The following is a 57671-nucleotide window of genomic DNA, read 5'->3' on the forward strand; positions in this document are numbered from 1 at the left end:
CAGCAAGCCGATGTATTTACGACCAGCGTTGGGCGCAGCCTGAATGACGGCCGTTTTGCGGGCGTCGTGTCGATCGCGCTCAAACGCGATTATTTCGCAGACTTCTATCGCGATCTGTCGAATGGTGAACCGGGCATGAGCGTCGGCTTGTACCGGCGCGACGGCGGCATTCTCGTGCACGAGCCGCCTACCCGCCCCGGCATCACCCACGTCCGCGACCCGGCGTTCACCAGCGCGATGCGCAACAACGAGCTGTTCGGCCGCGTGCGGATCCGCTCAAGCATTGACGGCGTGGAGCGCGTGGTGGCGTTTCGGCGTGCGGGCGACTACCCGCTCTACGTGACAAGCGCCATTCCGACCGGTGCGATCTTTGCTGAGTGGCGGCAGCACTACACGCTAATAGCCGTGATGACGGCGGCCCCGTGCGTCGCGGTCTGGCTGCTCGTGCTGTTTTCGCTGCGCCAGTTGCGGGCGCAGCAGGTCGCATGGGAGCGCTGGCAGGCGGAAGTCGCCATGCGGCTCTCGGCCGAGGCATCCAGCCGGCAGTTGCGGCGCATGGGCGCGCTCGGCAACCTGGTCGCCAACGTGGCGCATGACTTCAATAATTTGCTGATGGTGGTGGCGGCAAATATGGAGCTCGCGCGGCGCAAGAATTTCAACGGGCTCGAACGGGAAGTGCTGGCAGTCGAGCGCGCCACCGCCGGCGCCGAAGCGCTCGCGCGGCGCTTGCTCAGCGTCGCGCGCAAGCAACCGCTCAAGCAGGAGCCGATCGACCTCGCTGTCTGGTTGCCCGCAGCGGCCGGGCTGATCGAAACGGCGGCGGGCGAGAAGGTCCAGGTGAAAGTGCAAGTGTCGCCGGACATGTGGCAGGTTCGCGCGGACGCCACCGAACTCGAGTTCGCGATCATCAACATTGCCGTGAATGCCCGCGATGCAATGCCTCGCGGCGGGCGTTTTGTCATCCGCAGTCAGAACGTTCGAGTGACGGCCGACAACGTTTTGCCCGACGGCGAATACGCGCTGATTGCCTTCACCGACAGCGGCGAGGGCATGCCCGAAACGACCGCGCGGCGTGCATTCGAGCCGCTGTTCACGACCAAGCTGAGCGGCTCGGGCACCGGGCTGGGGTTGGCGCAAGTGCTGGCGGCTTGCGAGCAGGCGGACGGTACCGCGCGCCTTGACAGCGTGCCGGGGCGCGGCACGACCGTGCGGCTTTATCTGCCCCGATACCACGGTCCGTCCGCCGCACCGTTCATTGCGCCAGACGACGCAGCCCACACGCCGGACTCACCGGACAACACTGCGCTGGCGGAGCTTCATCCGGGTTCGATCTTGCTGGTGGAAGACAACGAGGAAGTGGCAGCAGGCGTGGCGGCGGTGCTCGCGACCTTTGGCTGCGACGTGCGTCACGAACTCACCGCCGACAAAGCGTTCGACCTGCTCAGCGAAGGCAGTCGCTTCGACCTGGTGTTGTCGGATATACAAATGCCTGGCCGGCTCAACGGCATTGATCTGGCCGAGAAAGTGCGCGGCGCCTGGCCCTCGCAGCGGATCGCGCTGATGACCGGTTATGCCGACGAATTCGAGCGCGCGCGTCACACGGGGGTGACCATTCTCGCGAAGCCGTTCAATATCGAAGAACTGCGGGAACTGGTGCTGCGCTGACTGCGTTAGCTTATCGACGCGCCATTCGGTGCGAAAAAGTTGGCGAGCAGTTGGCGAGTCGGCCCCGAGCGAGATTGGCAAACACAGATTTGCGCTGGGCGCGGTGCAATGAGCGGAGTTGAACGTTGGCGATTACTGCAGAGCGCTGAAGCCGGGAGTCAGTCGCCGGTCGTTTCTGCGTTGCTGTTGGCATCGGCATCGACGCCTGAGCCGAATTGCGGAGCGAACGCCTTGGCGCGCAGGCTGATCTTTTCCGCGTAGGCTTTCGAACCGCCGTAGCTCTTCAGGGCTGCACCCACATCGCCTTGTGCAGACTGGACATAACCGTGAAGAATCGCCGATCCGGCTTCGATATTCGCCGTCGCTTCGGTCAGGTCGATGTGGCGCACGAGTTGTTTGTGCGCGGCCGGCACGACTTGCATCAGCCCGGTTGCGCCATTGGCGCCACGGGCCTTTTCCTTGAAGCGGGATTCAACGGAGATGATGGCGAGGAGGAGGGCGGGAGGGAGCGAGTATTTCGATGCTGCTGACATGACCGCGGCTGAAATCTGCTCCGCTTTGGCGCGCGCGACGCCGAACTTCTGGGAGATCAACTGGGAGACCTGATGCGTGGCCTCGGCGGTGGCGTCGCTGGCTGCTGTGTCTTGTTGGGCGGCTTCCGGAACACGTTCAGGAATACGTTCCTGAGCCACCGCGCTTGGCATCGGTCCTAGCATCGCGCCGAACGTCAGCGCAGCAAGCCAAAGGAGTCTGCTCATGGTGAAGTGGCCTTGGAAGGGAAGGTCGCATTATACAGATGAGAAAAATCCTTGCAAATCATGTGTTTGCTTGATCGCAGGAGCGGATTCGGGCGCTTTCGGCCGGTAATAAGGTGCAGCCGGCGCGCTCAGGAAGCGACTACCGGCGCCGCCGCGTGGGCCAGCGGCCGGACGCAGTCGCGCCCTGCGGCCTTCGCTTTGTAGAGCTGCTGGTCGGCGGCGCCGAGCAGGCCGTACGGGCCGCCCAGACCCGGCGGCGACGCCGTCGCGCAGCCAATGCTGACCGTTACTTTGCCGGACGCGCTGGCCCGATGCGGGATCGCACAGGCCTGCACGTGCTGCCGGATCGCTTCTGCAATATGCAGCGCGCCTTCCTGGGGCGTATCGGGCAGCAGCACGACGAACTCTTCGCCGCCGTACCTCGCGGGGACATCGCCCGGACGGCGCACGGCCGTGGCAATACTGTGCGCGACGGTGGCGAGCGCGTCGTCGCCGAGTGCGTGGCCGTAGGTATCGTTGTAGGGCTTGAAATAATCCACGTCGATGAACAGCACCGACAACGGCGTGCCCGCCCGGCGTCCGCGGCGCCATTCGTCGTCCATGCGTTCGTCGAACGCGCGCCGGTTCGGCAGGCCGGTGAGTGCATCCGTGCCGGCCAGCCGGACGAGCTCCTCTTGTGCGCGGGCGCGCTCGCGCAGCGACAGCGCAAGCAGCCACGACACCGCGACGAAACTCAAGCCCGACAGCAGCGTCAGCGCCCCGATGATCCGGCTGCGTTCGCGCCACGGTTCCAGCACATCCTCTTCTGCCGGCGCTACGCCCACGATGAACGGGGTACCCGGTACCCGCGAGAATGTGTAGAGGCGGCGCACGCCGTCGACCGGTGAGACTGCCGAGTACGATCCCGACATGGCATTCGCCATGCGCGGGAAGGTGGGCGAACCGGCGACGCTGCGCCCGGGCAGGTCGTCACGGAAAGGCTTGCGGGCGATCATCGTGCCGTCCTCGTTGACGATGAAGATCGACCCCTCGGCGCCCACGTTGAGCTTGTCCAGCAACGAGTGGAAATAGGCGACGTTCAGCGCCAGCAGCGCGATACCGGCGAACGAGCCGTCGGGTGCGTTGACGCGCCGGCTCAAGCCGATTGTCGGGATGCCGCGCAGGCGTGACGCAAACGGATGCGAGAAGAACAGCCCGACCGAGGCGCTGCGTTGCTGGGCGTAAAAATATTCGCGGTCGGCGAAAGAGCCTGCCGGGAGGGGGCCGTCCTTGCTCACCTCGGTGACCAGGCCGCGTGCGTCCAGCACGTAGGCGCCGGTGATGTAGGCGGCGGAGGTCGCGCGGTCGAAGAGGATCTGGCGGCGCAGGGCGGGCGGGAGTTCCCGCATGGCCGGATTCTGCGCGCCCTCGACCATTGCGTTGAGGGAGAGGCTATAGATTTCGACATTGCGGGCGAGGTCGCTGCTAATGATCGCGACCAGGTTCGCCGATGTTTCGTGGGCGTGGTCGAGCACGCCTTGGCGCCCCTGGTACAACGTCACGATGGACAAGCTCGCCATCAGTACCGCGACCACGGTACCGGCAACGCCCGCGACCATCGGATGGCTGGACAGCGCGCTGGCCATGCCGACCGCTGTCCAGCGAGGCCTGATGCGGCGTTTCCTCAAACCTGCGGTGGGGGGCGGGGCAGGGTTCATCGCGAGCGGCCCACAAGCCACGGGCGGCGCAGGACATGACAGGACCGGCGGCAGGTGGCGCGGTGCGGCGCTGGGCAGGCGCTGTCAGGCAGTGGGTTGGATTTCAGGTTTGGCATCGCGCGGCAGGTTCGATCGGGAGGCTCGCCATTCTTGGCTGGCCGCATTGTATCGGCTTGAATTTTCGTGACCGTTTTGCCGACCCGCAAGGTTAGCCGGGTTTGTCGGCTGTGTGGACCGGTGCGGACCCTTGATTCGCATCCATGATCCTGGAAGGAGCGGTCCGGAAGTGCCCCCTTCAATTTGCCCGTGAAATCTTACAAATTCATTTCAATCGTGGTAGCCTCCTATCCGTCTTTGGGGAGTAGCCGGCTTCCATTCACTGGGAGCGCTCATGTCAACACGCTTGGTTCGATCGAACCGTGGCATGAGCCGCCGTTAGCTTTTTGGTTGGCAAGACCATCGATGTAGCGGGGAGACCGGTCGGGCTCGCCGCTGCATCGCATGTTCTCGCCCGACCTGAATGCCATAACGACACCCTGACATCCCCATGAATATTGCTTCCACTCTCCTGCTCGCCTTCGCCATGTCGACGGACGCCTTCGCCGCTGCGGTCGGCAAGGGCGCCACACTGCATCGTCCACGGATTCGCGAGGCGCTTCGTACCGGCCTGATCTTCGGCGTGATTGAAGCCATCACGCCGCTGGTCGGCTGGGCGCTCGGCAAGGCGGCCGCTCCCTACGTCACTTCATGGGATCACTGGATCGCGTTCAGCCTGCTGCTCGTGCTCGGCGTACGCATGATCACATCGGGCTTGCGCGCGCCCACGCCGGACGTCGAGAAGCCCAACAGCCACGGTTTCTGGCTGCTGGCGCTCACCGGGTTCGCGACCAGTATCGACGCAATGGCGGTGGGAGCGGGACTCGCTTTCATCGATGTGAACATCCTGTCGACGGCTGCGACCATCGGATTGGCGACGCTGGTCATGGTGACCCTGGGCGTCATGGTCGGACGTTTTCTCGGCAAGGCAGTGGGGCAGCGCGCGGAGATTGCGGGCGGGTTTATTCTTGTGGTTATCGGGTCGGTGATCCTGGCCGAGCATCTCGGGTATATGAGTTGAGGTAGCAGATTGCGATCGGCATGCGGCAAGGCTCTTTCTCTTTTGCGTAGCAATTCCTGCCGCGGCTGCGTTCAATGCACCCGGGTAGAGCGGACGTCCGGCGCTCTGTGCCGGCCACTGTTCAGGCATGCTTACGGAAGTTGCCGTTCCATTGCGGAACCGCCGCCCATAGAAGAACCGCGCACCTTGATTTTCATCCGAGGCGACGCTTGCAGTGTCCCTCACTCGAGCATCCGTTGGGCCTCGTCATGGCAGCATCCTATCCATCAAGCGGTCGCGGTCTATCAACTGATGTTTGAGCGCGCCGGCCACATGCAGCACGATCAGCGCGATCAACACCCAGGCACTGACCGCGTGCGCCGTGAAGAAAATCTTTCGCAAGCCGGGGTCGTCCCAGGCCCACATCGGCAGCGGGATGCCCCAGAAACGCGTGCTGAACTTGTTGAATGACGAGCCGAGGTAACCCGTCAGCGGCATGACGATCATCGCCACGTATAGCAGACCTTGCGTCATGCTCGCGGCGACGCGTTGCCATGCCGGCGTTGGGGGAAGCGGAGGTCGGCCGGCAACCAGGCGAACCACGATCCGAATCAGCACAAGCAGGAAGATAGTCATCCCAAGCGACTTGTGGAAGCTGATCAGGCTCGACTTGAAAGCGAGCCCTTTCGGCAGCGCGACCATGTAGAGACCAATGCCGAGCATGACGATGATCGCCAGCCCGATTACCCAGTGCAGAGCGATCTGCGCGGGTGAATAACGCGGCACACCGGCGCTTGCATCGAGCGGCGCGGCGGACGAATTCGCAATGTGCACGGTCGCCTCCTTCGGTTGATTGCGGCGCGGGCCGCGTCTGGCCTTTTCCTTACGGGTTGCTCCATGAGTCGCTCCACGGGTTGCTCCACATTACGCTAATTGGTTTTATCCGACGAGCAGCAGGCTCACGTGAATAGATCAGATGCCGGAAGACCGCGTTTCCTAGAAATTAACGACGGTGCGTATCCCGACCACCGCTTCGTCATGCACGCGCACGGACGGATTCGCGGGGTCAGGAATTCCACCCGCCGGCCGGAACGCATATTGGAAGTCGGCCTGCAATTGCCACCATGGCGCGACCTGATATTGATAGGTCGCTTCAACGATCGTTTCCGCGCTGCGCTGCGGATAACCGGGTGTTGAAAACGATGCGGTATCCCGATCGAGGCCTTGCGCGTTCGCCCCGATTTTTGCGTAGCCAACCGCAAGTCCGGCAACGTCATTGTCCCGGCCCTTGAACGGCGCTTTCAGAGTGATACCCGCGTTCACGCCGAGGTCCACCAGATTGCGGTCACCGGGTGCACCCATCACGCGGGCAAACACGCCGACCGATTGCGGGCTGTCGGCGCTCGGACGCCAGATCATCTGGTCGGCGACGGCGTAGACGCTGTAGTCGCCGCGATGACTGGCGGGAATTCCATTCGAAGCGGGGTTGGCCAGCGACAAGCCGTTCGTGTCGTGCTGCAGGTCGGCGAAGTTCTGCGTGTTGTACCAGAAGCCGAGTTTATAAGTGCCCGGGAGTCCGCCTGGCTGAGGGGCTTTGGGATCGGCCGGTGGCTGATTGATGGCGTATTGCACCTCCGCGATGAACAACGCGCCGTTACCCAGATTGAAGTTCGTGCCGTGACTGTTTTGTTTTTGCGGGTCTCCGGCATTGCTCCCGGCCGGGTTGCCATCGAAGACGCCTGCGAGCACGGTCACCGCATCCGCTGGCTTCGCCCTGACACGAACGCCCAGTGAGGACAGCGGGTACGCGGGGCCGCCCGAGGGCAAGTCGACAGAGGGCAGGACGGGCCAGCCGAACGTCGCGTTCATGAACGGCGTGGCGTACTGGCTGATCATGAATTCCTGATCGAGACTTTGCTGGCCAAGCTTCACATCGACCCGTCCGTCGAGCAGCGACTGCTGGTACCAAAGCTCCCACAGGCGAGTGCTTGTATCCGCTTCTATGCCGCTTGCGGACTGCAGCGTAAGCAGCGTGTGCTGGGTCAGGTTGCGACCATGAATTTGCAAGCCGGAGACATTGAACGTACCGCCCGGCAGGCCGAAGGCCTTCGATGTATCGACCTGGACGGTCGCTTGGGTCAGCCCGTCGTAGGCGCCTTCACGCGACACGCCACCAGACAGGTTGCGCAGATATTCGCTGGTCTCCTGCACGCTGAGGGTGACGCCGTAGTTACCCAGCCATGGACGCAGCCCGCCCATGTCCCCGAACAACGTCGAGCGCTCCCAAAGCCCGGTCGGCGCGGGTGCTGCTTGCGGCCCGGTGGCTTGCGCGTCGGCTGCGGTTGTTGTGCCCGGGGCATCGACATTTGTCTGTGCAACGGCGGTGGATAGCGCGCCCAACGACAGCAATAGCGAAACCCCGTTGCGGACACTGGATCGCGCCCTGCTCGAGAGACGTGGCGCTTGCTCGGTGTAGAACGGTCGCGTCGATGCTTCGAGAAGACTCGAAGGCGATTTCTTAAGGTTTTTATTCATGGTCTGTGGAGAGATAGATGGTTTGACGATCTACATTTTTTTCTCAGTGAAAGTTAAAAGAAGGGTCAAAGGGTTGAGTACGTGCTGCGGCCGGGATCAGGCAAACCACCAGCTCAAACGCACTGCGCGTCCGAGCTCGTCGCCGACTGAGGTAGCGGATAAAGCGCCTGCGATAACAATGGCTGCTACAGTCAAAAAAATCAGCAGGCAGACCGTCGGCGTGAGCGAGCTGCCGACGTGACCGGCCTTGCGCGGCACCGCGCGAATCACGTTGGCCCAGAAGCGGCGAATGCACGCGTTGCCCGGCGTTGCCAGGCAACGCTCAGCCTGCCCCGAGGACGGGTTAAGAATGAACAAGCGATGTGACGGCCGTAATACCGGACCGATGCGCGAGATAAGCGAATTGACAAACATGAGCAGACTCCCGTCCAGCTCGACTGAATCGAGCGACGTGCAAAGACATGACGCGGCTTTGCAAATGAACTTGCAAAGAGCGATCAGACAAAGGGGAGCGTGCTGCAGACAGACGGGCTTACGGACGTACAGCCGGTCGTGGATGAAGCGCGCTAACCCGACAGAGCGAGTTAGCGGCTAAGGAGTATTCCTGTGACGCTATCTCGCGGATGCTTCGCCGGCGCTGGCCGGCATCGAACTTCCACTACCAGGGCATGTGTCCACGAGGGGACTCCTTGTGATGAGACGGGCGGATTGTATTCTCGGTGCAAACGCATTGGCAAGTAAAAATGAAGCAAGAAAACCACGTCATGCATTGAGTAAGAAAGCATTCTCTTTCGCATTCCCGCCAAGTCAGGAATAAGCCTGGATTAGCCGGGAATTTATTTCATTGTGCTTACGTGCACATTGCTGCCAATTCAAAAAATGACGCCTTGGCGATGTGAATAACGACGCCTCAACGACACCTTGGCAACGCATCAAAACTATTTCTGCTCTGCTTAACGAATGGGGTTGACTTGATATTTAACGCGCGCCTAGAATCCGGGAATCGTCACAAGCGGGGCTAATGCCTTGGACAGTTGTAGTAGTCGACCTTCGAAGTTTTTCTCTGCCTGACAGGCAGGACGTTCGCGCTTGATTTCCTAGCCGCCGTCTTGCCAGCAGGCAGACGGTGCGCGCCGCAGTAAATACTCCGTGCACCCTTGAAACAAGCGTATTGACGTCAGGACAACCTGCGTCCATACAAAACGCGTTGCGAGCTGACCCTCGCGACTGGTTCCGCTCGCGCCTTTCACACAGAAAGGCGCGCCGTGCGGATGATGACGTGCGTGCATACGCAATAAGGAGCCTCCATGCCGGACAGTGACAGTTATCCCTTACGCCGCAGCACTTTCACTTTTGCCAGGGAAGGCGAGTAGATTCCTTTCGGCACGCGCACCGCGTGCCCGAACTCCGGTCTGCTGGCTTTCCATTCATTGAAAAGCCACATTGTCGGAGAAGCATCATGAACTTCGGTTTGCTCGTCTCGCACCTTCCGCACGTCCAGGAATCACGCCTTCATTACAACACCATGCTGTCGCTGGATTCCACCAGCCGGCATCGTTGCGCCAATGCATGGCGGGCATTTCGCAAATTCGTGTTTCGCGCCTGATTAACGCTTCCACGTACACCGTCCGGCGTCTCCTGAACTTGATCCTGAACTTCATCAAGGGATGACTCACGTCGTTCGTGCACGGGGTAAGCACGGCACCTGACTAATAGCCACCACGCTTTCGGGGAAAATAAAAATGTCCACCGCATCTCACGTTCTACCACCACGCAGCGCGGTGCTCGATGACGCCCACGTTGGCGACATCAAGGGCGCACTCGGCACAATCGCCCAACATGACACAGGCGCGCGCACCAATTGGTGGGCACGCATCCGCACGCTCCTGGCCATTCTCGGCCCCGGCCTGATCGTGATGGTTGGCGACAACGATGCCGGCGCTTTCGGCACCTATACACAAGCAGGTCAGAACTACGGCACAACGTTGCTCTGGACGCTGCTGCTGCTGGTTCCGGTTCTATTCGTCAACCAGGAAATGGTGTTGCGTCTGGGAGCCGTTACGGGAGTCGGCCACGCCCGGCTGATCTTCGAACGCTTCGGAAAGTTCTGGGGCGCATTTAGCGTCATAGACCTGTTTATTCTTAACGCGCTTACTATCGTGACCGAATTCATCGGCATCACGTTTGTCCTCGATTTCTTTGGCATTTCCAAAATACTGGGTGTGTGCATTGCCGCAGCGCTGACCATGGCGGCCGTCAGCACGGGAAGCTTCAGACGCTTCGAACGGTTCGCGATTGGTCTATGCCTGTTAAGCCTGCTGCTTGTTCCCGTGCTGGTGTCGATCCACCCACCCGTGTCGCAGATCGCAAGCAACTTCTTCGTGCCGACCTGGCCGGCGCACTCGAAGCTGAGCGACGTGATGTTGCTCGTGATCGGTATTGTCGGCACCACCGTTGCACCGTGGCAATTGTTTTTCCAGCAAAGCTATGTAGTCGACAAGCGCATTACACCGCGTTTCATGAAATATGAGAAAGCCGACCTGTGGATTGGTATTGTCTTCGTGATGATCGGCGGCGTGGCAATGATGTCCTTTTGCGCGGCGCTGTACGCCGGCAAGCCCGAGTTCGGCAACTTTACCGATGCAGGCGGGGTGATCGCGGGCCTGAGCAAATACGCGGGACGCACGAGCGCCACGCTGTTCGCCGTGGCCCTGCTTGATGCATGCATCATTGGTGCTGCTGCGGTGTCGTTGTCGACGGCCTATGCCATTGGCGATGTATTCAAGATTCGTCACTCGCTGCACCGTGGCGTGTCGGATGCAAAAGGTTTCTATCTGGTTTATTTCGGCATCGTGGCTGCTGCCGCAGCACTCGTGCTCATTCCCGGCAGCCCGCTTGGACTGCTGACGGAAGCCGTGCAGACACTCGCGGGCGTTTTGTTGCCTAGCGCAACGGTTTTTCTACTGTTATTGTGCAACGACAAAGCGGTGCTGGGACCGTGGGCCAACTCGAAGAAGCTTAACGTTTTCACGGGCGCTGTTATCTGGATCCTGGTTATGCTGTCGATTATCTTGACGGCATCCGTGGTGTACCCGGACATCACCGGCGAGACCATTCTTGAAGTGCTGGGTGGCGGAACTGCATTGGCCGTGGTGGGGTATCTGTCCGTGGTGGTGTTTCGCAAACGCGGCCACGAAGTATCGGACAGCGCGCAAGGGCGCACCGGGCAGCGCTACCTGAAGGAAACACGGGATACGTGGCGCATGCCGCCGCTGGATCAGCTGCCGCCGTCGAACCTCACGCTGACAAAGCGGATCTGGATGGGCGTGCTGCGCGGTTACCTCATCGTGGCGGTCGGGCTGGTGGTGGTAAAGGTCGTGCAGATGATCTGGTTGCACTAAGAGCAATCCGCGGGCGTGGCTTCGTTCGTTTCGTTCGCTTCGTTCGTTACGTTCGTTACGTTCGTTACGACGGCGCCATGTCCACTCGATTCGGCCTTGGTGGGCTGGCGTGTTTTATCGTAAGTTCATCAGGACCGTTGAAGCGTGCAATCAATGCAAAGCCCACGAAGGATTGGCGATGGACCAAAATCAGCTCCGCCGCACAATAACCCTGGCGCGTCGCCTGATAGGGCTCCTGGTTCTTACGCTATTCGCCATTCTCAATCCCGTTACGCGGTCGTTCGCTCCAAACGTGATTCACGTGTCGGTGCAGTCGCGTGTCAGCGTTGAAAAACACTTTGTCGTCACCGGTTATTGCCGGGTGTATGGAAAATATTGTCTCGGCAAATTCATGGGCAGTATGTAGGGGCCCGGGAAGGCCGCGGGCAGCGCTTAACCAGCACCGAGCATCCGGTCGTTGATCGCTTGCTGTTCGCGGCTGCGCGTGAGAATCCAGCAATGGAAAACGCGGCAGTGCGGCCTGTTCGAATTCAGGAACGTCCAGCGGCCGGTTTATCCGCTGGACATCCGCACGACCTGGCAACAACGCCGGTCGTTAAAAGGTCCCGGGCAACAGGATCTGATCGTTCACGCGCCGGATGTCGGTGTGACCGCAAAAGGCCATGGTAGTGTCGAGTTCCTTGTGGATGACCTGCAGGCATCGCTCGACACCGGCCTCACCCATCGCGCCCAGCCCGTACAGGAAACTGCGGCCGATCAGCGTGCCCTTCGCACCGAGCGCCACGGCCTTCAGTACGTCCTGTCCGCTGCGGATGCCACCATCCACCCACACTTCAATTCGATTGCCCACCTCGCTCGCAATCGCGGGTAGCGCGGAGATGGACGATGGTGCGCCGTCGAGTTGGCGGCCGCCATGGTTGGAGACGATCATGGCGTCAGCGCCGCTGTCGGCGGCAAGGCGCGCGTCTTCCAGATCCATGATCCCCTTCAGGATGAGCTTGCCGCCCCACAGCTTCTTCACCCACTCGACATCGGCCCAGCTTAAGGCCGGATCGAATTGTTCCGCGGTCCAGGAACTCAGGGACGAGAGATCCCCCACGCCCTTTGCATGACCGACGATGTTGCCGAAACTGCGCCGCTTGGTCCCTAGCATGCCGAGGCACCAGCGTGGTTTCGTTGCGAGGTTCACGAGGTTCGGCAGCGTCAGTTTGGGCGGCGCCGACAGTCCGTTCTTGATGTCCTTGTGGCGCTGACCGAGGATCTGCAAGTCGAGCGTGAGCATCAGGGCGCTGCACTTCGCGGCCCGGGCGCGCTCGATCAGCCGCACGATAAAGTCGCGGTCGCGCATCATGTAGAGCTGGAACCAGAACGGTTTGCTGGTGTGTGCCGCCACGTCCTCGATCGAGCAGATGCTCATGGTGGACAAGGTGAACGGGACACCGAACTTCTCTGCCGCGCGTGCCGCGAGAATCTCGCCGTCCGCATGTTGCATGCCGGTCAATCCCGTGGGGGCAAGCGCCACCGGCATGGCGGCTTCCTGACCGACCATTTCCGTGCGTGTGCTGCGGCCTGCCATGTTGACCGCTACGCGCTGACGCAGCTTGATACGCTGGAAGTCGCTTTCATTGGCCCGATAGGTGCTCTCGGTCCACGAGCCGCTATCGGCGTAATCGTAGAACATGCGCGGCACGCGCCGCTGCGCGAGCACGCGCAAATCCTCGATGCAGGTAATCACTGGCACGGTCTCTCTCGCTACGGGAACGGGAGAATGAGTATAGGGTTTACAGCGCGGTTTAAAGCACCTTAATTTAAGCTGAAGTTGGCTCGTGGCGATGCGAATCCCTCAGCGCAGACAAGGTATTCACGATTTCGTCGAACAGCGGCCGGTCGGCAGCTTGTTCGCTCAGGCAGCTATTTTTCAGGCCTGCTAGCACTGCCATGCTGCTTTGCGCGGCCTCTTGTGCATCGCATCGATCGATCAATTCTTCGAGCAGGCAACCAAAGGCTCTTACCTCAATGCGCTCTAGTGCGGCGGCTAGCGCCTGATCGTCGGTTGCATAAAAAGATGCCGCGCCAAAATCGCCCATCAGCGCGTAGCCTTGGCCTCCATGGAGGATGTTGTGGGCATACAGGTCGCCATGCATGATGCCTTGCTGATGCAAATGCGAGGCTGCCGATGCAATTCCATGCGCAACACTTAGCGCTGAAGGTAGAAAGAAGCGGGTACCGGCGTCATAGATATCGCGTGTACAGGAAGCGAGGCTGGGTGGCCCGGCAAGGTTCCTGAGTTGCGGGTCGATCAATTCCATCACCAGGCAATGGACGCCGGTGGGATGGTCCTTCACTTGCCCGATTACCGGGATCAGATTCGGATGTGAGCCCGCAGCAATGCAAGCGGCCATCTCGCAGTGCGGCAGGCCATCGCTTGTAACAGCGCCCTTGAATAGCTTGACTGCAACGGCCTGGGTTGCGTCGCCAGTCGCCGGATATTCCGGCCGATGTTCTGCACGATGAATGACACCCGATGCCCCTTCACCCAGCCGATGCTGCAGATCCAGCGCCTGCCACGGGATATCGGCGACGGGCGTATTCGCCATCGCCTTGGCTTCCAGCCTTTCGTTGAATGGATTCCCCGCATAGGCCAGCCACGATAGCCGGGGCAAGGACGCTACCCAGACCGGCAGTTCGGCAAGCCGATTAGCTGCCAGCCGGATCAATTCGAGGCGAGAGCATGCTGCCAACTCCACTGGCAGGGTGCGCAACTGATTGCCCGCCAACATCAGCTTTTGCAGCTGAGTGCAGTTTCCGATTTCGGGCGGCAGGGCTTCAACCTGATTGTCGGTGAGAATCAGCCAGCGAAGTTTGGGCGGAAGTGAAGCACCGGATACCTTGCGTATGCGGTTTGCCTTGAATCCCACCATGGTCAATTGCGTGCACCGCCCGAGGACTTCAGGCAGCTCGGTGAACTGGTTGTTCGAGCAGAAGATCGTGTGCAGATGGGTCAGGCGCGGCAAATCGTCGGGCAGGGACGAAAGAGCATTGCCAGACAAGTCGAGGATTTCCAGCGTGGCCGCCAGATCGAATATCTCGCGCGGAAATTCGGTCAGGCCGCAGGCTAGTGTCAGTCGCTGGGTACCGGCGAGCTGTCCGGCGCGTAGTTGTTCGAGTGTGCTTGTCACAGTGGCGGGGATATCCAGGATGGGCGGCAGGTTGGCTTTGCCCGTACGGGATCGATTTTACTGAGTATTTTCGACAGGCATGATTGGCCGGTCAAAATGCCGGATGCCTGCGATAGCCGGCAACAGATTATGCTTTGCCACCGCCGGCTCTTTTGCGTGGACCGACGAACCGGACCGGCAGCACAATGCGTGCAGCTCGCTGCAGATTGCGTGCAGACGATGTCCTGCTGGATAAAACTCAACGATGGCAATCGATGTGAAAACTAACTCCGCCTTACCCGATCCTGATCGCGTGCCTCGTAGTCGCTTAAGCGGTGCTGAGCGGCGCGCACGCTTTCTCGACATGGCGGCGGAAATCATTGTCGAGAGCGGGGTGTCGGCGGTGACCATGGAATCCGTGGCGGCGCGCTCCAACGTCGACAAGCGGCTGGGGTATCGATACTTCACGAACCGCAACGATCTCATCGGCGCGCTCGTCGAACGTGAGTTCGAGGTCATGAGGCAACGTGTCGATCAAGAGCTGCCCGTGATCACGAGCTTCGAGGATCGCTTGCGAGTGAATACACGGTTATGGCTGGCGACAATCGCCGAGCGCGGTCCGTTGTTGCGCCGCTTGCTTTACGGCGAGGGACCGCTTGAGCACTACGCGAGCACGATCCAGAACGCCGCGGTCGCCAACTGGGCCGGGATGATCGCCACTGAAACCGGCCTCGACACCACGGTCGCCGAGATCGTGGCCCGCATGCTGCTCGCCGCCTTGTCGGGCGCTGTCGATGTCATGCAGACGGGCCTGAAGCCCCTCGACGAAGTTGCTGACCTCTATTCCACGATCGCGCTAGCCGGCATCCGAGCAGTCGCTCAAGGTGACGGCGACGGTGGTCGACGCGGTTAGCACCGCGGGTCGTCAATTTCATCGCCATGGCGTTGCAGTGAAGGCGAGCGCTCATGGGGAGATACCCGCGGGGAAAAATGCAGGGCCATCGCGTAAGCTAGCGTCATTCCACATACAGGAAACAGACCATGCAGGTGAGCCCGCCTTCTTTCCTGGAAGAACGCTTCGAGGCGCAACGCCGAGCGTTCGCTGCGGAATCGAATCCGCCGTTGCAGGTTCGCATGGACCGGCTGAACCGGTTGCTTGCGTTGACGGAAAATCATGAAAGCGACTTCGTGCGTGCGATTGATGCCGACTTCGGCGGCCGGTCCGCTCATGAAACGCGGATCGCCGAGTTGTTTGTGGTGCGCTCTGGAATCCGTCATGCACGCAAACATCTGAAGCACTGGATGAGTCCGCGGCGAGTCGCGACCGGCCTGCACTTCCTGCCAGGCTATAACCGCCTGTTGCGGCAACCGCTTGGTGTGGCCGGTATCGTATCGCCGTGGAATTACCCCATTCAACTCTCGTTGGGTCCGGCGCTCGCGGCCCTTGCCGCTGGTAACCGGGTGCTGCTCAAACCTTCCGAACTGACCCCTCGCTTTTCCGAGTTGCTGCACCACCTGGTTAGCGCTTCGTTTGCGCCGGATGAGTTCAGCGTAGTGAACGGTGGCGTGGACGTGGGACAGGCTTTTACCGGGTTGCCGTTCGATCACCTGTTCTTTACCGGATCGACCCAGGTCGGCCGGCAAGTCGCTCAGGCTGCCGCGGCGAACCTTACGCCGGTGACGCTGGAGCTCGGCGGAAAATCGCCCGCAATAATCGATGCGTCCTGCGACATAGCCGCTGCCGTCGCGAGCATTGCCTACGGCAAATTCCTGAATGCCGGACAGACCTGCATTGCTCCGGACTATGTACTCGTGCCGGCGGGTCTGGCTGACATCGTCGCTGATCAACTCAAGGCGGCTATTACGCGTCTCTATCCCACGCTGATCGCGAATCCGGACTACACGGCGATCATCAGCACGCGGCATCGCGAACGGCTGCTTGCGATAGTGCAGGAAGCGCGTGAAGGCGGAGCGCGCATTATCGAAGTCAATCCAGCCCGAGAACGCTTCGACGAAAACACGCGCAAATTTCCACCGACGCTGGTGGTCGGCGCGGGCGCCGGCGCGCGTCTGATGCGCGAGGAAATCTTCGGGCCGCTGCTGCCCATTGTCGAATATGACGGACTGGACCAGGCCATTGCTATGGTGAACCGGGGCGACCGGCCGCTCGCGCTTTACTGGTTCGGCCGCAGCGTTGTCAATCGCGACCGCGTGCTGAACGAAACAGTGTCGGGTGGTGTCACGATCAACGACTGTCTGTGGCATCTGGCGCAGGAAGCGCAGCCGTTCGGCGGAGTTGGCCCGAGCGGCATGGGCGCTTATCACGGCGAATGGGGCTTCCGTACCTTCACTAAAGAGAAACCCGTTTTCTACCAGGCGCGGCTGAATGGCACGCGTCTTTTCCATCCGCCTTATGGCAAGACCTTCGACCTGATGCTGGGGCTGATCAAGCGTATTACCTAAACAAAACGCCAGCGGCGTGGCATGCGCCGACTATTTGGCAGGAGACCGGAATGAGCGACGTGTTCGATTTCGTAGTGATCGGTGCAGGCTCGGGTGGGTGTGTTGTCGCAGGGCGGCTGAGCGAAGATCCTGCAGTCACGGTCTGCGTTCTTGAAGCGGGAGGGAGCGGCAACAGCGCACTGGTGAAGATTCCGGCGGCCGCTGTTGTGATGTTGCCGACAAAGCTCAACAACTGGGCATTCAAAACCGTGCCGCAGGCGGGCCTTAATGGCCGCAAGGGCTACCAGCCGCGCGGCAAGGCATTGGGCGGATCGTCCGCTATCAATGCAATGGTCTATGCGCGTGGGCATCGTTCGGACTACGATCATTGGGCATCGTTAGGCAATGAAGGCTGGTCGTATGAGGATGTGCTTCCGTACTTCCTGCGTAGCGAGCACAACGAGCGGATAACCAACGAATGGCATGGCCGCGATGGACCGCTCTGGGTCAGCGACTTGCGCACCGACAATCCGTTCCATGCACGGTACCTCGAGGCCGCGCGCCAGACCGGGTTACCCGTAACCGACGACTTCAACGGCGCCGAGCAGGAAGGCGTGGGGATCTATCAGGTCACGCAAAAGAACGGCGAGCGATGGAGCGCCGCACGCGCCTATTTGCTGCCGCATATGACGAAGCGCAAGAACCTCTCCGTCGAGACTTATGCGCACGTGCAGCGGATCATTTTCGAGGGCACGCGTGCTGTCGGCGTCGAGGTAACGGTGGGGGACGGAACCCGCATTATCCGCGCTCGTCGCGAGGTGATTCTGGCCGCGGGCGCGTTGCAGACACCGCAACTGCTGATGCTGTCCGGTGTGGGCGATACGCAGGAGCTCGGTCGGCTCGGAATTCCCGTGGTCCAGCATTTACCCGGCGTGGGCAAGAACCTGCAGGATCATCCTGACTTTATCTTCGGGTATCGGACTCGCAGCCTCGACACCTTCGGCATATCGTTTCGCGGCAGCGCGCGTTTATTGCGGGAGATCCTGCGCTTTAGCAGTTCGCGCCGTGGGGCGCTGACGTCGAACTTCGCCGAAGGCGGTGCGTTCCTCAAGACTCGGCCGGACCTGGCAATGCCCGACGTCCAGCTTCACTTTGTCGTGGCGCTGGCGGATAACCACGCGCGTACGTTGCATCTGGGCCATGGGTTGTCGTGTCACGTATGTTTGCTTCGGCCACGAAGCCGTGGAGAAGTGACGCTTCAAAGCAGGGACTCCTACGTTTCACCCCGTATCGATCCAGCGTTCTTCAACGACCCTCTCGATCTCGATGGCATGGTGGAGGGGTTCAAGCTCGCGCGACACCTGATGCAAGCGCCTGCTCTTGCTGAATGGGTCACGGAGGACTTGTTTACCGCGAACGTGAACACGGACGATGAGATTCGTGATGCGTTGAAACGGCGCGTCGATACCGTCTATCATCCGGTCGGCACTTGCCGGATGGGGCAGGACACTTACGCGGTAGTAGACTCGCAACTGCGCGTGCGCGGTCTGCAGGGCCTGCGCATTGTCGATGCGTCGGTGATGCCGACGCTGATTGGTGGGAACACGAATGCGCCGACCATCATGATCGCCGAAAAGGCTGTCGATATGATCAGGGGTGATCGAGGCGTCCGTCCTCAGTCCGCGGGCACGATTGATCGTGCACGGGCGTGAATATCACAAGGCTGGCAACCCATCATTTCCATGCGAGACGCGCCGCGTAGCCGGTTCAATGACCTGCATGCTGCGTCCGAACACGACGCGTCATCGAACTATTGGGCGAGTGGGGAAGCAGGTGTCGTCAGCGGTTCGTCTGCAATTGTCCGGAGCCATTCCATTGTCACTAACGGGGCGGTTACCGGCAGCATATGGCCACCGTCGACCAATCGCAAATTGGTTCTATCCAGCTTTCGCTTGAGCGTTTCGCCGTGACTCCGCCAATCCAATATCTTGTCTTCGCGGCCGTAGAGCACGTCGACGGGCATGCGCAAACCTGCATACCGGTTTTCCATGGCGGGAAGTTCGTCAGGGACTGCCATCATGTCGGATGACGCCGCATAAAAACTGCGAGGCCTCAAGCCAAGCAACCCGCCGCCTTTCGTGGCGAAATCGCTGGGGACGGGCTCAGGACCAAACACGATATCCAGGATCGCGCGACTGCCTTTGATAGCGAACGGAGTGGCCACCGTGACCGATACGATTCGCCGGACCAGCGAGGATCGGATCATCAGTCCGCCAAAGGCTCGACCAGGGTCGACCAGGTGGGTGAGCGGGGCGATCAATGCCAGCCGGCTGACGCTGGTCTGATGATTGAGGCCGACTGCCAGCGCGATGGTCCCTCCAAGCGAATGTCCGACCAGCACCGGCTTGTTCAATCCCATGGCGTCGATGAACAGTGCCACGGTTCGTGCCTGTGCGGAGATACTGGCCGACGATCCTGCACCTCGCGTTGAATGTCCCGAACCTGGCCGGTCGATGAGGATCACCCTATGCGTTTGCGCAAGCTCATCCATGTGCAGATACGCGAAGTTGCGTAACTGCCCGCTCAAGCCGTGGACGAAGACAATGGGCGGCCCATTCCCGTATTCGACGTAATGAATACGGTCCGCGCCAATGTCGATGAAGCGGCCCTGCGGGGGCAGCGCCTTTTCAACGCGGCGTGCAATGTACAGGGAAAAAGCCACAAGCCCCGCGATCACGATGACGCAAACGGCGATGATGGACAGGAAAATAAGCGTCACGTACTCACCTTTACTTTTATGCGGGCTCTTGCGCTTCGCGCTTGAGCCTGGCTGTTGTCATGGGGCGTCGCTCGAACTGCATGACGCCGTCGCTCAAGGCGCCGAACCTGAGCGATGCGAGATCGAGCAGGTAGTTCTGATGGTACTTCCACGGCTTGTGAAGTCCCTGCTTGGGCAGGATGTTCGATGCCCGCTGAATGTAGCCAGACGTGAGGTCGACGGCGGGCAGCGAACCCATTTCGTTTTCCCTCAGTCGCGGTACACACACATCGTAGTGATTTGCCTTCATGTGATTCACGAGGCGGCAGACATACTGCGCAATCAACTCGGCCTTCAGGGTCCACGAAGCGTTGGTATAGCCGAACGACGACGCCAGATTCGGTACGTCGCTATACATCATGCCCTTGTACGACACCGTATCTCCGAGGGAAATCTGGCGCCCGTCAACGGAGATCACCGATCCACCGAGCATCTTGAGTTTCAGCCCCGTAGCGGTAATCACCAGGTCGGCGTCGAGATGCTCGCCGCTGCGCAGCCTCACGCCGGTCTCGGTGAAGCGTTCGATTTCGTCGGTCGCAATCGATGCCTTGCCGGCGCGCACCGCCTTGAACAGGTCTCCGTTCGGGACAAGACACAGGCGCTGATCCCACGGGTTGTATCGGGGCGTCATGTGTTTATCGACGTCGAACTCGGGTCCCAACTGCCAGCCTGCTGCCCTGATGAGCAATTGTTTGGTCTCTTCCGGCTTGCGTCGCGCGCGGTTGTACAGGTACATGGTCAGCAGCACGTTCTTGCTACGGATAAGCTTGTGCGCGAGCGTTGATGGCAGCCATTTGCGCAGCGTGTTGGCGAACTTGTCGCGTGCGGGAAGAGAAAAAATGTAGGTCGGCGAGCGCTGCAGCATGGTCACGTGTTTGGCCGTGTCCGCCATTGCCGGCACCAGGGTTACCGCCGTGGCGCCGCTGCCGATCACGACAACCCGCTTGTCCGCATAGGCCAGGTCGGCGGGCCAATGCTGCGGATGGACTATGCGGCCCTTGAACTTCTCCATGTCGGGCCAACGCGGCTCATGACCTTCGTCGTAGTCGTAATAGCCGCTGCACATGTAGAGGAACTTGCAGGTGTAGCGCGTTTCCATGTCGACATTGCCCTCGGTACGGTGAACCTGCACCGTCCAGCGTGCGGCCTGAGAATCCCAGTTCGCGCTTGTCACCTTGTGACCGAACTTGATGATCTTATCGATGCCGAATGCCTTGGCGGTGTCCCGGATGTAATCGAGGATCGTCTGGCCGCCGGATATCGATTTTTCGCCATGCCATGGGCGAAAGCTGTAGCCGAGCGTGAACATGTCGGAGTCGGAGCGCACGCCGGGATAGCGGAACAGGTCCCATGTGCCGCCCATCGTGGAGCGGCTTTCGAGTATGGCGAACCGGGCGGAGGGGCAGCGTTCGCGCAGGTGATGTGCAGCGGCCACGCCAGACAAACCGGCGCCCACGATGAGCACGTCATAGTCGACGTCGCCTCGCAATGAAGACGAAGATGAAGGCGAGGTGCCGATCGAAGGGGTAGCCGACGTCATGCCATGTCCTTGGGTGTGAAAGCGGCGGCCTGAGCAGGCCGGACCGAATGCGGATTTGTTTGCATTGTATGCGCGCTGCGTCGGCGTCGCGGCGACTTCCCTTCAAAGCGCTTCATGAACACGTCTCTCGCCAACTCTGATGCCCTAATGGATTTCATCGTTTTTTCACCAAAAACAAACCGCCTGGACGGTTTACGAAAATAATTTACGGTGTTACGCTTGCGCCTCACATGAGCTGTCATGTCTGAACCTGATCGGGAAACCGACGGGCGCAGCATCGAAATCGGAGATCCGAATGGTCAAGTCAATCAAGGCGCGGCATCTGTTGCTAGCCGCTATTTGCACAACCGTGGTTGGTTGCTCGAGCGTGCAACCAGTCGCGTATTCTGGAATTACGTCGTCATCCTATTTGAAGCCTGATCCGGAAGATAAGTCTGGTCGTGTGCCGTATCGTTTCTCGACTCAGGTGGATTGGCAGCAATACAGGAAGGTGATTATCGATCCGGTGGTCGTGTATCGAGCCGCCGATAACCAGTTTGGCGACATGAGTGACTCAGACAAGAAAGCACTCGCCGGCTACATGCAATCCAAGTTTGAAGAAAAACTGCGGACTCGCTTCGAACTGGCGAATGCTCCAGGTTCGAGCACGTTGCGCGTCAAGCTGACTCTGACAGGTGCTTCAACAACCACTCCTTTTCTCGGTCCCTTCTCGCGGTTTGACCTTTCCGGCGGTATTTACAACGTAGTTCAAACAGCCCGAGGCAAGGAAGGCGCCTTCACAGGTTCCGTCATGTACGCCGTTGAAATCTACGACGCGTCGAACGACAAACTCCTCAGTGCTTACGTGACAAAGCAATACCCGAACCCCTATAACGTCGGCGCGAGCTTCGGGGCACTGAATGCGTCGAAGACGGGTATAGAGAAGGGCGCTGATGCGTTGGTTGCGCAACTGAAATGAGCTGGAATACGGGACGACGATTAGCTGCCTACGGGATGGCCTGTCCCGCGTCGCCCGTATGCACCGTATCTTCTCGAAGGCGGCGGCCGATAAAACCGGTTTCCGGCAGATCGGCCGATGTCTGTGGCGCCACCACGAACACAGAGGCGCTGGTCGGATGGCGGGCGCGCATCTGGACCGTGTGTTTTGCCCCAAGCGGATGCCAAAGATGAATGAAGCCAAGTTAATAGCCTGTCACGAATGTGATTTGCTCCAGTGGGAAGCGCCGCTATCGGAGGTCGGTACCGCGCGTTGCGGACGATGCGGGGCAGCGCTCTACCGAAGCTTGCCCGCCAGCTTCGACCGCGCACTGGCGTTCACGTCGGCTGCGGCGATTTTGTTTGTGCTCGCCAACTGCTTTCCAATCGTCGGACTTTGGGTCAATGGAACACTGCTCGAAACCACGCTCTTTGGAGCTGCCTGGTCTCTATACGTAGATGGCATGTGGCCAATAGCGGGCCTCGTCTTCGTGACTACGCTGTTGATGCCGTCACTGAACATAGCGGCGGTTATCTATCTGCTCGTTCCGCTGCATGTTGGTGGTCTTCCCCAAAGACCCGAGCTTGTCCTTCGTGTGCTGCGGCACATTGCGCCCTGGGGCATGATCGAAGTGCTCATGCTTGGCATGCTGGTCGCGCTCGTCAAACTCCAGCACATCGCCACCGTTGTCCCTGGCGTTGCGATCTGGGCGATTGGAGCGGTGATGTTGCTGCTGGCGGCAGCGGCCGTTACGTTTAATCCGCGTGATATTTGGGCGCGTATCGATTCCGTGCAGAGCGACCGTGATGCTTCATGCGCGGTACAGGCAACTGCGACGGCAGATACCGCGGCGCGCGCCGGTCTATTCGTTTGTCACGACTGCGGCTTGCTCTCGAAGCCGCTCTTTGCCCACGTCCATGCCGGAATTTGCCCGCGCTGTGACGCCACGCTGCATCGGCGCAAGCCCGACAGTCTCGTACGCACCTGGGCATTCGTTTTCGGGGCCATGGTCCTTTATATCCCCGCCATTCTCCTGCCGGTCATGGTCACCAGCACCTTGTTCGGGACTCAGTCCGACACGATTCTTAGCGGCGTGGTTTATCTCTGGAATGCAGGATCGTGGTCGCTTGCAGCTATCGTTTTCATCGCCAGTATCGTGGTGCCGGTGCTCAAAATCCTGTCCTTAGCCTATCTCGCGTGGAGCACTCAGTTGCGCTCTCCATTCATCCCACGACAGCGAACGCGTATCTACCGCCTGGTGGAGTTCGTCGGCCGCTGGTCGATGCTTGACATCTACGTCATTACCGTCCTGGTCGCACTCGTGCAATTCGGTTCAGTTGCAAGTATTGAAGCAGGGCCCGGCGCGATCGCATTCGGCGCCGTGGTCGTGCTGACCATGTTTGCCGCACTGTCATTCGATCCCCGGCTGATATGGGACGCAGTGGAGCCGGAAATTGAATAAAGATGAAAACGATGCGCCCGGTATTCCGACAGCGGTTGCTGTCAAGCGGTCGAAGTGGCGCATGCAGCTTGTATGGTTGGTGCCGCTTGTCGCCGTCCTGATTGCCGGATGGCTGGCCGCGCAGGCGATTATGCAAAAAGGCCCGACCATCACTATCAGCTTTTCCACCGGCGAAGGGATTGAGGCCGGCAAGACAAAGATCAAGTTCAAGAACGTCGATATTGGCACGATCAAAAGTGTTGAGCTTTCCGACGATCACAAGACAGTGCTCGCCAGCGCTGAAATGTCCCGCAGCGCTTCCAGCATGCTCGTTGACGACACTCGCTTCTGGGTCGTTCGACCGCGCATCTCCGGCGGCACAGTGTCGGGCATAGGGACATTATTGTCCGGCTCTCACATCGGAATGGACGTCGGTACGGCGCAGAATGCGCGACGCGATTTTGTCGGACTGGAGTCACCGCCGGTCCTGTCATCGGGCGCGCCAGGGCGAGAGTTCGTGCTTAAGAGCGGGAACATTGGATCACTCGATATAGGTTCGCCCGTATTCTTCCGGCGCCTTCAGGTCGGCCAGATCATCTCGTATGCGCTTGACCCCGACGGTGCGGGAATGACCCTGCACGTTTTTGTCAATGCGCCCTATGACAAGTACGTAACGAATGACACGCGCTTCTGGCACGCAAGCGGCGTTGATGTGACTCTGGATACGACCGGCGTGAAGCTCAATACCGAATCATTGGTATCAATCCTGATTGGCGGCCTGGCATTCGAGAACCCGCCTGACACGACCAGCAAGGCTGAAGCAGAAGCGCGGCACCCGTACGAACTTTTTGTCGATCGGGCCGAAGCAATGAAGCTGCATGACGCCATCGTCGATAAATACGTGCTGGACTTCAAGGAGTCTGTTCGCGGGTTGACCGTTGGTGCGCCAATCGACTTCCGCGGAATAGTCATTGGTGAGGTATCGGCGATCCGCACGCACTTTGATCCGGCAAAAAGGGAATTTAGTATCCCCGTCGAGGTGAGCATTTTTCCCGAGCGCCTGGTCGCGAGCGACGACTCGGGAGCCAGTAGTGCGAGTACATCGTCGGAACGAAAAGCGATTACGGAAGACCTGGTATCGAAAGGGCTGCGGGCGCAACTGAGGACCGCGAGCCTTTTGACTGGACAACTGTATATTGCGATCGATTTCTTTCCTGTCGCACCGAAAGCGACTGTTGACTGGAGTAAAGGGACGCCCCAACTGCCGACAGTGCCAGGTAATTTGCAAGGCTTACAAGACTCGATCACCAGTCTCGTCGCCAAGCTGAACAAGATTCCGTTCGAGGGAATCAGCCAGGACCTGCGCAAGACGCTGGGTGACGCCGACATGCTGATGAACACAATCAATACGGATGTGGCGCCTGAGGCGAAAACTACGCTAGCCGCAGCTCGCGAGGCGCTCACGTCGGCGAATCGCGCGTTGCAAAGCGACTCGCCATTGCAGCAAAGCACCGCCGAAACAATGCGCGAGTTGTCACGGACCGCAGCTTCGTTCCGCTCACTTGCAGAGTATCTCGAACGCCATCCGGAAGCGCTGCTCCGCGGCAAGACCGAGGACAAGCAATGAGCCGATATCCACGGTTCCTATGGACCGCGATCTTGCTGACTTTGTTCGCGGGGTGCGCAACGTCGCCTGCATCGAAGTTCTACACGCTGAGCCCTGTTCAGGCCGTCGAACAATCCGTCGAACAGTCGTCTGGCGGCCATTCGATCACGATCGCGATCGCGATCGATCCCGTTACGGTTCCCGAACTGGTCGATCGATCGCAGATAGTGACTAAGCTGGACGCGAACCGCGTGTCTATCGATGAGTTTGCTCGCTGGGCAGAGCCGTTGAAGAAGCAGATTCCAAGCGTGCTGGCTGCGGATCTTGGGCGGTTCATCCCGGGAGCGATCGTGTCCACCTACCCGCAGCGTGTGGACGACAACGCCTACCGCATTTCGATCGACGTGCAGGCCTTCGATTCGTCAACGAACGGCACAGTAACACTGGCGGTTATCTGGTCGGTGCGTTCGCCGAAGGGCGGTGAGAACGTGAGCGGACGCAGTGTTGTACACGAGAGCGCAGGCGGCCCTGGTTACGACGCCCTGGTCAAAGCACACAGCCGAGCCCTCGCATCCGTGGCGAGCGATATCGCCGTGGCGATGCATTCGATGACGGGGAAGCAACGTTAGGGCCGAACTGGTGGTGAAAAGGCAAGCCCTGTAGAATATTTCGGCCAACAACTAGCCAGGCTTGCAATGAAACTGACTGACGACAAAGCTCAAGCGCGCGCGAACTCCAGCGGCAATCACCCATTTCTGATGCTCCTCGCATGAACGACTTCGCCCGTTTGCCTGGCCATCGCTTTCTGCATTCGCCGGGACCTAGCCGCGTGCCGGATGAAGTCCTGCACGCAATGAGCCGTCAGCCCATGGACCTGGCTGACCCGCGACTGGATCGCTGTATTGCCGCGTGTGAAGCGGGACTGAAGCGCGTGCTGCAGACAGAGCAAGCGGACGTCTTCCTCTATGCCGCGAACGGCCATGGCGCGTGGGAGGCAGTCATCGCCAACCTGGTTGCACCGGGTCAGGCGGTTCTGGTGGCAGGCACGGGCCACTTCTCGGAGTCGTGGGCGGTGCAGGCCGAGGCAATGGGCGGCCGTGTGATTCGTACCCCCTGGGTCGCAGGCCGTCCAATCGATCCAGCGGATATCGAAGCCGTACTGCGGGAAGATGTGAAACGCGAGATCGTTGCGGTCTTCATCGTTCATACGGACACCGCCAGCGGCATCACCAACGATCTGCCCGCCATGCGGGCGGCGCTCGACCGGGCCGATCACCCGGCGCTGCTCGTGGTCGACGTGGTTGCATCGCTTGCAGCCGCGCCGTTCGCCATGGATGCAACGCGCATCAACGTGGTGCTCGGGGCCAGTCAGAAGGCGTTGATGGTGCCGCCGGGACTCGCGTTCGTCGCCGTCGACGCAGCGGCCATGGAAGTCTCGCGCCGCAATGCCACGCCGCGTTTCTACTGGGACTGGGAGCGGCGCAAAAGTCCGCTGTCGTACCGCAAGTTTTGCGGCACGCCGCCGCAAAGCCTGATCGCCGGGCTGGAGGCATCGCTCGGGCTGATTTTCCGCGAAGGCCTGCCTCAAGTGCTGGAACGCCATAGGCGCATCGCGCAAGCGGTGCAAGCTGCGGTGCAATGCTGGAGCGAAGCGGGGGCGTTGCGCTTTTTCTGCGAGGTGCCTGAGGCGCGCTCGGTGTCGGTGACGACCATCGCGGTGAGCGAGGGCATCGATCCGGAAGCTATCCGCAGCGTCGCGCGCGAGCGCTTCGAAGTTGCGATTGCCGGTGGTCTCGGACCACTTGCGGGCCGCGCATTTCGCATCGGGCATCTCGGCGATATTAACCCCGCAATGATCCTTGGATGCCTCGGCGGCGTCGAAGCCGCGATGACCGTGCAGGGTGTGCCGTTCGGACGCGGTGGCGTGGAGCGTGCGATCGCACGGCTGGCGTCGGACTGAAGACCGGGGAGGTCTTCTTCCGGGTACTCGGAATACGATTAGTGACCCGAAGAAGATCATCGCCCGGACGTCCGCCCGGAAAAGAATTGAGCCAAGTGTGTTCTGCCGAACCGCCATGGGCACGCCGCGTTGCTATAAAACGAGTGCGGACTCGGGGAGAACACCATGACAGAAGAACAAGCGCGCGGCATTCTTGCCGCGAAAACGGCTGCTCGCGAATTTGTGCTTCAACGGCTTGTGGAAGACAAGACCTGGGAGCTTCGGACCAGTTCCGCCATGACTGCGACGATTCTCCGCGAGAGTTTCGACGGCCTTGCCAAACTGACCAACGCTCAATTGGCCAGGGCTGCCGAAGACGCGGGAATTTCAGAGGGTGACCGGCAGGTCATGAGCATGACGACTGTGCTCGCGCAGTTGGCGCCAGCGGTATAGCTTCAGCCGAAGGCACTAAGAGGAGCGCCAAGTTGATTCAGCAAGTGTGTCCTTAACACTTGACACTTAACACGCGCATGCCCCACCGCCGCGCAAAACAAGCCCTTCATCAAACCAATTGCGATTCCGTCATCCGCTGCATGGCTTGCGGCGACTGTCCAAACGCACGCAGGAATGCGCGCCGCATCCGTTCACGGTCGCCGAAGCCACTCTCGCGTGCGACTACATCGACTGAATGGCGTCCTGCTTCCATCATCAGGCGAGCGGCCTCCACGCGTAGATTTTCGATGGCCCGGGCGGGCGACTGTCCGGTCTCGTCGGTGAAGATCCGGCTGAACTGACGCGGGCTGAGGTGGGCAGCTTCCGCCAGCTCCTCAATCGACAGTTTCGCGGTGAGGTTGGCCTTTGCATAGGCCAGCGCGGTCTGCACCCGGTCCGACTTCGCGTCCAGTTCGAGCAGCGCGGAGTACTGCGACTGGCCACCGGCGCGACGATGATAGACCACCATTTTTTTCGCCACGAGCCGTGCCGTGTCGGTGCCCAAATCTTTCTCGACGAGCGCCAGCGCAAGGTCGATCGCGGCACTCGCACCGGCGGACGTCCAGATCGGGCCGTCGACAACAAAGATCCGGTCCTCCTCCATCCTGACTTGCGGATACGCCCGCTGGAGCGCCCGCGCGTAGTACCAGTGCGTGGTGGCGCGGCGGCCGTCCAGCAAGCCCGCCTCGGCCAGCACAAACGCTCCTGTGCAGGTCGCTGCAATGCGTTGGGAGGTCTTCAGCGCGTCGCGAAGAAATGCCCCTACGCCGGCCGAATGCGGCGTGCCTATGGTGTCGCCGGTGACGATCAGGGTGTGGAATGCGCTGCCCTTGAAACTTTTGGTCTCCATGCCGAAGCCGAGCGAGGAGCGCACCGAGCCGCCGTGTTCCGACAACAACTGCACCTCGTACGCGGTTTCTCCGACCGTCATGTTGGCGAATTCGAACACGGTCGAGACTGCCAGCCCCAGCACCTGAAAGTCCGGATAAACAATGATTCCGATCGTTTTCACATGGCCTCCTGCGCGCCGGGAAAGGAATCCCGGGCAATGTCCTAAAAAGTGGCATCTATGTCATTGAGGACATGATCGCACACTTCTACTATTCCGTTCACACACCGGCGCTTCTGCCGGAACACTTGAAGAACTGGGGAACGGAAATGAGCAATGGTGCGAACAAAGGTACGGCCCTCGTGACGGGCGCATCGACCGGCATTGGCGCGGACTACGCGAAGCGGCTTGCTGAACGCGGTTATGACGTCATTCTGGTGGCACGCAATCGCGACCGCCTGAACGCGCTGGCGAAGACGCTGACAACATCGACCGGACGGAATGTCGAGGTTGTCGTCGCGGATTTGGGGACGCCCGAGGGTGTGCGGAAAATTGAAGATGTGCTGCGCAACGACTCCAGCATCACGATGCTCGTGAACAATGCCGGCGTGGGCGCGACCGCTCCGCTCGTGGATTCGGACATCGACAAGATGGACGCGATGATCACCCTCAATGTGGTCGCGCTCACGCATTTGACGAAGGCGGTCGTAGCGGGTTTCGTCGCGCGTGGCGGAGGAACGATCGTGAATATTGCATCGATTGTCGCTGTGTCGCCGGAGACGCTGAACGGTGTGTACGGCGGCAGCAAGGCGTTCGTGCTCGCGTTGAGCCAGTCGCTGCACCACGAACTGGGCTCGAAGGGCGTGCGGGTCCAGGCTGTGTTGCCGGGCGCGACCAGCACGGAGTTCTGGGACGTTGCGGGCACGCCCATAAGCTATCTGCCGGAAAGTATTGTGATGACGTCGCAGGACATGGTGGACGCAGCGCTTGCGGGCCTGGATAAGGGCGAGTTGGTCACGATTCCCTCGCTGCCGGAAGCGGCTGACTGGAACGCGTTTGAGGCGGCTCGCCAGGCGTTGATGCCGAACCTTTCGCATCGGCTGCCGGCAAGACGTTTTGGCGTAACGAGCGGCACGCAGCACTAAGCGATTGTGTAGTGAGCGGCCCAATGCCGGTGCGTTCTCTTTAAGGGCAGATCACCGCTCTTGGAGAGAGAACGAAATGGCGTGTCTGTGCATTGGGCCGTGTTGAAGAATCCCTAAGCGCGTTTGTAAGCTTCGATTCAGCCAAGCTGAATACAGCAGTTGCGATTCACCAAGACCTTTAGCGGCGGCCCAGACGCAATTACGCTAGCCCGCCAAGGCTTTCTAAACACTCTTTAGCGCCCCCATCCTCCGAATAGCGTGCAGCAATGCGCTCATTTCCGGCCGTCACGCCGATGGCAACTATCGTAACCTTCGTGATGGGCGCTTCCCCTTTCCCGCAGACGTTCGAATCGCGGCGTATCGATCTCATGCCAAGTGGAGAGAGGTAAGAGCACCCGACCAGGATCCGCTGACCCAGGCTTCGACGATCGGCCCATGACATCTGTCTCAACAAGCGCACCTCCCATTGCGGACTGGCATCAGTCGGCTGCTTCGCTATGCATGGCCGGACAATACGCACAAGCGTTGTCGATGGTTAAGCCCATGCTTGAACCGCATCCGGTTTTGACCGGAAATGCGCTTGCGGAGGCCTTGAACATAGCGGCGGTCTGTTCACTAGGCTTGAGCCAACTGGCGGACGCGCAAGCGTATTGGCGGCAGGCGATCGAGGCCAAGCCCGATTTCGTCGATGCCTACAACAATCTCGGCATGTTGCTCAAGGGACTTGGCTCACTGCATGAGGCGGAGGCTATCTACCGGCAACTGCTGAGCATCCGCCCGGACCTCGCCGAGGCTAGCAACAACCTGGGTGCGGTGCTCTACGATCTCGGACGCCTGCGTGACGCCGAGGCGGCGTACCGGCATGCGCTTGTGATCCGTGCAAATTACGCGCAGGCCCACTACAACCTGGGCATCGTGCTCTATGACCTGCGCCGTTGGCACGAAGCCGAGAGTGCCTACAGGCAGGCATTGGTTCTATCTCCCGATGCCGGGGCTTACAACAATCTGGGCAATGTGCTCAAGGAACTCGCCCGTCTTGCAGAAGCCGAGGCGGCGTACCGGCAGGCGCTGATTCTCCGGCCTCAATATGCCGAGGCGCTCAATAACCTGGCGAACGTGCTGAAGGAACTAGCCCGCCTGCCCGAGGCCGAGCTCGCTTGCCGGATGGCGCTGACTATCCGCCCCGATTACGCCGAAGCCCACCTTAATTTGGGCGCGTTGATGGTCGCCCTCAAACGCCTTCCCGAAGCGGAGGTGTCTTACCGGCAGGCGCTCGCAGTCCGGCCCGACTATGCGGAAGCTCATTACAACCTGGGCATCGTGCTGCAGACTCTGGAGCGGCTGCCCGAGGCCGAGGCGGCCTACGGCCAAGCGTTGCTGATCCGACCGGATATTGTTGAAGCCCATAACAATCTTGGCAACGTGCTGTGGGCACTGCATCGCCCGGCTGACGCCGTTGCGGCTTACCGGCGCGCGCTTGCTCTTCGACCGAATCTTGCCGAGGGGCACCACAACCTTGGCAACGTGCTGAAGGAACTCGGCAGTCTGACCGACGCCGAGGCAGCTTTCCGGCGAGCACTCGCGATCCGCCCTGACTATCACGATGCAAAAGTCAGTCTTGCATCGCTGCTGCTCAGCATCGGCGAATACGAAGAGGGATGGCAGCTTTACGACTCCCGTTATGAGCAGCCGGGATTCATCCATTACCAGACGCAGTCCTTGCTCACGTGTCCGCGGTGGCGCGGTGAAGCACTTGCGGGCAAGTCGCTGCTGCTGTGGCAGGAAGATGGTCTTGGTGACATGGTCCAGTTCGGCCGCTATTTACCCTTGCTCAAGGCACAAGGCGCGGTCCACATCGCGTTTGCCTGTGCGCCTGCGCTGCATCGGCTGTTCGCGGCCTTGGAGGGCGTCGATGCGGTCCTCGACCACGAGACCGCGCTAGGCCGGGCGCCCGAATACGATCATTGGACGAGTCCGATGAGCGTGCCGCTGCATCTGCGCACGACCATGGACACCATTCCCGATCCCCTCCGGCTGACACCCGACCCACTGCTCGTCGAACACTGGCGCACGCGGTTGGCGACGCTGCCACCCGGCCGCAAAATCGGCCTGGTCTGGAAAGGCAATCCCAAACATCACAACGATGCCAACCGTTCGCTGCCCTCGCTTGCAACGCTTGCGCCTCTCTGGAGCGTGCCCGGGGTCAGCTTCGTGAGCCTGCAAAAAGGGCAGGGAGAAGAAGAAGGTCAGTCGCCGCCCGCGAGTCTTCCGTTGCTGCACCTCGGGACCGACCTGAGCGATTTCGCCGATACCGCCGCCATCATCGGCGAGCTCGATCTATTGATCTGTGTGGATACCTCCGCGGCACACGTCGCGGCTTCATTGGGCAAGCCATGCTGGGTGTTGCTGCCGCGAGAAGACATCGACTGGCGCTGGATGCGCGAGCGTGACGATTCTCCGTGGTATCCGCAGACGCTGCGCCTGTTCCGGCAAGCGGCCGATGAGAGCTGGTCGACGGCTGTCGAGCGGGTGCGCCTGGCGTGTCTCGCGGCATTCTCAAACGAGGATCGCTCGCCGGCAGGATGAAGGGAACACTTCCCGTGCGGTCGTTCAGCTTTGCCATCTACGCCCTGCTTCCGAAATAGTTTCGTAAACAAAACCGCTTCCAGCAGCAGAGGTTTTAAAATTCTTCAGAGTGGATGTCGATTTTCGGCAGCCTCGTTCGTCGTCAGGGAAAGCAGTCTTTCTCAACCCGAGGTGATCCGATGACATTGAAACTCTACGCCCATCCGTTCTCGTCCTATTGCCAGAAGGTCCTGGTCGCGTTGTACGAGAATGGCACCCCGTTCGAATGGCGCGCGTTGTCGCATGAGAACCCGCAGGTGATGGAAGAGCTGACGGCGCTCTGGCCAATGAAGCGCTTTCCCGTGCTCGTGGATGCCGGCCGCACCGTGGCCGAGGCGAGCATCATCATTGAGCATCTGGGGTTATATCATCCGGGCCCCGTACTGCTGTTGCCTGAAGATCCTCGTAGCGCAATGGAAGTGCGCAGCATGGATCGGTTCTTCGACAACTACATCTCGACCCCGCAGCAGAAGATCGTGGCCGACAGCTTGCGCCCGCAAACAGAACGCGACCCGCGAGGCGTTGCCGATGCACGCGCGATGCTCGAGACCGCTTACGGCTGGCTTGATGACGTCATGGCCGAGCGTGAGTGGGCAGCCGGTGCTCACTTCAGCCTGGCCGATTGCGGCGCCGCGCCGTTCCTGTTTTATGCGGACTGGACGCATCGCATCGATGCGTCGTTCCCGCACGTGATTGCGTACCGGCAACGACTGCTGGCGCGTCCATCTTTCGCACGGGCGGTTGACGAAGCGCGTCCGTATCGGCCGCTGTTTCCGTTGGGAGCGCCTGCCGATCGCGACTGAATCCGGCGGCCTGAAGTGAACTGCGGTCGGCATCATCAACTGCATTGATGGCGAACCGGCCGCATGCCGGCCCTGACGCAGGGCAAACCCGATGTTTTGCATCCATCGCGTCGCACCCCTTTAGTTTTCCCTGCAATCGGACGTTATACCGAGGGACGTCACGCGGAATTCGCGGACCCGGCATGTCGAGACGCAACCGGGGAATTCCACGCAAATCAAACACCGGGGGCAAGGGATGACGGGTTTCGGATTCGGGCAACGGGGGCGCACGCTCGCGGCGGTCGGCAAGATCGCCGAGCATGCGGGCAAGCTGGGTATCGAGATCTGCGATGTATCGGGGCACGTCGAGGAAGTGGCGGCCCGCGCGACGCGTCAGAGCGATTTGTGCCACGGCTTGCAGCGCTCTTCACTGTCGACCATGGAAGGCAACCAGAGGATTGCCGCGGCGGCGCGTCAGATGCGTATCGTGGCAGATCAGGCCGCATCCGACGTCAGCCAGTCCCAGGAGACGGTCAGGGTGTCGCTGGCAGACATCCATAGTCTGGTCGACAGCGTCTCGGTGATGGCGGCGGAGATCGAGACCTTGCGAGGCTCATTGAGCGACGTCAGCAAGATCTCCGAAGAAATTTCGATCATCGCGCGCCAGACCAATCTGCTGGCCTTGAACGCCGCGATCGAAGCGGCCCGCGCGGGCGAGTCCGGCAAGAGCTTCGCCGTGGTCGCCGCTGAAGTGAAGGCGTTGTCCGCCAAGACCGCACAGGCCACCTCGGAGATCGGGGCGACGCTCACCAGGCTGTCGGCTCAGGCCGACCTGCTGATGGCCGAAGGTTCCGCCAGCGCGGCACGTGCACAGCGGGTCAAGGAGGGCACGCATGCGATCGGCGAGGTGGTGTCAGCGACAGGGAAAGCGATCACTGAGTTGAGCGTTGAAGCGGAGCAGATTGCTTTGCAGACCGAAGCGATCGATCAACAATGCAGCGGGCTTGCGTCTCAAGTCTCCGAGATGGTCGGAGGTGTCGAGCAGTCCAGCGGGAGCTTCACGAAGGCGCGCGATCAGTTGAGCAAGCTGTTGGGTGTGTCCGAAACCTTGATCGAGCTGACGGCGGAAGCGGGGATAGAAACGCCCGATACGCGGTTTATAGACGCGGTCATCGGCGCCGCGCAGAAGATCGGCCGGGCGTTCGAGCAGGCGATTGCGCGCGGTGAGATCTCGGCGGCGGATCTTTTCGATTCCGCATATAACCCGATTGCCGGTACCAATCCCGAGCAATTCACGACCCGTTACATTCAGCTTGCCGATCACATCCTGCCGGGAATACAGGAGCCCTTGCTGGCGCTGGATAAACGCGTGGTGTTCTGTGCAGCTGTCGACACCAAGGGCTACCTGCCCACGCACAACAAGAAGTTCTCGCAATCCCAAGGCTCCGATCCTGCCTGGAACGCCGCCCATTCGCGTAACCGGCGCATCTTCAATGACCGCACCGGCCTGGCTTCGGGGTCGCACACCAAGCCGTTCCTGTTGCAGACTTATCGACGCGATATGGGCGGCGGGGAATATGCGCTGATGAAAGACGTGTCCGCGCCGATCATGGTCGCTGGCCGTCATTGGGGCGGATTGCGACTCGCCTATAGCGTCTGAGGGCAGTTGATTGATGAAGCGTCAACCAGGCTCGTATGCCGCTGGTTGACGATAACGCGTCTCATGGACCTAGCAGGGCTCGCGAGACGCGTATCTTGATGCTTAGCCATGCGAATAAAGCGTGGCGTCCAGATACGCAAGCTGGCCATCCTGCTCAGCGTGTACGAGCTCTTGATAGACCTCTGCACGTGTCTTCGGTGCGACGGCTTGCCCATACGGCGGAACCCATTGGCCGGCAGCCTGGATCGCCGTCTGACCTGTCTGCGTCGACGGTGCCGTCTGTGCTGCGAATGCGGAACCGGTTGCCAGCAATCCTGCGAAGGCAAGGGCGATCATTGAAGTCTTCATGGTGTTCTCCTGGAACGAGCATTAGCGAGTTACCGGACCTGCGATGAACCGTCGTTGTTGTCCGGTTCATGCAGATTAACGACTCAGCCCTATCCCGAAGTCCGCGTATTCATGAAGTTTTATTTAGGACCAGTTCGACCCCAGTTTGATGAACGACGGGCGCCAAAACGCCAGTCGTTCATCGCCGCCAAAAACTAGCCGGCCGCCGGCCGCATAGTGATAGTGAACATGGAGGGCGCGCGCCCGTCGGTATCGAGCGGCATCGGATCAGACCGCTGGATTGCCCGCAAAGCCGCCATATCCCAGGTCGCGTTACCGCTGCTACGAGAAATGCTCGCGGAGAGCAAGGTGCCGGTCGGCGCGCATCGCACGCTGATGATCGTTTCCAGATCGAGCGCCGGACCGGCCCACACAATGTTGGGCCGTACGCGTCGTTGAACCCGGGTCGCATAGTCGCCCGCAGGCGGCGCGCCGGCACCCGGCATGAGCGGTTGCGCCATCGACGCTAAACGCTTCTCCGCATCGATGCCGGCAGCGACAATCGACCAGTCGCGAAAGGGCTGCGGGGTCGCGAGCAGTGCGCGGTTGTAGACGCGGGTGTTGCGGCACCAGACTTCGGCCGAGACGCCTGTCGGATCGACTACCGCTGCGGCGACATCGCGTGTGGCCTGGGCGTCGTTTTTCAACAGGTCCTGCAACGAGTGCAACACAGCCGACTGCCCCTGCGCGCGCTGTTCCTGCGTCACTTGAGCGAACGGGGTTTGCAATGCCGACTGCTTCAGTATCGCGAACGTGGTCCCGAAGTAGGTGTCGACATCGGCATCGGACATGGTCGCGAGCGACGTGTAGCGTGATATCACCAGCGGCACGCTCTTGATACCGCCGCAATCGGGAGGCGCGTTGTCGAATGCCTTCGATGCGAGTTCGGCCATCTTGCTGCGTTCTTCCGGCGAGAGACGCAGCGTGCCCTCGGTGAAGAATTCCGTGCGCAATTGCGGGTCGAGCGCAAGCAAGCTGGCATGGTCCGGTCCGTTTCCAAAGAAGCGGCCGACGTCGGGATCCGTGCGCATGCGCTCGCTCCAGCGTTTGATCGCGGCAGCCCTGGGCGAGTCGGGAGCAATGCCCAGCTTTTGCAGGCGGGCGGCCTGGATTGCTTCGACCAGCGACAAGCTCCCCGTCGATGAAGCGGGAAGCGGTGGGCTGGCCGGCGATACAGCCGATACAGACGGTAGCGCCTGTGCCGGCGCGACCGGATTGACGGCCGCCTGTTGCGGCCGGTAAAGCCCTGCCGGGGCCGACGATGGATTAATGCCTGCCGCGGTGTCGCTGCGGTTCGACGGCGGGACGTGAAGCGCGGGCTCGAAGTTGAAGGTCGTGTGCTGCACGACCCGGTGCGCGACGCCATCGACGACATAAGGGGCACACGTGCTCTTCGCGATCGCTTCGCGGGCCGCGCTGTCGAGTTCCTGGTTGCCGCTGCTCTTGTCGACAATGACCAGGTCGATTCGACCCGCCGTGTTGATCACGTACGTGATCCGGACGCTGCCCCGTATGCCCATTTGCCGTTGCAGTGCGGTGTATGCCGGCCGCCCCAGGCGACAAGGTACGCCGCCTGGCGGACTGAGCGCGTCGGCAAATGCCGATGGATCAGGTTGGTTGTCCGCATGAGGGCCGTCCGGTCTGACCGGTGCGCACGATACGAGCAGCAGAAGAAGTACCCCGGTGCATCCAGACAGCAAGAAGCTGTCTATTTTATTGTTCAACGCTTTCATTTTAATTTTTCTGATCGCGGGTTGCAGGTCTTTGAGCCGCAATCTAGCACAGCCGCAACGGCCGCCGAAATCATTCGCCTTCAAGGCCTAAGGTAGGGCCTAAGGCCTTGCAGCCACTTCATCCAGATGCAACAGCAAGTCCGCCGGGTCTTCGTACACGCGCAGCGCGCCGGCCCGTTCCAGCTCATCCATTCCGTAGCCGCCCGACAGCAGCCCCACGCCCAGCGAGCGGCAGCGCCGCGCGGCGAGCATGTCCCAGATGCTGTCGCCCACCACGACGCAATGCTCGATCGACACCCCCAGACGCGCCGCCGCTGCAATGAAAAGATCAGGGTCAGGTTTGGCGTACTTCACGTCGTCGCGCGTGACGACCACCGACTTGGCCGGATCGACACCAAGCGCTTCAAGATTCACGGCCGCCGTTTCCATCCGGCCGCTGGTCGCAATGGCCCAGCGCGTGCCCGCATTGGTGAGGGCGGCGAGCAACTCGCGTGCGCCGGGCAACGGGCAAACCTGTGCACGCAGCCGCTGATAAGCGTCCGCATGAGTGCGGCGCAAACGCTCCACGCGCTCGGGACTGATATCCCCGTGCGTCTCACGCAGCAACTGGTTCGTGAAGAGGCCGCCGCTCATGCCGATCTTGCGATGGATGCGCCATACCGACAGCTCGATACCTTCTGCATCGAGCGCTTCTTTCCAGGCAAGAACATGCTGGTACACGCTGTCGACCAGCGTTCCGTCGAGGTCGAAGAGGAATGACGTTTCGATTCGCATGATGGGGTCCTTTGGCAGTAGGTTCAGGTGGCTTCATGAGCGTGGTGACAGCGTACGCCTGAATCTTGTCACTGATGCGGCATACGCGCCTCACCTCATCGATCGAGGCCCTAAACGCTGATAGCCGCCGCTGCCTTCGCAACGGCTTTTCCCCATTCAACGAGGCGTTTGGGCTCGTAACGGGATTCGGGCATGGAGATGCAGATGCTGCCGACGGGCGCGCCGTCCGAATCGATGATCGGCGCGCCAATAGCACACACCGCGCGCCGGTACTGCGACAGGTTGATCGAGTATCCGCGCTTGCGGATACGTTCGAGTTCGAGTCGTATCTCGGCGGGGTCGCACGGCGTGGTGTCGCTGAATTTCGGCAGGTCGCGGCTCAGGATTTCTTCCACCTCGGCCTCGCTCATGTACGCGAGCACGGCGAGGCCCGTTGCCGTCGCGTGGAACGGACTGAGGTCGCCGATAGGGCTGAAGGTGCGCACCGTCTGCGTGCAATCCGCGCGGTCGATGAGCACCATCGACTTGGTGCTGTCGGGAATCGACAGGTGAACGGTCTCGTTGGTCAACTCCCGCAGCTCGCGCATCGGCTCGCGCGCAGCGGCATACAGTGCGCCGCCGCGAAGCGCGGCAGGGCGCACGCCGAGGATCCGCGCACCCACTTCCCAGCGCGTCAGGTCGCCGCCGGTCTGGCGCAGCCAGCCGGCCTCGTGAAACGTCATCAGCACGCGCTGGACGCTGGATTTCGGCATATCAAGCAGACGCGCCAGCACACCCACGCTGACCGGCTGGTGCTGCGATACCGCCTCCAGGATCTCCAGGCTTTTCAACAAACTGTTCATTTACTCCTCCCTTGATTCGCCGCCGCAGGAAAAAGCACACGCTCGTTCGGCGCGCAGTCGTTCCCTTGCGCCGCGAAAAAGCGCGTGTTACTTTGCATCTGTCGTAAATATGGAACAGCGTGCCGCATTATGGCACGGTAATAACAAACCTGGAATCCCGAAAAATTCTCGCGATGACATTTCCTCTTCATGCGTCAGCGCCTTTGCAGGCAGTTGCCGCTAACGGCGCCTTGATTCCCCGGCTGGGTCTGGGCACATGGCAATCCACCCACGATGAAGGCGTCCGTGCGGTGCGCGCGGCTCTCGACGCCGGGTACCGGCATATCGACACGGCCGCCCGCTACGAGAACGAGCAGGCGGTCGGCCAGGCGCTCGCCGCGTGCGGCGTGCCGCGCAACGACGTGTTTATCACCACCAAGGTCTGGCATACCGAACTGCGCGCAGCCGATTTCCGCCGTGCGGCAGAAGCGAGCGTCGCGCGGCTTGGAATCGATCACGTCGACCTGCTGCTCGTGCACTGGCCCAACCCCGAGGTACCGCTTGAAGAGACGATCGGCGCGCTCAACGACGCGCAACGCCGTGGCCTGACGCGCCATATCGGCGTATCGAACTTTCCGGTGGCGTTGCTCGATCGTGCAGTGGCGCTCTCGCCGTTGCCACTGGTCGCGAACCAGTGCGAATACCATCCGTATCTCGACCAGACCAAAATGCTCGCTGCCTGTTCACGGCATGGCATGGCCCTGATCTCGCACTCACCGCTTGGCAGCGGCAAGCTGCTTGCGGACCCGGTGATCGCGGAGATTGCCCGTCAGCATGACAAGCAACGCGCGCAGATCATCTTGCGCTGGCTGATCCAGCAGCCCGGGGTCGCCGCGATTCCGAAGTCATCGAATCCGGTACGCATAGGGGAAAACCTCGCGGTATTCGATTTCGAACTCGATGCCGCGTCGATGGCGCGCATCAGCGCGCTCGCCCGCGCCGATGGCCGCGTGAGCAAGCCGGCGTGGCATCCGGAATGGGACATCGCTGACACCTTGCATACCCCTTCACCCGCGGCGCAGCCATGAATCCGACCTCTGCCTCACTGAGTGACGCGATCTTCGCCTCCGACCGGCGCCACTTCATGCATCCCGGAACGCATGCGTCCGAGCATGCTTCCGGCGAGCTGGAAGGGCGGCTGATGAGGCGTGCTTCGGGCATACGCATAGAGGATCACGCGGGCCGTTCCTATATCGATGCGTTCGCCGGACTGTATTGCGTAAACATCGGTTATGGACGCGAGGAGATGGCCGAGGCGATGGCGGCGCAGAGCCGCAAGCTGTCGTTCTATCACACGTATGCAGGCTTCTCGAACGACCCCGCTGTCGAACTGTCGCAACGGCTGATCGAGGATTGGTCGCCGCCGGGAATGAAGAAGGTGTTCTATGGCATGTCCGGCTCGGACGCCAACGAGACACAGATCAAGCTGGTCTGGTACTACAACAATGTGCTCGGGCGTGCGCGCAAGAAGAAGATCATCGCGAGGCATCGCAGTTATCACGGTTCGGGTATTGCAACCGGCAGCCTCACCGGACAAGCGAAGTTTCACGCGGCCTTCGACTTGCCCATGCCGCAAGTGCTGCACACGGTGTGTCCTGACTTCTATCGCGACGCCCGGCCGGGCGAGAGCGAAAGTGCGTTCGTGGCGGATTGCGTCGAGCAGCTTGAACGGTTGATAGAGAGCGAAGGGGCGGACACCATCGGCGCATTTTTTGGCGAGCCGGTCATGGGCTCGGGCGGCATCCTGCCGCCGCCGGCCGGCTACTGGCCAGCCATCCAGGCCGTGCTTAAGCGGCACGACATCCTCTTCGTCGCCGATGAAGTCGTCTGCGGTTTCGGGCGTCTTGGCTCACGCAACGGCTCCGGGCATTACGGTATCGAACCTGATCTGATCTCGGTCGCGAAGGGACTCACGAGCGGGTACTTGCCGCTGTCCGGCGTGATTGTCGGCGAGCGGGTATGGGACGTAATCGAGCGCGGCTCGCGGGAGCAGGGCGCAATGAGCCACGGCTGGACTTACTCGGGCCATCCGGTGTGCGCGGCCGTGGCGTTGACGAACCTCGACATCCTCGAGCGCGAGCAACTGACGCGCAATGCCGCCGACGTCGGCGCGTATTTGCAACAGAGCCTGCACGCCGCATTCGATGATCACCCGCTCGTCGGTAATGTACGAGGTGAGGGGATGCTGGCGGCGCTTGAGCTAATGGCTGACAAGACCGAACGCACGCCGTTTGCGTCCGCGCTCAAGGTCAGCAACCGGGTCGCGCAGGCAGCGCTTGCGCGTGGCCTGATTGTTCGTCCGCTTGGCATTAACGACATCATTGGATTTGCTCCGCCGCTGATCGCCACGCGAGCGGATATCGACGAAATTATTGGCATTACGCGGCAGGCGCTGCATGCGGCGAGCGAGGATTTGCCCGTGTCCGGCTGATTGTTTCACTACTAATACCAACGCACTGAAACCACAGTGTGTCGTAGTCCTATTATTTACGCATTCACATCAAGGACCTCACCGTGTCGACGCGCAGCCAAGTGTTTTCCTCCGATTTCACCGACACCCCGTACTGGTGGAAAGACTGGCGTCCACACGACGACCTGATGTCCGAAGTGCCGCGCGAAGTCGACGTGGCGATCGTCGGCGCGGGCTATGCGGGGTTGTCGTGCGCGCTCGAATTCGCGAAGCAAGGCTTGAGCGTGGCCGTCCTCGAAGCTGATGTGCCTGGGATCGGCGCGAGCACGCTCAGCGGCGGACAAGTGTCGGGAGGCGTGAACGTGGGCAAGGCGCCCTCAGGCAAGAAGCTGGACAGCGCCGTATCCGAACAACGCCAGCAAGCGCTGTTGCGTGAAGCCGCGGCTTCCTACGGCGTCTTTGAACGCATCCTCAGGGACAACGCAATCGAATGCGCTTATCTGAAGGCCGGCCGCATCAATGCGATGTGGACCGACGCGCACCTGGCCGCGTGGAAGAAGCGCATCGTGAACCTGAACGCGTACGCGTCGGCGGGCGCGCGGATCCTCTCGCGCGACGAGCTGCGCAGCGAACTCGCGAGCGACATCTACGCGGGCGGCGTCTTGCTCGAGCGCGCGGGACAGCTCCACCCGTCGATGATGTTCGCCGGGCTGCTCGCAGCCGCTCGCGGCGCGGGTGTCACGGTGTGCAGCAAGGCACCGGTCAAGAGCGTTGCGCCTTCGGGGGCGGGGTATCGCACAGAGACTGCGCGAGGAACGCTCGCGAGCCGGCACGTGGCGATCTGCACCAACGGTTACACGGGCGAATCGATGCCGGACCTGAAGCGCCGCGTAGTGCCGGTCGTGTCGCATCAGATCGCGACCGAAGAGCTTCCCGCCGACCTGCAGGCATCGCTGATACCGAAGCGCCGCGGTATCTCGGAGACGCGTCGCGTGGTCAACTACTACCGCTATTCGCCCGACGGCAAGCGTTTCCTCTTTGGCGGCCGCGCGCGTTTTTATAACCTCGACCGGCGTCAATCGGGTGCGATCCTGCACGCGCAGATGGTGGAGCGCTTTCCGCAGATGGCCGACGTAAAAGTAGCTCATAGCTGGGGCGGCACGGTGGCGCTCACGCTCGACTTCCTGCCGCATCTGGGCTGCACCGCCGACGGTATCCACTACGCGCTGGGTTGCAACGGCAGCGGCGTGGTGATGATGACCTACCTCGGCTACAAGATCGCGCGCCTGATCATCGAAGGACAAGCGCCCGAGAGCAGCGCCTATGGCACGCCGATGCTCACGCACCCGCTTTATCGAGGCAAGCCGTGGTTCATGCCGGCGCTGGGGAGCTATTACCAGATTCGCGATGTCATTGACAAACGCAGGCAGCACGCGTGAGCGGCACGCTCTTAACCGGGACCTTCCATGATGGCAACAACAGTCGGATCATCTTCGCCGAGTAGCGCCGAGCGGTCGCAGCGTCTGCTTCTTGATGGTGTCAGCAAGCGCTTTGGTGCGATCACTGCGCTCGAGACGATGACACTCGATGTTCATCCGGGCGAGCTACTTGCGTTGCTCGGACCCTCGGGTTGCGGCAAGACCACCACGCTGAGACTGATTGCCGGATTCGATCAACCTGATACCGGGATCGTAAGTATCGGCGGTCGCGATGTCACGGGCCTGCAGTCGGACAAGCGCGGCCTGGGCATGGTGTTTCAGAACTACAGCCTGTTTCCGCATTTGAGCGTGGGCGCGAATATCGGCTTCGGGTTACGCATGGCGGGCACGCCGAAAGGCGAGATCGCGGCACGCGTGAAGAAGATGCTCGATACGATCCGGCTGCCGGGCATCGAGGCGCGCAACATCGCGCAACTATCGGGCGGCCAGCAGCAGCGCGTTGCCTTGGCGCGTGCCTTGATCACCAATCCGTCGGTGCTGCTTCTCGACGAACCGCTGGGTGCGCTCGACAAGAACCTGCGCGAAGGCATGCAGTTCGAACTTCGCCAGATACAGAGCGAGCTGGGCATTACAAGCGTGATGGTGACGCACGATCAGGAGGAAGCGCTGACCATGAGCGACCGCGTGGTCGTGATGGATCGTGGTCGGATCTTGCAGACTGGTAGTCCCCTTGATGTCTACGAACAGCCGCGCACACGTTTCGTCGCCGAGTTTCTTGGCACCGCAAACGTGATCGAGTGCGATGTGATCGCGCGTCATGCGCAGGCCGTGAAGCTCCGGCCGCACCGGAGCAAGGCGGAAGTCGTGGTCCCGCTACGCGATGTCAGGCTTTCCGGCGAGCGAGCGGAGTTTGCAATCCGCCCTGAGAAAGTCGTGCTCGACGCGCCGCAATCGCATCATGTCCGTTTCGACGGACGTATTGTGCAGCACGTGTTTCGCGGTGCGCACCACGCGTACCGGGTCGACGTTGCGGCACTTGGCCGGCCGATTTACGCCTATGAAATGGCGACGTCGTCCTCGGGCGGCGGCGCGCGTTCCGCAGGCGCGCAAGTGGTGGTTTCCTTCGACGCCGAAAGCGCCGTGTTGCTGGAAGCCGATGCCGCTCCTGCTCTGGAAAAGGCGGCGTAAATGCAGACGTTCGACGCCATCACAGCGCAGCGGATCGAAACGAAGGTCACGAAACGACGAGTGCGCCCGAGTCTGCTTTACCTGCCAGCGCTGATCTTCCTGTGTGTATTTTTCCTCGCGCCACTGCTTGAAAACATACTGCGCAGCGTGGCGCCCTCCCGTGAGGGTGCAGTTTTAAGCTTTCGTTTTTATACTAAGCTGATTAGCGATCCTTATTATATGGGTGTAATCATCAACACGCTGAAGGTCAGCTTCGTCACCACGGCGATCTGTGCGGTCGTGGGTTACCCGGTGGCCTACTTTCTTGTGCGGCGCGCGGGCCGCTTCGGTCCGGTGCTGCTGTTTCTGCTCGTCGCGCCGCTGCTGACGTCAATCATCATGCGCACCTTCGGCTGGCGCATTCTGTTCGCCCGTCACGGCATGGTCAACGAAGCTCTACAGGCGCTGCATCTGATCGACCGGCCTTTGAACGTGCTGAACAGCGCGGGCTCGGTGTATATGGGACTGGTTCATGTGATGGTGCCGTTCATGGTGCTGTCGATTACGCCCGTGTTGCAGGGTGTAGACCGGCGGCTCGAAGAATCTGCGCGTATTCTTGGCGCCGGCGCGGTACGAACCTTTCTCAACGTGACACTGCCGTTGAGCATTGAAGGCATTGTGACCGGGTGCATTCTCGTGTTCATGCTGACCAATGGCAGTTTCGTGACCATGCTGCTGCTCGGCGGTGGTCAGGTCGTGACGCTACCCGTGCTGATCTTCCAGCAGTTCAGCCTGACGCAGGACATCGGCTTTGCTGCGGCAATGGGTAACCTGCTGCTTTTCATCGTACTCGTTTGCCTCTTCTTGCAGCAGCGGTTCGCTAGCGGCCGGGGAGTGCGGCCATGATCGCGTTGCTGCGAAGGACAAGCGTTGCGCGCGTGCCGCTGTCGCTCTATAACCTCTTGTTCTTCACATTCCTCATTGCGCCGATTGTCGTGGTCGTGGCCGCGTCGTTCACGGCGGGCAACGCGATTACCGTGCCTTATCACGGGGTGTCGTTGCGCTGGTATCGGCGGCTGATTGAATATCGGCCGTTCATCGACTCGCTGATGACCAGCGTTTATCTCGCGCTAAGTTCGGCGTTCGTCGCGATCCTGCTGGCCGTGCCTGCCGCCATAGCGCTAGGCCGTAGCCGCAGCGCCGCCGCTGCCGCGCTGACGACCTTCCTGCTTGCACCCGTCGCGATCCCCGCCCTCGTGATCGGTTTCTCCTTGCTTTATTTCCTGTCGAGCCTGGGCATTGGCGTGTCGTTCGTTGCGCTCCTGATCGCCCACACTGTGATTTCCGTGCCGTATGTGATGCGTACGGTGCTCGCGGTCTATCGCAACGTCGGCATCAACTTCGAGGAGGCCGCTGCCGTGCTCGGCGCGAACCGTTTGCAGCGCTTCTATTTCGTGACGCTGCCGCTCATCAGCCCGGGTGTATTCGCCGGCGCGCTGTTCGCGGTGCTGATCTCGCTCGACAACCTGCCGGTTTCCTACTTCTTCGGGACGGCCAATGTGACCACACTGCCGGTCGTCATGCTGTCGTACCTGCAGAACCAGCTCGATCCGGCAATAGCCGCAATCAGCACCGTACAGATGCTGATTGCAATCGGCTTGCTGCTGGTGGTCGAGCGCACCTACGGACTGCGTGCACTCAATGCATGACTCCCCCTTCACTGATTGCCACGAGGTACGCATGAAATCGATCCCGGCTTTCGCCATACGCGCTGTTTTTACTTTAGCCGCTGTGCTACCGCTAACGGTGAGCGCCGCCGACCTGACCGTTACCGCATTCGGTGGATCGTGGGAAAAGGCGTACCGCACCTGCTTCGTGCAGCCGTTCGAGAAGGCGACCGGAAAGTCGGTCGACGTTGTTTTGGGCAATCCGCTGCAATGGGTCAATCAGGTGGCAGCGAATCCAGCAAAACCACCGATCGATGTAATCGTCAGTACACCTGAGGCAGCATATAAAGCAATGTCGTTGAATCTGCTGGATCCGGTAACGGCCGCCAACGTGCCGAACGTCGCGCAACTCGATCCTCGTCTCGTGGCTTACGGGAAGGGCTACGGCTTCCCCATCACCTTTGGTGATTTCGGCCTGATGTACAACACGAAGACCGTGAAGAACCCGCCGAAGACGTGGAAGGAATTCGTCGATGGAACCGTGGTCGGCAAGTGGCAGGCGGCGTTACCCGGCATTGCGTACGTTGCAACGCCGCCCGGTCTGATCACGCTTTTCACAAAGGTCTACGGCGGGTCCAGCACCAACATCCAACCCGCGCTCGACCAGATCAAGCGCATGTCGGCGAGCGGTAACGCGACGTTCTACAGCGACCCGAACACACCGCTCATGTCCATGCGTTCCGGTGACGTTGATATCGCGATGTACTACGACGGCCGCGCCTGGGCTGAGCATGACGCGAACAATCCCGACATCGGTTTCATCAGCCCGTCCCCGGGCTCAGTGGCATTCCCGAACATGGCGCAGAAGGTCAGGAACGGTTCGCCGCTCGGCTTGCAGTTCCTGAACGAACTGGCGTCCGCCGATGGCCAGAGCTGCTTCGTCAACGCGATGCAATACGCGGCGTCGAACCTCCACGTGAAGTACGACACGCGCGTGGCGCCACGGGTCGCGACCAAGGACAAATCGATCTGGGTGGAGTTCGAGCAGGTCTCCGAGCATTCACCCCAGTGGATAGAACAGTGGAACAAGCAGATCGGCCGCTGACAGGCCTCGCGACGCGGTGCTGTCAAGACAGCCGGCGCGTCCGGACGTTTCATCATTTTCGACAGGCAAGGACAACGCAATGGGTTTGAGAATCGGAGTGGATATTGGCGGTTCGTTCACCGACTTCGCGGTGCTCGACGAAGCGACGCGGACAATACGGACCTTGAAGGTGTTTTCGCGGCCGGACAGTCCGGGGAGCGAAGTGCTCGCCGGGATGGAAGGCCTGCGGGAGCGCTATGGCATCGAGCCGCGAGAGGTGGTCTATTTCACGCACGGCACGACCGTGGGCGTGAACGCGGTAGTACAACGCAAGGGGCTGAAGCTGGGGCTCATCACCACGCGCAACTTCGAGGATGTGCTGGACATTGCACGCCTGAAGATCCCCGACATGTATCACCTGATGTCCAGCCGCCCTACGCCGTTGATTCCGCGCGACCGTGTGTTCGGCGTAGTGGGCCGGCTGACCGCGGAGGGAGAGGAGGAAACCCCGGTCGATGAGACCTGCGTCCTCGACGCCGTGCGCGGCATGCAAGCGGCTGGCTGCGAGGGCGTGGTGGTGTCGCTGCTGCATTCGTATCGCAACCCGTCGCATGAGCAGCAGGTGAAGACGATCATCCAGCGGAAAATGCCGGGTATGTTCGTCTCGTGCTCGCATGAAGTCTGGCCAATCATCCGTGAATACGAACGCACCGTCACGGCGACCATTGGCGGTTATGTACAACCGCGCGTGTCGAATTACCTCACGAAATTGCAGGCGGCGCTGGAAGAAAGCGGGATTGGTGCGGACCTCAAGGTCACCAAGTCGAATGGCGGCGTGATGAGCGCCGAGAACGGCAAGCAGAACTGCGTGCAGATGATCCTGTCCGGCACCGCGTCCGGTGTGATCGGCGCGGCGTATCTCGCGAAGCTTTGCAAGGTGAAGGACTGCATGAGTCTCGACATCGGTGGGACGACAGCGGACATTGCGTTGATCGTGGACGGCAAGCCGCAGTACGCGACGGGCGAATATATCGGCGAATTCCAGATCCATATTCCGTCGGTCTCCGTGTCGTCGATCGGTGATGGCGGCGGCTCGATCGCCTGGGTCGACGAGTTCGGCGTGCTCAAGGTCGGACCGGAAAGCGCGGGGTCGAATCCGGGCCCGGTTTGCTACGGTCGCGGCGGCACGCGCCCGACTATCACCGACGCATTCGCCGCGATCGGCGTGCTCGGCAGCGCGGCGCTTGGCTATAACGCGGTGAAGGTGGATGTCGACGCGTCGCTGCGCGCAATCGAACCGCTTGCGCAGCGGCTGGGACTCAATGTATATAAGACAGCTGCGGCGATCATCGAGGTATCGATCTCCGGCATGTATGCAGGCGTGAGCCGCTTGAGTTCGCGCTTCGGCATCGACCCGCGTACCTTCTCTCTCATGCCTTTCGGCGGCGCGGGACCGATGCTTGGCTGTTTCCTCGCACGCGCGCTGAATGTGCGGAACCTGCTGATCCCGACTACGCCGGGCGTGCTGAGCGCGCTCGGCGGATTGATCGCGGACACCAAGAACGATTTTGTTCGTACGACATACTATCCGCTCGACCGTGCGTCCCTCGAACGGCTCGGGCACGACTTGGCGCTGCTGGAAACCGATGCACGCGCCTGGGTCATCCGCGAGACCGGCACGGATGCAACGGCTGAACTCGTGGTCTCGGCGGATATGCGCTATCGCGGGCAATCGTTTGAGATCGATACGCCGCTTACCGCCGACGCTATCGCCAACGGTGACATTGAAGGAATCGCGCAAGCGTTCCATCGCGAGCACGAACGCCTGTTTGGCCACAGCGATGAAAAGTCCGCGATTCAAGTAGTTGCTCTCAGGCTCGTCATCACCGCGCCCACGCCCAAGCCCGAGTTGCCAAAGATAGCGGCGGGCGAGGGTTCACCAAAAAACGAATCAGAAATCGACGTCTACCTCGACGGTGCGTGGCGTCGCGTTCCGCTTTACAGGCGCACAGCGCTTCTGGCGGGGCATCGATTTCCTGGCCCCGCGATCGTGGCCCAGGACGACACCACCACTTGCGTGCTGCCGGGTTTCAACGCCCGCGTAGACGACTACGGCAATCTTTTTCTCGAAGCCGTTTGACTAGCTGACTTTGGAAACGCAACATGACATTCGATAAATCCGTCCTCCAGATCTTCGCGAACTACTGCGTCGCGGCCGCGGAAAGCATGGCCTATACGCTCGTGCGTACCGCGCATTCCGCGTTCGTGAAGGAAACGGAAGACTTCTCCTGCACGCTGATGAACACCCGCGGACTCACGTTTGCTTCGCCGAAGACGCTCGGCGCCACGTGGTATCCGGGTCTCGACTTCGGCGCTGTGATCGACATGATCGACCACTACGAACCGGGCGATATCTGCATGACCAACGACGCGTACAGCGGCTACGTGGCGACCCACACGCCCGACGTGATGATGTGGAAGCCGGTGTTTTTCAACGGCGAGATTGTCTGCTATGTCGGCGGACATATTCATAACACCGACATGGGCGGCGCGGTGCCGGCGTCGCTGTCGCGCACGCTGACCGAGATCTACCAGGAGGGCATCCGCTTCGCGCCGACCAAGATTGTTCGCGCGGGTGTGCTGGACGAGGTCCTGCTCGAACACATGGCGATCAACGTGCGCGCGCCCGAGCAGAATCGCGGCGACCTGAAGGCACAGATTGCGATGTTGATGACCGGCGAGCGCCGGGTGCTGGAGATCATCGAGCGCTTCGGAATCGAGCAATTCCGCGCCGGAATGGACGCGCTGCTCGAGTACTCGGAAGAGCAGGCGCGCACGATCGTGAGGAGCATGCCGGACGGCGAATATTTCTTCGCCGAATATGCCGACGAAGATTCGGTCAACGGCAAACCGCTGCGTGTTGCGCTGACGCTGACTGTTTCGGACGGTTCACTCGTCTTCGATTTCACCGGCAGCGATCCGCAATTGAATTCGTCGCTGAACATGCCCACGGGCGGCAAGGAACGCCACGTCCTCGCGCTCGTCGGCCTCAACTATGTCTTGTACTCGCTCAATCCCGATCTTCTGCTCAACGCAGGCATGCTGAAGGTGGCACGCTGCATCCTGCCTGAAGGCACGATCATGAATTGCGTTCCACCGGCTGCGGTCGGGATGCGCAGCCTGACCGCGAAGGTCGCGCAGTACGTGACCTTCGGTGCATTCTCGATGGTGTGCCCGGAACGTTTGCCGGCGTGTCCGGCCGGCGGCATGTCGATACTTAACGTCAAGACCGTGGATCGCCGCGGCCGTGCGGTGATCGCTTCCATCGGTCCGGTCGGCGGTGGCGCGGGCGGCATGATCTCGGGGGACGGGTCGGATGCGTCCGGCGCGAACGTGGCGTTCCTGCGCAATACGCCGGTCGAGATCAACGAAGCCGAAGTGCCGATCCGGATCACCAAGTATGGCGTCGTGCCCGGCAGCGCGGGCGTGGGCAAGTACCGCGGCGGGCTGGGCACCGTGATGGAGTTCAGGGCGTTTTCGCCGGGCACATTGGTGACGGCCCGCAATCGCGACCGCTCGCGTTTCGCTTCCTGGGGCGTCCTTGGGGGCAAGGCGGGCGCCGTCTCACGCTTTACCCGCAATCCGGGCCGCGAGGACGAGGAGGACCTCGGCGTGACCGACCTCGTGATGTGCGGTCCCGGCGATGTCATCCGCCTCGAAGGCTGCGGCGGTGGCGGCTACGGCCATCCGCACGAACGCGATGCGCAGAAGGTGGCCGAAGACGTGCGGCGCGGTTACCTTCGTGTCGATCAGGCGCGTGAGTTGTATGGCGTCGTGCTGGTCGACGGCACGATCGACGAAACCGGCACGGCGCAATTGCGCGACGAGGCCAAAAGGATAGCGGCCCAGACCGCAGTCGCCCACTTCGACTATGGTGCCGAGCGCAACGCCTATGAGGCGAAGTGGACACGCGAACGTTACGACGTATTGACCGGCATCCTGGCTCGCGCGCCGGTGGTGTGGCGTCATTTCCTCAAGCACAAGATCTTCGATGCGCTCGACGCGAGGGAAGCAGCGGGCACGCTGACGGCCGGCGCCGGAATTATTAACGAACTGTATGCCGACGTGCTGCGGCGATACCCCCAATTGCTCGACGCGGAGCAGTCCGCCGTTGCCTGAAGCATGGGGAAAACGCGGACATTTTCATCGGCTGGTTGGCGGCCATGCAAAGCACCGCGTTAGCGATGCGATAACAAGCGATTTATGCTGTTTTGCGGTTTTTGTCGGCGTTTCGCGTGGATTCTGCAAGCATACGATGCTGCTGAAGAGACGCGATAAACCTAGCCCCGTCGCCTCCTGAACGTTCTTTCAGATCCCTTACCCGTCCGGAGTCATTCAAGTGAAAGATGATATAAAAAGCGGTGGTCTAAGTCGTCGCGACATGATGCGCGTGTTGGCCGGCACCGGCATGATGGCGGTCACCGGCGGCGGCCTGCTGTCGGTGTCTGCCGCTGCGCTGGCCGCCGATACCCCCAAGAAAGGCGGCAGTATCCGGGTGGCGTACGACGCGGGTTCGGTCTCGGACACCCTCGACCCTGCCGTGGGTTCGACGGGTAGCGACTACATCCGGTTCTTCATGTTCTATAGCGGCCTGACCCAGTTTGACGAGAGCCTGACGCCGCAAATGAACATTGCGGAGTCCGTATCAAGTTCCGATGCGAAAACGTGGATCATCAAGCTTCGCCAGGGCGTGACTTTCCACGACGGCAAGCCGCTCGCGCCTGCCGATGTGGTTTATTCACTGCTGCGTCACAAGAATCCGCAGACGGCGTCGAAGGTGAAGACCCTCGCCGATCAGTTCGCCGATATCAAGGCGAGCGGTCCGAACGAAGTGACCATGGTGCTCGATGTGCCGAACGCCGACTTGCCGGCGATCCTTGCCACGCCGCAACTTGTGATCGTCAAGGACGGCACGACGAACTTCGCCTCGGCGATTGGAACCGGACCGTATAAGGTCAAGAGTTTCAAGCCGGGTGTAAGCACGGTCGGCGTGCGCAATGACAACTATTGGAAAGCTGGACAACCGTACCTCGACCAGATCGAACTGGTGAGCATCAGCGACAACGCTGCCCGCGTGAATGCGCTGCTCGCGGGCGACGTGCACCTGATCAACTCCGTCGATCCGCGCTCGACCCAGCGCATTGCGTCGACCCCGGGTTACGCGGTGAAGGAAACGAAATCCGGTCTTTACACCGACCTGATCATGCGTCGCGATAACACGCTCACGGGCAACCCCGACTTCGTGTTGGGCATGAAGAACCTGTTCGACCGTGAGCAGATCCGCACGGCCGTGTTCCGGGGCTATGCCGTGACCGGCAACGACCAGCCGATCCCGCCGGGCCACCGCTACTTCAACGCTTCGCTGCCGCAACGCAAGTTCGATCTCGACAAGGCCAAGTTCTACATGCAGAAGGCCGGCGCAGTCGGCCCGGCTTTGCCGCCGATCTACGCCACCACCGACGCGAACGGTTCTATCGAAATGGCCGAGCTGATGCAGCAGACGGCTGCGAAGATTGGTGTGAACCTCGTTGTGAACCGGGTTCCCGCCGATGGTTACTGGTCGAATCACTGGATGAAACATCCGCTCGGTTTCGGCAGCATCAACCCGCGTCCTAGCGCGGACGTATTGTTCACGCAGTTCTTCAAGTCCGACGCGCCCTGGAACGAGTCAGGCTGGAAGGACCCGCGCTTCGACCAGTTGCTGCTGAGCGCGCGTGCTGAAACCGACGAAGCGAAACGCAAGCAGATGTACGGCGAGATGCAGGTGCTGGTGGCGGATCAGGGTGGCATCGGTATCCCGTCGTTCATCAGCCTGCTCGATGCCAACGACAAGCGCTTGAAAGGGCTGGGCTCGATCCCGACCGGTGCGATGATGGGCTTCTCGTTCGCCGAACATGTTTGGTGGACCGCCTGACCAGGAGCGCCACTGAAGCGGCGGAAGCATCGGAAGCGGCTATCGTGGCGCACGAGGCAAAATTCAGAAGCAGACTCGTCGCGCCACATTCAACTGAAAAATCAATGAAGCTTGATTCGTATTGGCTGGATACGGCTCCCGTATTCAGCGAAGGTGCACAGGGTCCCGTGGAAGGCCGCGCCGATGTGGTGGTCATCGGTGGCGGGTTCACGGGCTTGTCGGCTGCGCTCGAACTGGCCACGCGTGGTGTATCGGTCACCGTGCTCGAAGCAGGGCGCATAGCGAGCGAGGCGTCCGGGCGTAACGGCGGCCAGTGCAACACCGGCGTCGCGCAGGACTTCGCTTCGCTTGCCGCGAGAGTCGGACTGGAGCAGGCCCGGGGCTTTTATCGTGCCTATGAAAGTGCGGTAGCGAGTGTGGAGTCCATCGTCTCCCGTCATCAGATCGATTGCGACCTTGTCCGCACAGGGAAGCTCAAGCTGGCGGCCAAGCCCAAGCACTACGAAAAACTGGCGCGTACCTATGAGGTGTTGCGCCGCGAGGTCGACCCGGAAGTCGAGTTGATTCCGGCTGATCGCATGCGCAGTGAAATCGGCTCGGATGGTTTTCATGGTGGGCTGTTGCAGCGCAACGGCGTGCAGATGCACATGGGCAAGTTCGGAGTCGGGCTGGCACAGGCTGCCACGCGGCACGGCGCGCGTATCTTCGAAGGCGCGGTGGTCACGCAACTGAAACGCATTGACGGGGAGCGCTATGAGCTCACCTCGGCGCGTGGCGTCATCAGGGCGGACCGGGTGCTCGTGGCAACGGGTGCATCGCGCGTGGGGCCGTTGCAGTGGTTCCAGCAGCGCATGGCGCCAGTGGGCAGTTTTATCGTGGTGACGGAGCCGCTTTCCACTCAGCAACTCGACGCGTTTTTCCCTCACAGGCGCAGCTATGTGACGTCGCTCAACATCGGCAATTATTTTCGCGTGACGCCCGATAACCGGCTGCTGTGGGGTGGTCGCGCGCGCTTCGCGATGTCCAATCCTCACTCCGATGAAAAGAGCGGTAACGTGCTGCGCAAGGGACTGGCCAAGTACTTTCCGGAGCTTGGCAACACGAGGATCGACTACTGCTGGGGTGGTCTGATCGACATTACCGTGGACCGGCTTCCTCGTGCAGGTCAGCACGAAGGGCTCTACTATTCGATGGGTTACAGCGGCCACGGCGTGCAGATGTCGACGCACATGGGGCGCATGATGGCCGACATGATGTCGGGTTCCGAACAGGCCAATCCGTGGCGTTCGCTGCCTTGGCCCCCTGTGCCCGGACATGCTGGCCGCGCGTGGACGCTGCCTTTGGTCGGCGCGTATTACCGGTTGCAGGATATTTTGTTCTGACGGTTCTTATCGTCCTGATTTGGCAGCGAGGCGTTGACGCCTTGTGAATTTGACTCACGTCGCGGTGAAAATTTCTCTCTTTGCGCGCAGGTTGCGGGTGGTTAGGCTGGTGACTAGCGGCTGATAATTGGCAAATGTGCGCTAAGTTTAGTCGTGGCTCACATGCTTCGCCGCATGGATCCGGAGGGATCATCTTGGACGCTGAATTGATCAACCTGAGCGCAGTCGCAGCGCAGACCAAAGCGGGATACTTCAATCAGGTCCTGGCTAAGGTGAACGATCACGCTGTTCATCTTAGCGTGATGGATGCGCCATTTTTCTGGCATTTCCATCCTGACTCGGACGAAGTGTTCATCGTTCTCGAGGGCGTCTTGCTGGTCGAGCTGGAAACGGCGCGATACGAGTTAAAGGCAGGCGAGATGTTGACGGTACCGGCCGGGGTCAGGCATCGGACCGGCCCTTTGACAGCGCGATCGGTGAATCTCACCATCGAAAAAATGAATGCGGAAAGTGTACGCGTTTCTTGAGAGCAGGCCTGAAATAAAAATCCCGTAAAACCCCACGCGGCCTGTATATATATGCCGTAAAACACAGAATATTTACGGCATTTTTTCTTGTTATGAACCGGCGAGGAATCCTACACTTCTGGCAATGATGAGACCGGGGGTGTCATGTCGAAGCAACACACAGCAATCAAGAATCACACGCGTATCAGCTACGTTCATCGTGGCGTCGGCAGCGTCGTACTGAGGCGCTTTGACCCGGCGTGCGATTCGTTCGATGAGTTGACCCAGATGCTGCACCGTTCGTTCGCGCGGCTTGGAGGCATGGGGCTCAACTGCACGTGCGTTGACCAGTCCGCGCTGGTTACTCGCGCCCGTGCCATGCGCGGCGACTGTTATGTTGCGGTATGCAACGGACGGCTGGTCGGAACCATGACACTTTACGCACAGGATACCGGGTCGGTATGTGCGCTTTATCGGCGGGATGATATTGCGAGTGTTCGCCAGTTCGGCATTGATCCTGCCTATCAGAGCAGGGGGATCGGGAAGTCGTTATTGGCCTACGCGGATCATTGGGCCGCCATTCGCGGTTACGCAGAGCTTGCGCTGGATACCCCGCAACCCGCTGCACATTTGATTGATTTCTACCGGGGCCAGGGCTTCCGGATCGACGACTTCGTCAGATTCGCGGGCAAGCAATATGACAGCGCCATCCTGTGCAAACCGCCCGTCGCTTTCCGCCACCTCGCCACGTGGTCGCGCCGTCTTGAACTGCCGCAAGCGAGCGTTGCTCGCGCGGCATGAAAAACAGGCCGCACTCATGCTTCGAGTGCGGCCTGTATCAAACACTGCTTCAAAACCTACTTGCAACCCGCTTGCAACCTATTGATCAGACCTTTTCAACCGAGGCCTGATAGATCTCATTGACAGCCGTTGCCAGCGTTGCGTCGAACTCGCTGTCGCTCATCGGCTTCTTGAGCTCGTTGATCAGCGCACGGGAAAAGCTGGCGATCATGCCGTGATTCTTCGCGAGACGCGTGCACGCGTCGGTCCGAGAGTAGCCGCCCGAGAGCGCCACCACGCGTACGACAGCCGGGTGCTCGATCAACGGACGATATAAATCCGCCACGTCCGGGATGGTCAGCTTGATCATGACCTTGCTACCATCGGGCAAAGCATCAAGGCCCTTGAGCAGCTCAGCCAGCAGGATGGTTTCCGCTGCCGCTTTGTCCGGGCTGTTGATCGACACCTCGGGTTCCAGGATCGGCACAAGACCGTGCGCCTGGATTTGCGCCGCGACTTCGTACTGTTGCTTGACAATGGCCGCAATCCCTTCCTGCGACGCATGGTCGATAACCGAGCGCATTTTCGTACCGAACACGCCCAGCTTGACCGCCCGCTCGAGCAGCGCGTCCAGCCCGGGAATCGGTTTCATCAGACGCACGCCGTTCGCTTCGGCCTCGAGCCCCTTGTCCACTTTCAGGAAAGGAACCACGCCACGGTCTTCCCACAGGAAGGCCGGCACGGACTTTCCTTCTGCCTGTCCGTCCATGGTGGCTTCGAAGAGAATGGCGCCGACAACCTTCTCACCGGTGAAAGCGGGTGCGGTCATGATGCGTACCCGCATCTCGTGCATCAGCTTGAACATCTCGGCGTCGCCGTTGTAGTCGCTCTCCGGAATTCCATACGCCTTCAGGGCGCCGGGGGTGGATCCGCCACTCTGGTCGAGGGCCGCGATAAACCCCGGTTTGTTGCTCATTTGCGCCAGCATCTTGTCATTAGCCACGTACGTTTCTCCCTCTCAACTATTAGAAACTGTCAAACACCCTGACCAGGTTTGCCTGTCAGAACCGGTGCTTTCAATTCAATAAGTGTACTGGATTGGCGGAGGAGGTTCGACAACAAACAAACTGCGATCGATTGCTGCCGCTCTCAATGCCGCAAGTTTTTTGCGATTTGCGCTTTCATGGCGATTTGCAAAAACGAACCCTCATTGTCCAGCCCGCACGCCGGGCTGGACCGCGGGCGGGTCGCAAGACGGTCCTCGAGCCGCAAGAACGATGCCTTGATAAAAAGCGACTGAAAACCAAAGGCTTGGTCCGCAAGAGCCAAAGCGCACCAGAATTCGCGCTCAAGCATCCGCGAAAAAATATTGAAATAAAAATCAAAAAATGCCGGCGAGACGCGAGAGAACAAGGGCCTTGTCCGAGTCTCACGGATATTTCTGCGGGACTCCGTCACCTCACTGACAGATAGGGTCGTCGGCCACCGGCGACCTCGAACGGCCTCGACACACGCGTGGAAATCTTTTTAAAGATTTGGGAAGAACCTGCGGGAGGCGCGTGTTGCTCGCCGTTTCACGCTTGGCGGAAGTGCGCAACTATGACTGCGCGAATAGACGATGCACAGCCCGGTCACCGCGCGGCTGCCGCATCGCATCGCATAACGCTCCCCTGAGGCTCTCCTGAGGCTTGCCTTCAGTGGGCGATTTTCATCCAGGCTCAACAGCAAACCTGACGTACGGAGCATTTTAATGTCGACGATTTCCAGCGCGTCCAGCGCTTCAAGCGTGCCCGCCCCGGCCCCTGCGATCTCAGCCCCCGCGACCTCGGCCAACGCCATCTCGAGCGCGGCCGACACCACGGCTGCCGCCGCCTCGGCCAGGGCGTCCGCCGCGCAGTCCGTCATCAGCGGCTCGACGGGCAATGCGTCACTGGATGTGTCGTCGCTGGTCACGAGCCTTGTCAACGCGAAGGTGGCGGGCCAGACCGGCTCGCTGATCGCGCAGCAGAGAAATGACAGCACCAAGCTCTCGGCAATCGGCGCCTTGCAGGCCGGGTTGTCGGCGTTGCAGGCGGGCATTGCGCCGCTCGCGAACGGTACCGCTCTTGGGCAGTTCACCTTGACGGCCGACGGCACGGGGCTGACGGCAAGCGGCAGCACCGGTGCGGCGACGGGCAGCTATTCGGTCGCGGTGACGCAGATTGCCAGCGCGCAGACGTTGTCGTCGGCAGCGTTCGGCGCAACAACCGCTCTGGGCACCGGCACGATGAACGTCTCAGTCGGAGACAAGTCGGCGAGCGTCGACATCACGTCGGCGAACAACACCGTGAGCGGCATTGCAAGCGCGATCAACGGGTCGTCGAGCAATCCCGGCGTCACGGCAACTGTCGTGACGGGCACCGACGGCGCGCACTTGATCTTGCGTTCATCGGCCACGGGCGCATCGAACACGATTGGTGTTTCAGTAGGCACGGTGACCGACGATGCGGGCCTGTCCAGTCTCGGCGTATCGTCCACGGCCGGCGCCAGCGGCGCGGACCCGTCGACCATTGCATCGGTGTCCGCCACGAGCCCGTGGACGCAGACCGAATCGGCTAAAGACGCCATGTTCACCATCGACGGGACAGCCGGCACGAGTGCAAGCAACACGGTGACCAACGCGATCCAGGGGGTCACGCTGAACCTCACCGCGGCGGCCATTGGCGCGCCTGCCGGCACGCCGCAGACGCTGACCGTGGCACAGGACACCACATCGGCAGCGACCGCCATCAACAACTTCGTCAACCTCTATAACACCCTGGTCACGACCTATAGCCAGGTTGCCGGTTTCGACAGTTCGAAAGCCAAGGGTGCGCAAGGCGGCCCGCTGCTTGGCAACGCGA

Annotated in this window: 49 protein-coding genes and 1 riboswitch (1 of these 50 running past the window's edge); of the genes, 32 read left to right on the forward strand and 17 right to left on the reverse strand. The window is 60.8% G+C overall.

The genetic code is table 11. The features are described 5' to 3' along the window. Positions 1-1665 (forward strand): ATP-binding protein (locus FH08_RS0129350; protein WP_031361777.1); only part of this gene is annotated, 1665 nt, incomplete at its 5' end. 158 nt (positions 1666-1823) lie between these two features. On the opposite strand, the gene FH08_RS0129355 is transcribed toward FH08_RS0129350, so the two are convergent. Continuing rightward, positions 1824-2423 carry a transglycosylase SLT domain-containing protein gene (locus FH08_RS0129355; protein ID WP_031361778.1) on the reverse strand — a complete coding sequence of 200 codons (600 nt, stop codon included), beginning with the start codon at positions 2421-2423 and terminating at the stop codon, positions 1824-1826. A 128-nt stretch (positions 2424-2551) separates the two neighbouring features. Next, positions 2552-4048, reverse strand: a complete 1497-nt coding sequence (locus tag FH08_RS0129360) for a sensor domain-containing diguanylate cyclase (RefSeq protein ID WP_235210536.1) — start codon at positions 4046-4048, stop codon at positions 2552-2554. A 416-nt stretch (positions 4049-4464) separates the two neighbouring features. Continuing rightward, positions 4465-4601: riboswitch (yybP-ykoY riboswitch) on the forward strand. A 66-nt stretch (positions 4602-4667) separates the two neighbouring features. Here FH08_RS0129360 and mntP point away from each other — a divergent pair. Continuing rightward, positions 4668-5237, forward strand: a complete 570-nt coding sequence (mntP, locus tag FH08_RS0129370; protein WP_031361780.1) for a manganese efflux pump MntP — start codon at positions 4668-4670, stop codon at positions 5235-5237. Positions 5238-5483: 246 nt separating this feature from the next. On the opposite strand, the gene FH08_RS0129375 is transcribed toward mntP, so the two are convergent. From FH08_RS0129375 to FH08_RS0129385, 3 genes are all read right to left on the reverse strand, one after another. Next, positions 5484-6050, reverse strand: a complete 567-nt coding sequence (locus tag FH08_RS0129375) for a cytochrome b (protein ID WP_051888632.1) — start codon at positions 6048-6050, stop codon at positions 5484-5486. A gap of 162 nt (positions 6051-6212) precedes the next feature. Further along, positions 6213-7751 carry a carbohydrate porin gene (locus FH08_RS0129380; RefSeq protein WP_081889605.1) on the reverse strand — a complete coding sequence of 513 codons (1539 nt, stop codon included), beginning with the start codon at positions 7749-7751 and terminating at the stop codon, positions 6213-6215. A gap of 96 nt (positions 7752-7847) precedes the next feature. Beyond that, the gene (locus FH08_RS0129385) at positions 7848-8165 is read right to left on the reverse strand and encodes a hypothetical protein (RefSeq protein WP_031361783.1); all 318 of its coding nucleotides are present in this window, start codon (positions 8163-8165) and stop codon (positions 7848-7850) included. Between the two features lie 1045 nt (positions 8166-9210). Between FH08_RS0129385 and FH08_RS53005 the strand changes: the two genes are divergently transcribed. The 3 genes from FH08_RS53005 to FH08_RS0129405 all read left to right on the forward strand — a co-directional run bounded on the left by FH08_RS53005 (position 9211) and on the right by FH08_RS0129405 (position 11558). Next, positions 9211-9357 (forward strand): hypothetical protein, encoded by a 147-nt coding sequence (locus tag FH08_RS53005; protein WP_200878804.1) that lies wholly within the window; start codon positions 9211-9213, stop codon positions 9355-9357. 136 nt (positions 9358-9493) lie between these two features. Further along, entirely contained in the window at positions 9494-11152 is a 1659-nt protein-coding gene (locus FH08_RS0129400; protein ID WP_031361784.1) for an Nramp family divalent metal transporter, read from the forward strand. A 178-nt stretch (positions 11153-11330) separates the two neighbouring features. Next, entirely contained in the window at positions 11331-11558 is a 228-nt protein-coding gene (locus FH08_RS0129405) for a hypothetical protein (RefSeq protein ID WP_031361785.1), read from the forward strand. Between the two features lie 189 nt (positions 11559-11747). On the opposite strand, the gene FH08_RS0129410 is transcribed toward FH08_RS0129405, so the two are convergent. Then, positions 11748-12893 (reverse strand): alpha-hydroxy acid oxidase, encoded by a 1146-nt coding sequence (locus tag FH08_RS0129410; RefSeq protein WP_031361786.1) that lies wholly within the window; start codon positions 12891-12893, stop codon positions 11748-11750. 67 nt (positions 12894-12960) lie between these two features. Then, on the reverse strand, positions 12961-14331 hold the full coding sequence (locus FH08_RS0129415; RefSeq protein WP_031361787.1) for a leucine-rich repeat-containing protein kinase family protein: 1371 nt from the start codon (positions 14329-14331) through the stop codon (positions 12961-12963). Positions 14332-14587: 256 nt separating this feature from the next. Here FH08_RS0129415 and FH08_RS49660 point away from each other — a divergent pair, with 256 nt between their 5' ends. From FH08_RS49660 to FH08_RS0129430, 3 genes are all read left to right on the forward strand, one after another. Beyond that, positions 14588-15223 carry a TetR/AcrR family transcriptional regulator gene (locus FH08_RS49660; RefSeq protein ID WP_160172513.1) on the forward strand — a complete coding sequence of 212 codons (636 nt, stop codon included), beginning with the start codon at positions 14588-14590 and terminating at the stop codon, positions 15221-15223. A 128-nt stretch (positions 15224-15351) separates the two neighbouring features. Then, positions 15352-16773, forward strand: a complete 1422-nt coding sequence (locus FH08_RS0129425; protein WP_031361789.1) for a coniferyl aldehyde dehydrogenase — start codon at positions 15352-15354, stop codon at positions 16771-16773. 50 nt (positions 16774-16823) lie between these two features. Continuing rightward, the gene (locus FH08_RS0129430) at positions 16824-18464 is read left to right on the forward strand and encodes a GMC family oxidoreductase (RefSeq protein WP_031361790.1); all 1641 of its coding nucleotides are present in this window, start codon (positions 16824-16826) and stop codon (positions 18462-18464) included. 98 nt (positions 18465-18562) lie between these two features. Here the strand turns inward: FH08_RS0129430 and FH08_RS0129435 are convergent, their stop codons facing one another. Then, positions 18563-19522: an alpha/beta fold hydrolase gene (locus tag FH08_RS0129435; RefSeq protein WP_200878805.1), complete on the reverse strand. Its 960-nt coding sequence runs from the start codon at positions 19520-19522 to the stop codon at positions 18563-18565. 25 nt (positions 19523-19547) lie between these two features. Then, positions 19548-21110: a flavin-containing monooxygenase gene (locus tag FH08_RS0129440; protein WP_051888634.1), complete on the reverse strand. Its 1563-nt coding sequence runs from the start codon at positions 21108-21110 to the stop codon at positions 19548-19550. Between the two features lie 295 nt (positions 21111-21405). Between FH08_RS0129440 and FH08_RS0129445 the strand changes: the two genes are divergently transcribed. Next, complete coding sequence (locus tag FH08_RS0129445) at positions 21406-22068, forward strand: DUF3313 domain-containing protein (RefSeq protein WP_031361793.1); 663 nt, start codon at positions 21406-21408, stop codon at positions 22066-22068. A gap of 28 nt (positions 22069-22096) precedes the next feature. Here FH08_RS0129445 and FH08_RS53595 read toward each other — a convergent pair whose 3' ends face one another. Continuing rightward, entirely contained in the window at positions 22097-22240 is a 144-nt protein-coding gene (locus tag FH08_RS53595) for a hypothetical protein (protein ID WP_235210537.1), read from the reverse strand. A gap of 36 nt (positions 22241-22276) precedes the next feature. Here FH08_RS53595 and FH08_RS0129450 point away from each other — a divergent pair, with 36 nt between their 5' ends. The 5 genes from FH08_RS0129450 to FH08_RS0129470 all read left to right on the forward strand — a co-directional run bounded on the left by FH08_RS0129450 (position 22277) and on the right by FH08_RS0129470 (position 27525). Then, complete coding sequence (locus FH08_RS0129450) at positions 22277-23548, forward strand: paraquat-inducible protein A (RefSeq protein WP_031361794.1); 1272 nt, start codon at positions 22277-22279, stop codon at positions 23546-23548. Positions 23549-23609: 61 nt separating this feature from the next. Then, positions 23610-25154 carry an intermembrane transport protein PqiB gene (locus FH08_RS0129455; protein ID WP_051888642.1) on the forward strand — a complete coding sequence of 515 codons (1545 nt, stop codon included), beginning with the start codon at positions 23610-23612 and terminating at the stop codon, positions 25152-25154. After that, positions 25151-25762 (forward strand): PqiC family protein, encoded by a 612-nt coding sequence (locus tag FH08_RS0129460; protein ID WP_031361796.1) that lies wholly within the window; start codon positions 25151-25153, stop codon positions 25760-25762. Before FH08_RS0129455 ends, FH08_RS0129460 begins: the two co-directional genes overlap by 4 nt. Before the next feature lie 140 nt (positions 25763-25902). Next, positions 25903-27093, forward strand: coding sequence for a pyridoxal-phosphate-dependent aminotransferase family protein (locus FH08_RS0129465; RefSeq protein ID WP_031361797.1), 1191 nt, complete (start codon positions 25903-25905; stop codon positions 27091-27093). A gap of 165 nt (positions 27094-27258) precedes the next feature. Next, a complete protein-coding gene (locus FH08_RS0129470; protein ID WP_031361798.1) occupies positions 27259-27525 on the forward strand; it encodes a hypothetical protein in 267 nt (88 codons plus the stop codon). A gap of 109 nt (positions 27526-27634) precedes the next feature. On the opposite strand, the gene FH08_RS0129475 is transcribed toward FH08_RS0129470, so the two are convergent. Continuing rightward, positions 27635-28576: a GlxA family transcriptional regulator gene (locus FH08_RS0129475; protein WP_031361799.1), complete on the reverse strand. Its 942-nt coding sequence runs from the start codon at positions 28574-28576 to the stop codon at positions 27635-27637. Between the two features lie 146 nt (positions 28577-28722). On the opposite strand from FH08_RS0129475, the gene FH08_RS0129480 reads away from it, so the two are divergent. From FH08_RS0129480 to FH08_RS0129500, 4 genes are all read left to right on the forward strand, one after another. Continuing rightward, positions 28723-29538, forward strand: a complete 816-nt coding sequence (locus tag FH08_RS0129480) for an SDR family NAD(P)-dependent oxidoreductase (RefSeq protein ID WP_031361800.1) — start codon at positions 28723-28725, stop codon at positions 29536-29538. Between the two features lie 435 nt (positions 29539-29973). After that, positions 29974-32124 (forward strand): tetratricopeptide repeat protein, encoded by a 2151-nt coding sequence (locus FH08_RS0129490; protein ID WP_031361802.1) that lies wholly within the window; start codon positions 29974-29976, stop codon positions 32122-32124. Positions 32125-32303: 179 nt separating this feature from the next. Then, positions 32304-32966: a glutathione S-transferase family protein gene (locus FH08_RS0129495; RefSeq protein ID WP_031361803.1), complete on the forward strand. Its 663-nt coding sequence runs from the start codon at positions 32304-32306 to the stop codon at positions 32964-32966. A 235-nt stretch (positions 32967-33201) separates the two neighbouring features. Then, on the forward strand, positions 33202-34605 hold the full coding sequence (locus FH08_RS0129500) for a methyl-accepting chemotaxis protein (RefSeq protein WP_031361804.1): 1404 nt from the start codon (positions 33202-33204) through the stop codon (positions 34603-34605). Between the two features lie 102 nt (positions 34606-34707). Here the strand turns inward: FH08_RS0129500 and FH08_RS0129505 are convergent, their stop codons facing one another. The 4 genes from FH08_RS0129505 to FH08_RS0129520 all read right to left on the reverse strand — a co-directional run bounded on the left by FH08_RS0129505 (position 34708) and on the right by FH08_RS0129520 (position 38341). Beyond that, the gene (locus tag FH08_RS0129505) at positions 34708-34953 is read right to left on the reverse strand and encodes a DUF4148 domain-containing protein (RefSeq protein WP_031361805.1); all 246 of its coding nucleotides are present in this window, start codon (positions 34951-34953) and stop codon (positions 34708-34710) included. Between the two features lie 194 nt (positions 34954-35147). Next, complete coding sequence (locus FH08_RS54455) at positions 35148-36725, reverse strand: TonB family protein (RefSeq protein ID WP_051888635.1); 1578 nt, start codon at positions 36723-36725, stop codon at positions 35148-35150. A gap of 99 nt (positions 36726-36824) precedes the next feature. Further along, positions 36825-37499, reverse strand: coding sequence for an HAD family hydrolase (locus tag FH08_RS0129515; protein ID WP_031361807.1), 675 nt, complete (start codon positions 37497-37499; stop codon positions 36825-36827). Positions 37500-37609: 110 nt separating this feature from the next. Continuing rightward, positions 37610-38341, reverse strand: coding sequence for an IclR family transcriptional regulator (locus FH08_RS0129520; protein ID WP_031361808.1), 732 nt, complete (start codon positions 38339-38341; stop codon positions 37610-37612). A gap of 173 nt (positions 38342-38514) precedes the next feature. Here FH08_RS0129520 and FH08_RS0129525 point away from each other — a divergent pair, with 173 nt between their 5' ends. From FH08_RS0129525 to FH08_RS0129585, 13 genes are all read left to right on the forward strand, one after another. Then, positions 38515-39408 carry an aldo/keto reductase gene (locus FH08_RS0129525; protein ID WP_051888636.1) on the forward strand — a complete coding sequence of 298 codons (894 nt, stop codon included), beginning with the start codon at positions 38515-38517 and terminating at the stop codon, positions 39406-39408. Beyond that, positions 39405-40811 (forward strand): aminotransferase, encoded by a 1407-nt coding sequence (locus FH08_RS0129530; protein ID WP_031361810.1) that lies wholly within the window; start codon positions 39405-39407, stop codon positions 40809-40811. Before FH08_RS0129525 ends, FH08_RS0129530 begins: the two co-directional genes overlap by 4 nt. Positions 40812-40894: 83 nt before the next feature. Then, a complete protein-coding gene (locus FH08_RS0129535; protein WP_031361811.1) occupies positions 40895-42229 on the forward strand; it encodes an NAD(P)/FAD-dependent oxidoreductase in 1335 nt (444 codons plus the stop codon). Positions 42230-42256: 27 nt separating this feature from the next. Continuing rightward, on the forward strand, positions 42257-43417 hold the full coding sequence (locus FH08_RS0129540; protein ID WP_051888637.1) for an ABC transporter ATP-binding protein: 1161 nt from the start codon (positions 42257-42259) through the stop codon (positions 43415-43417). Then, the gene (locus tag FH08_RS0129545) at positions 43418-44302 is read left to right on the forward strand and encodes an ABC transporter permease (protein WP_051888638.1); all 885 of its coding nucleotides are present in this window, start codon (positions 43418-43420) and stop codon (positions 44300-44302) included. Next, on the forward strand, positions 44299-45105 hold the full coding sequence (locus tag FH08_RS0129550) for an ABC transporter permease (RefSeq protein ID WP_051888639.1): 807 nt from the start codon (positions 44299-44301) through the stop codon (positions 45103-45105). Before FH08_RS0129545 ends, FH08_RS0129550 begins: the two co-directional genes overlap by 4 nt. Before the next feature lie 31 nt (positions 45106-45136). Then, the gene (locus FH08_RS0129555; RefSeq protein WP_035567392.1) at positions 45137-46168 is read left to right on the forward strand and encodes an ABC transporter substrate-binding protein; all 1032 of its coding nucleotides are present in this window, start codon (positions 45137-45139) and stop codon (positions 46166-46168) included. A 79-nt stretch (positions 46169-46247) separates the two neighbouring features. Then, complete coding sequence (locus tag FH08_RS0129560) at positions 46248-48287, forward strand: hydantoinase/oxoprolinase family protein (protein ID WP_031361816.1); 2040 nt, start codon at positions 46248-46250, stop codon at positions 48285-48287. Positions 48288-48310: 23 nt separating this feature from the next. Further along, positions 48311-50326 (forward strand): hydantoinase B/oxoprolinase family protein, encoded by a 2016-nt coding sequence (locus FH08_RS0129565; protein WP_031361817.1) that lies wholly within the window; start codon positions 48311-48313, stop codon positions 50324-50326. A gap of 262 nt (positions 50327-50588) precedes the next feature. Next, positions 50589-52121 (forward strand): ABC transporter substrate-binding protein, encoded by a 1533-nt coding sequence (locus FH08_RS0129570; protein ID WP_081889608.1) that lies wholly within the window; start codon positions 50589-50591, stop codon positions 52119-52121. Positions 52122-52225: 104 nt separating this feature from the next. Beyond that, complete coding sequence (locus FH08_RS0129575) at positions 52226-53503, forward strand: NAD(P)/FAD-dependent oxidoreductase (RefSeq protein ID WP_031361819.1); 1278 nt, start codon at positions 52226-52228, stop codon at positions 53501-53503. A gap of 194 nt (positions 53504-53697) precedes the next feature. Continuing rightward, complete coding sequence (locus tag FH08_RS0129580) at positions 53698-54030, forward strand: cupin domain-containing protein (RefSeq protein WP_051888640.1); 333 nt, start codon at positions 53698-53700, stop codon at positions 54028-54030. Between the two features lie 144 nt (positions 54031-54174). Beyond that, positions 54175-54810 carry a GNAT family N-acetyltransferase gene (locus FH08_RS0129585; protein ID WP_031361821.1) on the forward strand — a complete coding sequence of 212 codons (636 nt, stop codon included), beginning with the start codon at positions 54175-54177 and terminating at the stop codon, positions 54808-54810. A gap of 85 nt (positions 54811-54895) precedes the next feature. Here the strand turns inward: FH08_RS0129585 and FH08_RS0129590 are convergent, their stop codons facing one another. Together FH08_RS0129590 and FH08_RS0129595 are read right to left on the reverse strand one after the other, a co-directional pair. Further along, on the reverse strand, positions 54896-55777 hold the full coding sequence (locus tag FH08_RS0129590; RefSeq protein ID WP_235210539.1) for a fructose bisphosphate aldolase: 882 nt from the start codon (positions 55775-55777) through the stop codon (positions 54896-54898). 161 nt (positions 55778-55938) lie between these two features. Next, positions 55939-56202: a hypothetical protein gene (locus tag FH08_RS0129595; RefSeq protein ID WP_031361823.1), complete on the reverse strand. Its 264-nt coding sequence runs from the start codon at positions 56200-56202 to the stop codon at positions 55939-55941. 337 nt (positions 56203-56539) lie between these two features. Between FH08_RS0129595 and fliD the strand changes: the two genes are divergently transcribed. Next, positions 56540-57671, forward strand: partial view of a flagellar filament capping protein FliD gene (fliD, locus tag FH08_RS0129600; RefSeq protein ID WP_081889610.1) — the 5' portion only. 473 nt of this gene lie beyond the right edge of the window; 1132 of the gene's 1605 nt are visible here — the first part of the coding sequence; it begins with the start codon at positions 56540-56542; its stop codon lies beyond the right edge, outside the window.

This window comes from Caballeronia sordidicola (assembly GCF_000729995.1).
Taxonomy (GTDB): Bacteria; Pseudomonadota; Gammaproteobacteria; order Burkholderiales; family Burkholderiaceae; genus Caballeronia; species Caballeronia sordidicola_A.

Coding starts and splice junctions, on each gene's coding strand:
- mntP (WP_031361780.1), top strand. CDS start 4,668: ATGAATATTGCTTCCACTCTCCTGCTCGCCTTCGCCATGTCGACGGAC.
- FH08_RS0129500 (WP_031361804.1), top strand. CDS start 33,202: ATGACGGGTTTCGGATTCGGGCAACGGGGGCGCACGCTCGCGGCGGTC.
- FH08_RS0129530 (WP_031361810.1), top strand. CDS start 39,405: ATGAATCCGACCTCTGCCTCACTGAGTGACGCGATCTTCGCCTCCGAC.
- FH08_RS0129545 (WP_051888638.1), top strand. CDS start 43,418: ATGCAGACGTTCGACGCCATCACAGCGCAGCGGATCGAAACGAAGGTC.
- FH08_RS0129515 (WP_031361807.1), bottom strand. CDS start 37,499: ATGCGAATCGAAACGTCATTCCTCTTCGACCTCGACGGAACGCTGGTC.
- FH08_RS0129455 (WP_051888642.1), top strand. CDS start 23,610: ATGCAGCTTGTATGGTTGGTGCCGCTTGTCGCCGTCCTGATTGCCGGA.
- FH08_RS0129380 (WP_081889605.1), bottom strand. CDS start 7,751: ATGAATAAAAACCTTAAGAAATCGCCTTCGAGTCTTCTCGAAGCATCG.
- FH08_RS0129495 (WP_031361803.1), top strand. CDS start 32,304: ATGACATTGAAACTCTACGCCCATCCGTTCTCGTCCTATTGCCAGAAG.
- FH08_RS0129460 (WP_031361796.1), top strand. CDS start 25,151: ATGAGCCGATATCCACGGTTCCTATGGACCGCGATCTTGCTGACTTTG.
- FH08_RS54455 (WP_051888635.1), bottom strand. CDS start 36,725: ATGAAAGCGTTGAACAATAAAATAGACAGCTTCTTGCTGTCTGGATGC.
- FH08_RS0129480 (WP_031361800.1), top strand. CDS start 28,723: ATGAGCAATGGTGCGAACAAAGGTACGGCCCTCGTGACGGGCGCATCG.
- FH08_RS0129360 (WP_235210536.1), bottom strand. CDS start 4,048: ATGGCCAGCGCGCTGTCCAGCCATCCGATGGTCGCGGGCGTTGCCGGT.
- FH08_RS0129450 (WP_031361794.1), top strand. CDS start 22,277: ATGAATGAAGCCAAGTTAATAGCCTGTCACGAATGTGATTTGCTCCAG.
- FH08_RS53005 (WP_200878804.1), top strand. CDS start 9,211: ATGAACTTCGGTTTGCTCGTCTCGCACCTTCCGCACGTCCAGGAATCA.
- FH08_RS0129490 (WP_031361802.1), top strand. CDS start 29,974: ATGACATCTGTCTCAACAAGCGCACCTCCCATTGCGGACTGGCATCAG.
- FH08_RS0129570 (WP_081889608.1), top strand. CDS start 50,589: ATGATGCGCGTGTTGGCCGGCACCGGCATGATGGCGGTCACCGGCGGC.
- FH08_RS0129355 (WP_031361778.1), bottom strand. CDS start 2,423: ATGAGCAGACTCCTTTGGCTTGCTGCGCTGACGTTCGGCGCGATGCTA.
- FH08_RS0129405 (WP_031361785.1), top strand. CDS start 11,331: ATGGACCAAAATCAGCTCCGCCGCACAATAACCCTGGCGCGTCGCCTG.
- FH08_RS0129520 (WP_031361808.1), bottom strand. CDS start 38,341: ATGAACAGTTTGTTGAAAAGCCTGGAGATCCTGGAGGCGGTATCGCAG.
- FH08_RS0129555 (WP_035567392.1), top strand. CDS start 45,137: ATGAAATCGATCCCGGCTTTCGCCATACGCGCTGTTTTTACTTTAGCC.
- FH08_RS0129525 (WP_051888636.1), top strand. CDS start 38,515: ATGACATTTCCTCTTCATGCGTCAGCGCCTTTGCAGGCAGTTGCCGCT.
- FH08_RS0129425 (WP_031361789.1), top strand. CDS start 15,352: ATGCAGGTGAGCCCGCCTTCTTTCCTGGAAGAACGCTTCGAGGCGCAA.
- FH08_RS0129385 (WP_031361783.1), bottom strand. CDS start 8,165: ATGTTTGTCAATTCGCTTATCTCGCGCATCGGTCCGGTATTACGGCCG.
- FH08_RS0129440 (WP_051888634.1), bottom strand. CDS start 21,110: ATGACGTCGGCTACCCCTTCGATCGGCACCTCGCCTTCATCTTCGTCT.
- FH08_RS0129585 (WP_031361821.1), top strand. CDS start 54,175: ATGTCGAAGCAACACACAGCAATCAAGAATCACACGCGTATCAGCTAC.
- FH08_RS0129565 (WP_031361817.1), top strand. CDS start 48,311: ATGACATTCGATAAATCCGTCCTCCAGATCTTCGCGAACTACTGCGTC.
- FH08_RS0129470 (WP_031361798.1), top strand. CDS start 27,259: ATGACAGAAGAACAAGCGCGCGGCATTCTTGCCGCGAAAACGGCTGCT.
- FH08_RS0129540 (WP_051888637.1), top strand. CDS start 42,257: ATGATGGCAACAACAGTCGGATCATCTTCGCCGAGTAGCGCCGAGCGG.
- FH08_RS0129590 (WP_235210539.1), bottom strand. CDS start 55,777: ATGCTGGCGCAAATGAGCAACAAACCGGGGTTTATCGCGGCCCTCGAC.
- FH08_RS0129445 (WP_031361793.1), top strand. CDS start 21,406: ATGGTCAAGTCAATCAAGGCGCGGCATCTGTTGCTAGCCGCTATTTGC.
- FH08_RS0129430 (WP_031361790.1), top strand. CDS start 16,824: ATGAGCGACGTGTTCGATTTCGTAGTGATCGGTGCAGGCTCGGGTGGG.
- FH08_RS0129575 (WP_031361819.1), top strand. CDS start 52,226: ATGAAGCTTGATTCGTATTGGCTGGATACGGCTCCCGTATTCAGCGAA.
- FH08_RS53595 (WP_235210537.1), bottom strand. CDS start 22,240: ATGCGCGCCCGCCATCCGACCAGCGCCTCTGTGTTCGTGGTGGCGCCA.
- FH08_RS0129400 (WP_031361784.1), top strand. CDS start 9,494: ATGTCCACCGCATCTCACGTTCTACCACCACGCAGCGCGGTGCTCGAT.
- FH08_RS0129505 (WP_031361805.1), bottom strand. CDS start 34,953: ATGAAGACTTCAATGATCGCCCTTGCCTTCGCAGGATTGCTGGCAACC.
- FH08_RS0129560 (WP_031361816.1), top strand. CDS start 46,248: ATGGGTTTGAGAATCGGAGTGGATATTGGCGGTTCGTTCACCGACTTC.
- FH08_RS0129550 (WP_051888639.1), top strand. CDS start 44,299: ATGATCGCGTTGCTGCGAAGGACAAGCGTTGCGCGCGTGCCGCTGTCG.
- FH08_RS0129465 (WP_031361797.1), top strand. CDS start 25,903: ATGAACGACTTCGCCCGTTTGCCTGGCCATCGCTTTCTGCATTCGCCG.